General features: G+C 64.8%; 54 protein-coding genes and 2 tRNA genes (2 of these 56 running past the window's edge). 31 read left to right on the top strand and 25 right to left on the bottom strand.

All coding sequences use genetic code 11. The features are described from left to right. Positions 1 to 567 carry the 3' portion of a S49 family peptidase gene (locus B2J89_RS03095; protein ID WP_169167763.1) on the top strand. The gene continues 462 nt to the left of window position 1, outside the view, so the window shows 567 of its 1,029 coding nt (coding positions 463–1,029); the start codon falls outside the window, past its left edge; its stop codon occupies positions 565 to 567. A gap of 95 nt (positions 568 to 662) precedes the next feature. Here B2J89_RS03095 and B2J89_RS03090 read toward each other — a convergent pair whose 3' ends face one another. The 5 genes from B2J89_RS03090 to B2J89_RS03070 form a co-directional block, all read right to left on the bottom strand. Then, positions 663 to 2,438 carry a peptidase M14 gene (locus tag B2J89_RS03090; RefSeq protein WP_169167762.1) on the bottom strand — a complete coding sequence of 592 codons (1,776 nt, stop codon included), beginning with the start codon at positions 2,436 to 2,438 and terminating at the stop codon, positions 663 to 665. A gap of 1 nt (position 2,439) precedes the next feature. Then, on the bottom strand, positions 2,440 to 3,303 hold the full coding sequence (locus B2J89_RS03085; protein WP_169167761.1) for an ABC transporter permease: 864 nt from the start codon (positions 3,301 to 3,303) through the stop codon (positions 2,440 to 2,442). After that, a complete protein-coding gene (locus B2J89_RS03080; RefSeq protein WP_169167760.1) occupies positions 3,300 to 4,223 on the bottom strand; it encodes an ABC transporter permease in 924 nt (307 codons plus the stop codon). The genes B2J89_RS03085 and B2J89_RS03080 overlap by 4 nt, the downstream gene beginning before the upstream one ends. Before the next feature lie 35 nt (positions 4,224 to 4,258). Then, positions 4,259 to 5,773: an ABC transporter substrate-binding protein gene (locus tag B2J89_RS03075; protein ID WP_169167759.1), complete on the bottom strand. Its 1,515-nt coding sequence runs from the start codon at positions 5,771 to 5,773 to the stop codon at positions 4,259 to 4,261. A gap of 69 nt (positions 5,774 to 5,842) precedes the next feature. Beyond that, a complete protein-coding gene (locus B2J89_RS03070; protein ID WP_169167758.1) occupies positions 5,843 to 7,705 on the bottom strand; it encodes an ABC transporter ATP-binding protein in 1,863 nt (620 codons plus the stop codon). A gap of 277 nt (positions 7,706 to 7,982) precedes the next feature. On the opposite strand from B2J89_RS03070, the gene hisI reads away from it, so the two are divergent. The 8 genes from hisI (at position 7,983) to tatC (ending at position 12,250) form a co-directional block, all read left to right on the top strand. Continuing rightward, entirely contained in the window at positions 7,983 to 8,372 is a 390-nt protein-coding gene (gene hisI, locus B2J89_RS03065; protein ID WP_169167757.1) for a phosphoribosyl-AMP cyclohydrolase, read from the top strand. A 5-nt stretch (positions 8,373 to 8,377) separates the two neighbouring features. Next, entirely contained in the window at positions 8,378 to 8,779 is a 402-nt protein-coding gene (locus B2J89_RS03060) for a phosphoribosyl-ATP diphosphatase (RefSeq protein ID WP_169167756.1), read from the top strand. Further along, the gene (locus B2J89_RS03055; protein ID WP_169167755.1) at positions 8,776 to 9,162 is read left to right on the top strand and encodes a hypothetical protein; all 387 of its coding nucleotides are present in this window, start codon (positions 8,776 to 8,778) and stop codon (positions 9,160 to 9,162) included. Before B2J89_RS03060 ends, B2J89_RS03055 begins: the two co-directional genes overlap by 4 nt. Continuing rightward, a complete protein-coding gene (locus tag B2J89_RS03050) occupies positions 9,155 to 10,186 on the top strand; it encodes a patatin-like phospholipase family protein (RefSeq protein ID WP_169167754.1) in 1,032 nt (343 codons plus the stop codon). The genes B2J89_RS03055 and B2J89_RS03050 overlap by 8 nt, the downstream gene beginning before the upstream one ends. A 42-nt stretch (positions 10,187 to 10,228) precedes the next feature. Beyond that, positions 10,229 to 10,585 (top strand): histidine triad nucleotide-binding protein, encoded by a 357-nt coding sequence (locus B2J89_RS03045; RefSeq protein ID WP_169167753.1) that lies wholly within the window; start codon positions 10,229 to 10,231, stop codon positions 10,583 to 10,585. Positions 10,586 to 10,671: 86 nt separating this feature from the next. Continuing rightward, positions 10,672 to 10,911, top strand: coding sequence for a Sec-independent protein translocase subunit TatA (tatA, locus tag B2J89_RS03040; protein WP_169167752.1), 240 nt, complete (start codon positions 10,672 to 10,674; stop codon positions 10,909 to 10,911). A gap of 20 nt (positions 10,912 to 10,931) precedes the next feature. Then, positions 10,932 to 11,405: a Sec-independent protein translocase protein TatB gene (tatB, locus tag B2J89_RS03035; protein ID WP_169167751.1), complete on the top strand. Its 474-nt coding sequence runs from the start codon at positions 10,932 to 10,934 to the stop codon at positions 11,403 to 11,405. Between the two features lie 53 nt (positions 11,406 to 11,458). Beyond that, the gene (gene tatC, locus B2J89_RS03030; RefSeq protein ID WP_169167750.1) at positions 11,459 to 12,250 is read left to right on the top strand and encodes a twin-arginine translocase subunit TatC; all 792 of its coding nucleotides are present in this window, start codon (positions 11,459 to 11,461) and stop codon (positions 12,248 to 12,250) included. Positions 12,251 to 12,345: 95 nt separating this feature from the next. Here tatC and B2J89_RS03025 read toward each other — a convergent pair whose 3' ends face one another. Beyond that, positions 12,346 to 13,497 carry a trypsin-like peptidase domain-containing protein gene (locus tag B2J89_RS03025; protein WP_169167749.1) on the bottom strand — a complete coding sequence of 384 codons (1,152 nt, stop codon included), beginning with the start codon at positions 13,495 to 13,497 and terminating at the stop codon, positions 12,346 to 12,348. Between the two features lie 238 nt (positions 13,498 to 13,735). Here B2J89_RS03025 and B2J89_RS03020 point away from each other — a divergent pair, with 238 nt between their 5' ends. From B2J89_RS03020 to pdxA, 5 genes are all read left to right on the top strand, one after another. After that, positions 13,736 to 14,857 carry a TRAP transporter substrate-binding protein gene (locus tag B2J89_RS03020; RefSeq protein WP_169167748.1) on the top strand — a complete coding sequence of 374 codons (1,122 nt, stop codon included), beginning with the start codon at positions 13,736 to 13,738 and terminating at the stop codon, positions 14,855 to 14,857. Positions 14,858 to 14,923: 66 nt separating this feature from the next. Then, positions 14,924 to 15,550 (top strand): TRAP transporter small permease subunit, encoded by a 627-nt coding sequence (locus tag B2J89_RS03015; protein ID WP_169167747.1) that lies wholly within the window; start codon positions 14,924 to 14,926, stop codon positions 15,548 to 15,550. Then, a complete protein-coding gene (locus tag B2J89_RS03010; RefSeq protein WP_169167746.1) occupies positions 15,550 to 17,562 on the top strand; it encodes a TRAP transporter large permease subunit in 2,013 nt (670 codons plus the stop codon). The genes B2J89_RS03015 and B2J89_RS03010 overlap by 1 nt, the downstream gene beginning before the upstream one ends. A 53-nt stretch (positions 17,563 to 17,615) precedes the next feature. Next, on the top strand, positions 17,616 to 18,365 hold the full coding sequence (locus B2J89_RS03005; RefSeq protein WP_169167745.1) for a Nif3-like dinuclear metal center hexameric protein: 750 nt from the start codon (positions 17,616 to 17,618) through the stop codon (positions 18,363 to 18,365). A 127-nt stretch (positions 18,366 to 18,492) separates the two neighbouring features. Beyond that, positions 18,493 to 19,518: a 4-hydroxythreonine-4-phosphate dehydrogenase PdxA gene (gene pdxA, locus B2J89_RS03000; protein WP_169167744.1), complete on the top strand. Its 1,026-nt coding sequence runs from the start codon at positions 18,493 to 18,495 to the stop codon at positions 19,516 to 19,518. 73 nt (positions 19,519 to 19,591) lie between these two features. On the opposite strand, the gene mscL is transcribed toward pdxA, so the two are convergent. Continuing rightward, positions 19,592 to 20,020 carry a large conductance mechanosensitive channel protein MscL gene (mscL, locus tag B2J89_RS02995; RefSeq protein ID WP_169167743.1) on the bottom strand — a complete coding sequence of 143 codons (429 nt, stop codon included), beginning with the start codon at positions 20,018 to 20,020 and terminating at the stop codon, positions 19,592 to 19,594. Between the two features lie 145 nt (positions 20,021 to 20,165). Here mscL and petA point away from each other — a divergent pair, with 145 nt between their 5' ends. The 6 genes from petA (at position 20,166) to B2J89_RS02965 (ending at position 24,357) form a co-directional block, all read left to right on the top strand. Further along, positions 20,166 to 20,765 carry a ubiquinol-cytochrome c reductase iron-sulfur subunit gene (gene petA / locus B2J89_RS02990; RefSeq protein WP_169167742.1) on the top strand — a complete coding sequence of 200 codons (600 nt, stop codon included), beginning with the start codon at positions 20,166 to 20,168 and terminating at the stop codon, positions 20,763 to 20,765. An 11-nt stretch (positions 20,766 to 20,776) separates the two neighbouring features. Then, on the top strand, positions 20,777 to 22,189 hold the full coding sequence (locus tag B2J89_RS02985) for a cytochrome bc complex cytochrome b subunit (protein ID WP_169167741.1): 1,413 nt from the start codon (positions 20,777 to 20,779) through the stop codon (positions 22,187 to 22,189). A 16-nt stretch (positions 22,190 to 22,205) separates the two neighbouring features. Then, on the top strand, positions 22,206 to 22,967 hold the full coding sequence (locus B2J89_RS02980) for a cytochrome c1 (RefSeq protein WP_169167740.1): 762 nt from the start codon (positions 22,206 to 22,208) through the stop codon (positions 22,965 to 22,967). Positions 22,968 to 23,063: 96 nt separating this feature from the next. Continuing rightward, the gene (locus tag B2J89_RS02975) at positions 23,064 to 23,675 is read left to right on the top strand and encodes a glutathione S-transferase N-terminal domain-containing protein (protein WP_056668591.1); all 612 of its coding nucleotides are present in this window, start codon (positions 23,064 to 23,066) and stop codon (positions 23,673 to 23,675) included. 37 nt (positions 23,676 to 23,712) lie between these two features. Next, a complete protein-coding gene (locus B2J89_RS02970) occupies positions 23,713 to 24,228 on the top strand; it encodes a ClpXP protease specificity-enhancing factor (RefSeq protein ID WP_169167739.1) in 516 nt (171 codons plus the stop codon). 53 nt (positions 24,229 to 24,281) lie between these two features. Then, positions 24,282 to 24,357 (top strand) — tRNA-Thr (locus tag B2J89_RS02965). 45 nt (positions 24,358 to 24,402) lie between these two features. Here the strand turns inward: B2J89_RS02965 and B2J89_RS02960 are convergent. Continuing rightward, entirely contained in the window at positions 24,403 to 24,702 is a 300-nt protein-coding gene (locus B2J89_RS02960) for a DciA family protein (RefSeq protein WP_169167738.1), read from the bottom strand. Between the two features lie 275 nt (positions 24,703 to 24,977). On the opposite strand from B2J89_RS02960, the gene secA reads away from it, so the two are divergent. From secA to B2J89_RS02940, 4 genes are all read left to right on the top strand, one after another. Continuing rightward, positions 24,978 to 27,737 carry a preprotein translocase subunit SecA gene (gene secA, locus B2J89_RS02955; RefSeq protein ID WP_169167737.1) on the top strand — a complete coding sequence of 920 codons (2,760 nt, stop codon included), beginning with the start codon at positions 24,978 to 24,980 and terminating at the stop codon, positions 27,735 to 27,737. Positions 27,738 to 27,911: 174 nt separating this feature from the next. After that, a complete protein-coding gene (argJ, locus tag B2J89_RS02950) occupies positions 27,912 to 29,141 on the top strand; it encodes a bifunctional glutamate N-acetyltransferase/amino-acid acetyltransferase ArgJ (RefSeq protein ID WP_169167736.1) in 1,230 nt (409 codons plus the stop codon). A 44-nt stretch (positions 29,142 to 29,185) separates the two neighbouring features. Further along, entirely contained in the window at positions 29,186 to 30,058 is an 873-nt protein-coding gene (locus B2J89_RS02945; protein ID WP_169167735.1) for an ATP-binding protein, read from the top strand. Then, positions 30,051 to 30,500, top strand: a complete 450-nt coding sequence (locus tag B2J89_RS02940; RefSeq protein ID WP_169167734.1) for an NUDIX domain-containing protein — start codon at positions 30,051 to 30,053, stop codon at positions 30,498 to 30,500. The genes B2J89_RS02945 and B2J89_RS02940 overlap by 8 nt, the downstream gene beginning before the upstream one ends. A gap of 46 nt (positions 30,501 to 30,546) precedes the next feature. On the opposite strand, the gene B2J89_RS02935 is transcribed toward B2J89_RS02940, so the two are convergent. The 7 genes from B2J89_RS02935 to B2J89_RS02905 form a co-directional block, all read right to left on the bottom strand. Continuing rightward, a complete protein-coding gene (locus tag B2J89_RS02935) occupies positions 30,547 to 30,774 on the bottom strand; it encodes a DNA gyrase inhibitor YacG (RefSeq protein WP_169167733.1) in 228 nt (75 codons plus the stop codon). 13 nt (positions 30,775 to 30,787) lie between these two features. Next, positions 30,788 to 31,543, bottom strand: coding sequence for a cell division protein ZapD (gene zapD, locus B2J89_RS02930; protein ID WP_169167732.1), 756 nt, complete (start codon positions 31,541 to 31,543; stop codon positions 30,788 to 30,790). Between the two features lie 81 nt (positions 31,544 to 31,624). Continuing rightward, positions 31,625 to 32,245 carry a dephospho-CoA kinase gene (coaE, locus tag B2J89_RS02925; RefSeq protein ID WP_371809024.1) on the bottom strand — a complete coding sequence of 207 codons (621 nt, stop codon included), beginning with the start codon at positions 32,243 to 32,245 and terminating at the stop codon, positions 31,625 to 31,627. Beyond that, complete coding sequence (locus B2J89_RS02920; protein WP_169167731.1) at positions 32,242 to 33,114, bottom strand: A24 family peptidase; 873 nt, start codon at positions 33,112 to 33,114, stop codon at positions 32,242 to 32,244. The genes coaE and B2J89_RS02920 overlap by 4 nt, the downstream gene beginning before the upstream one ends. Beyond that, on the bottom strand, positions 33,114 to 34,331 hold the full coding sequence (locus B2J89_RS02915; protein ID WP_169167730.1) for a type II secretion system F family protein: 1,218 nt from the start codon (positions 34,329 to 34,331) through the stop codon (positions 33,114 to 33,116). The genes B2J89_RS02920 and B2J89_RS02915 overlap by 1 nt, the downstream gene beginning before the upstream one ends. 23 nt (positions 34,332 to 34,354) lie before the next feature. Then, positions 34,355 to 36,091, bottom strand: coding sequence for a type IV-A pilus assembly ATPase PilB (pilB, locus tag B2J89_RS02910; RefSeq protein WP_169167729.1), 1,737 nt, complete (start codon positions 36,089 to 36,091; stop codon positions 34,355 to 34,357). A gap of 487 nt (positions 36,092 to 36,578) precedes the next feature. Continuing rightward, positions 36,579 to 37,700 (bottom strand): hypothetical protein, encoded by a 1,122-nt coding sequence (locus B2J89_RS02905; RefSeq protein WP_169167728.1) that lies wholly within the window; start codon positions 37,698 to 37,700, stop codon positions 36,579 to 36,581. A gap of 320 nt (positions 37,701 to 38,020) precedes the next feature. Here B2J89_RS02905 and B2J89_RS02900 point away from each other — a divergent pair, with 320 nt between their 5' ends. Continuing rightward, positions 38,021 to 38,602, top strand: coding sequence for a recombinase family protein (locus B2J89_RS02900; RefSeq protein WP_169167727.1), 582 nt, complete (start codon positions 38,021 to 38,023; stop codon positions 38,600 to 38,602). Between the two features lie 542 nt (positions 38,603 to 39,144). Here B2J89_RS02900 and B2J89_RS02895 read toward each other — a convergent pair. From B2J89_RS02895 to B2J89_RS02875, 5 genes are all read right to left on the bottom strand, one after another. Further along, positions 39,145 to 40,536: a DUF4041 domain-containing protein gene (locus B2J89_RS02895; protein ID WP_169167726.1), complete on the bottom strand. Its 1,392-nt coding sequence runs from the start codon at positions 40,534 to 40,536 to the stop codon at positions 39,145 to 39,147. Positions 40,537 to 40,950: 414 nt separating this feature from the next. Next, on the bottom strand, positions 40,951 to 41,406 hold the full coding sequence (locus B2J89_RS02890; protein WP_169167725.1) for a hypothetical protein: 456 nt from the start codon (positions 41,404 to 41,406) through the stop codon (positions 40,951 to 40,953). 598 nt (positions 41,407 to 42,004) lie between these two features. Further along, entirely contained in the window at positions 42,005 to 43,642 is a 1,638-nt protein-coding gene (locus B2J89_RS02885) for a tyrosine-type recombinase/integrase (RefSeq protein ID WP_169167724.1), read from the bottom strand. 122 nt (positions 43,643 to 43,764) lie between these two features. Beyond that, positions 43,765 to 43,841 (bottom strand) — tRNA-Pro (locus B2J89_RS02880). 25 nt (positions 43,842 to 43,866) lie between these two features. After that, positions 43,867 to 44,796: a polyprenyl synthetase family protein gene (locus tag B2J89_RS02875; RefSeq protein WP_169167773.1), complete on the bottom strand. Its 930-nt coding sequence runs from the start codon at positions 44,794 to 44,796 to the stop codon at positions 43,867 to 43,869. Positions 44,797 to 45,045: 249 nt separating this feature from the next. On the opposite strand from B2J89_RS02875, the gene rplU reads away from it, so the two are divergent. The 4 genes from rplU (at position 45,046) to proB (ending at position 48,105) form a co-directional block, all read left to right on the top strand. Beyond that, on the top strand, positions 45,046 to 45,357 hold the full coding sequence (gene rplU, locus B2J89_RS02870; RefSeq protein WP_119014632.1) for a 50S ribosomal protein L21: 312 nt from the start codon (positions 45,046 to 45,048) through the stop codon (positions 45,355 to 45,357). Positions 45,358 to 45,372: 15 nt separating this feature from the next. Further along, positions 45,373 to 45,630, top strand: a complete 258-nt coding sequence (gene rpmA, locus B2J89_RS02865; protein WP_169167723.1) for a 50S ribosomal protein L27 — start codon at positions 45,373 to 45,375, stop codon at positions 45,628 to 45,630. 169 nt (positions 45,631 to 45,799) lie between these two features. Continuing rightward, positions 45,800 to 46,873 carry an Obg family GTPase CgtA gene (gene cgtA / locus B2J89_RS02860; RefSeq protein ID WP_169167722.1) on the top strand — a complete coding sequence of 358 codons (1,074 nt, stop codon included), beginning with the start codon at positions 45,800 to 45,802 and terminating at the stop codon, positions 46,871 to 46,873. Positions 46,874 to 46,962: 89 nt separating this feature from the next. Continuing rightward, positions 46,963 to 48,105, top strand: coding sequence for a glutamate 5-kinase (proB, locus tag B2J89_RS02855; RefSeq protein WP_169167772.1), 1,143 nt, complete (start codon positions 46,963 to 46,965; stop codon positions 48,103 to 48,105). 87 nt (positions 48,106 to 48,192) lie between these two features. Here proB and B2J89_RS02850 read toward each other — a convergent pair whose 3' ends face one another. Next, a complete protein-coding gene (locus B2J89_RS02850) occupies positions 48,193 to 48,888 on the bottom strand; it encodes an RNA pyrophosphohydrolase (protein ID WP_169167771.1) in 696 nt (231 codons plus the stop codon). A 92-nt stretch (positions 48,889 to 48,980) separates the two neighbouring features. On the opposite strand from B2J89_RS02850, the gene B2J89_RS02845 reads away from it, so the two are divergent. After that, positions 48,981 to 50,726, top strand: coding sequence for a proline--tRNA ligase (locus B2J89_RS02845; protein WP_169167721.1), 1,746 nt, complete (start codon positions 48,981 to 48,983; stop codon positions 50,724 to 50,726). Further along, complete coding sequence (locus tag B2J89_RS02840; protein WP_169167720.1) at positions 50,723 to 51,367, top strand: lytic transglycosylase domain-containing protein; 645 nt, start codon at positions 50,723 to 50,725, stop codon at positions 51,365 to 51,367. Before B2J89_RS02845 ends, B2J89_RS02840 begins: the two co-directional genes overlap by 4 nt. Positions 51,368 to 51,376: 9 nt before the next feature. Here the strand turns inward: B2J89_RS02840 and B2J89_RS02835 are convergent, their stop codons facing one another. From B2J89_RS02835 to prfA, 4 genes are all read right to left on the bottom strand, one after another. Beyond that, positions 51,377 to 52,693: a hemolysin family protein gene (locus tag B2J89_RS02835; protein WP_169167719.1), complete on the bottom strand. Its 1,317-nt coding sequence runs from the start codon at positions 52,691 to 52,693 to the stop codon at positions 51,377 to 51,379. A 131-nt stretch (positions 52,694 to 52,824) separates the two neighbouring features. Next, positions 52,825 to 53,145, bottom strand: a complete 321-nt coding sequence (gene grxD / locus B2J89_RS02830) for a Grx4 family monothiol glutaredoxin (protein ID WP_169167718.1) — start codon at positions 53,143 to 53,145, stop codon at positions 52,825 to 52,827. A gap of 48 nt (positions 53,146 to 53,193) precedes the next feature. After that, entirely contained in the window at positions 53,194 to 54,042 is an 849-nt protein-coding gene (gene prmC, locus B2J89_RS02825; protein ID WP_206041640.1) for a peptide chain release factor N(5)-glutamine methyltransferase, read from the bottom strand. Positions 54,043 to 54,123: 81 nt separating this feature from the next. After that, a protein-coding gene (gene prfA, locus B2J89_RS02820; RefSeq protein WP_169167717.1) for a peptide chain release factor 1 crosses the window boundary here: on the bottom strand, positions 54,124 to 54,998 show its 3' portion. The gene runs 235 nt beyond the window's last position; only the last 875 of its 1,110 coding nucleotides appear in the window; its start codon lies off the right edge, out of view; it ends in the stop codon at positions 54,124 to 54,126.

Here is a 54,998-nt window from a genome sequence, read left to right as displayed (position 1 = left end):
AAGGCCAAGCACAAGAAGCCGCTGTATGCCGTGGTGGAAGAAACCTGTGCCTCGGCTGCCTACTACATCGCAGCGGCGGCCGACGACATCTTTGTCGACAAGGCCAGCATTGTCGGCAGCATCGGCGTGCTCATGGACGGCTTCGGTTTCACCGGCACCATGGAAAAGCTGGGCGTGGAGCGGCGCCTGTTGACCGCGGGCGAGAACAAGGGCTTCCTCGACCCGTTCAGCCCGCAGACCGAAAGGCAGCGCGAGTACGCGCAGGCCATGCTCGACCAGATCCACGCGCAGTTCATTGCCGCCGTCAAGGCCGGCCGCGGCGAGCGGCTCAAGCCCACGCCCGAGACCTTCAGCGGCCTGTTCTGGACCGGCCAGCAGGCGGTCGACATGGGGCTGGCGGACCGGCTGGGCAGCCTCGACTATGTGGCCCGCGAGGTCGTGAAGGCCGAAGACGTCATCGACTACACGCGCCGCGACAACGTCGCCGAGCGCCTGGCCAAGCGCTTTGGCGCCGCCGTCGGTGCCGGTGCGCTGCAAACGCTGCAGCGCGCGCCCGCGCTGCGCTGAACGCAGCTGCACGCAGGAATTTTAGTGAAATAGGGCTCTGGCGCTTGTGCAGCAAGCGCCAGCAGCTATGTTTTTGATAGTTTTGCGCCGGCCTGTCAGCCCGCCGCAGGCCGCGCCAGGCCCTGCCAGGCCTGCACGGCGGCCAGCACGGCCGCGCACTGCACGGTGTGCGCAAAACGGAAATCGCCGTCCGCCACGGTCTCGTCGGGAAACTCGGTGATCAGCGTGACCGGCGGCCCGGGCAGCGGGTTTTCGCTCTGCGTGCAGGCAAATCCCTGGATCTGCTCGAACGGCAGCTCGCCCGCATGCTGCGCGTACAGCGCCATCTGCCGCGCGTTGTAGGCGGACAGGCCCGGCACCCGGGCCAAGGCGGCGCAGACCTGTTCGAGCAGGGCGCGCCCCTCGGCCTGCCAGCCCGGCCGGTGGCGCAGGATCAGAAAGAAACCCTTGGGAATCGTCCACAGGCCAAAGCCGCGCGGCACATAGCCGGTGAGCGGCCGCGTCCATTCATGGGCCGGGTAGCCATGCAGGTTGACATGGAGCTGCGCGCCCGACAGCGCCAGTGCCTGCTCGCGCGCAGCGCGCTCGTACAGCGGCGCCTGCTCGCGGTATTCGATGTCGTCGCCCAGCGCGCTGTAGCGCGCCGCATGCTGCATGTGCCGCGGGTGCTGCACGCACAGCTCGCGGTGCAGCGCGTAGCCGTCGGGGTTCTCGAGCGCGATCAGGGCGAAGTGCGCGCTGCCTGCGGCCTGCAGCTGCTGCGCCGCGCGCAGCGCGCCCACCACGCCCGAGGTTTCGTTGGCGTGCTGGCCGCCGCTGATGAACACGGCAGCGCCCGGGCCGCGGTGGTACAGGCCGAGCACCGCGCGGCCCTGGCGCGAGGTGGCAGCAAAGCGCTGGCCCGGCAGCCGCGCCATCTCGGCGGCGATGCGCTGCGGGTGCGCCGGGTGCGCCAGCCGCTCCAGCGGCGTGCCCGGCAGTGGCTCGGGGGGCGGGCCCAGCCGGTCCTGCGCCTGCGCCGCGAACGGCTGCAGCGCGATGCGCACGGCGGGCGCGCCGTGGCGCACGTCGGGCACGATCTGGCCGGGCTGCAGGCGGCGGTCGCTGGCGGCCCGGCCCGAGTGGCGCTGGAACACTTCGAGCAGCGAGAAATACAGGTCTTCGTGCAGCGCCTCGGCCAGGCTGATGCATTCATGGCCCACGGCCAGCGGCAGCTCGATGCCCGGCAGGTCCACGCGCAGGTCCAGCCGCTCGAAATAGGGCTCCTGCACCGGCCATGGGTGCTGCTGCACGGTGCGCACGGCATGGTCGAAGAGCTGCTCGCAATCGGTGGCCTGGGGGCCGTCGAGGGCCGCGCCACCACCCTGGGGTGCGCCGGTGCGCAGCCAGCCGGTGGGCGAGAGCTGCGTGCTGCCCAGGTGGTCGGTGTGCACGCGGTTGGGGGCGAACACGCGCGCCTCCACGCGCTCGCCGCTGCCGTACGTAAGGTCCAGCTGGTAATGCAGGTCTTCGCCGCCGGGCGTGCACTGCAGCGTGCAGCCGGCCGGCAGCAGGCCGGCGAGCGGGTAGGCCTCGAGCAGAAAGCGGCGCGGGGCGGCGTGCGCGGGCGCGGGGTAGGTCAGGTGCACGGCGACCAGGCGGGCACAGTCTACGTCTTCGAGGAAGCTGTGGACCAGCGGCTTGTAGGCGCTGCGCAGGCGCGCCCGCACGCCGGCTGCCCGCAGGCGCTGCTCGGCCGCGCGGCGCGCGTCCGGGCCCTCGAACAGCCAACCTTCGACGTTGGCGCCGCGCCACGGCGGCGCCTCGAACTGGCGCACCCAGGCGTCGAGCGTGCGCGGCACCTGCAGGTCGAGCAGCACGGGGGTGTCCATGTCAGAGCTTTCCGGTGGGGTCGATGCGGTCGCGCAGCCAGTCGCCGAGCAGGTTCAGGCCCAGCACCGTGAGCATGATCGCCACGCCGGGGAAGACGCTGACCCACCACGCGGTCTGCATATAGGTGCGGCCGTCGGCCAGCATGCCGCCCCAGCTGGGGATCAGAGGGTCCACACCCAGGCCGAGGAAGGTCAGGCTGCTCTCGAGCAGGATGTTGTTGGCCACGTTGAGCATGACCAGGATGATGACCGGCCCGATCACGTTGGGCAGGATGTGGTGGCGCACCATGGCCAGGTCGCGCACACCGAACGAGCGCGCCGCCTGCACATATTCGCGCTCGCGCACCGACAGCACCATGCCGCGCACCAGGCGCGCGTACTGCACCCATTGCGAAATGATCATGAACAGGATGATGTTGCCCAGGCCGCCGCCGAGGATGGAGATGAAGGTCAGCGCCACCAGGATGAAGGGCAGGGCCAGCTGCACGTCCACGCAGCGCATCAGGAACATGTCCCAGAAGCCCCGGTAGTAGCCCGCCACCAGGCCGATCGCGATGCCGATGAGCGAAGCCCCCGCCACGGAGGCAAAGCCCACCCACAACGAGATGCGTCCGCCCACCAGCACGCGCGCCAGCACGTCGCGGCCCAGCGGGTCGGTGCCCAGCGGGTGCGCCCAGGTGGTGAACGGGGCCGTGAGGCGCGCGGCCAGGTCCATGGCCGAGCCACGGTCGGGGAAGATCCAGACCGAGGTCAGCACCAGCGCCAGCATGGCGCCCGTGAGCACCGCGCCGAGGATGAATTCGAGCGAACGCCACTGGAAGGTGCGCGCTTGCGGGGTCGAAGGGACGGAGGCGGATGCGTTCATTTGCTGCGGATGCGGGGGTCGACCAGGCCATAGGCGATGTCGACCAGCAGGTTGGCCGACACGATCATGACCGACAGGAGCGTCACGGTGCCTTGCAGCACGGGGTAGTCGCGGCTGGCAATGGCGTCGAAGGCCAGCGTGCCCAGCCCGGGCCAGTTGAAGACTTTCTCGACCACCACGATGCCGCCGATCAGGTTGCCGAACTGCAGGCCGATGTAGGTGATGAGCGGAATGGCGCAGTTGCGCAGCGCGTGCTTGTAGAGCACCACGCGGTCCTTGAGGCCTTTGCTGCGCGCCACCATGATGTACTGCGCCGACAGCGTCTCGAGCATGGAGGTGCGCACCAGGCGCACGTTGGTCGCCGACAGGATGATGGCCATGGTCAGCGCCGGCATGATGAGGCTCGCCGGCCCGTCCCAGCCCGAGGGCGGCAGCAGCGGGAACGTGATGGACAGCAGCAGCACCAGCATGATGGCCAGCCAGAAGTTCGGAAACGACAGGCCGACCAGCGAGACGATGCGGATGAACTGGTCCACCCCCTTGCCCTGGTGCACCGCGGCCTGGATGCCCAGCGGCACCGACACCGCCACCGACACCAGCAGCGACACCAGCGCCAGCGCCAGCGTGGCGGGCAGCGCGTCGCCGATCAGGCGGCTCACGGGCGTACCGCCCAGGAAGCTGCGGCCGAAGTCGCCGGTGACGGCGCCGCGCACGAACTCCGCGTACTGCACCAGGAAGGGCCGGTCCAGCCCCAGGCCCTGGCGGATATTCTGCAGGTCTTCCTCGGTCACGCTGCCCGCGCCCTGGCTCAGCATGACGGCCGGATCGCCCGACAGGCGCACGGCATATGAGACGAACAGCGACACCACCAGCACTACGAAGATCGCCTGCAGCAGCCGCTTGAAGAGGAATCCGCTCATGGTATCGGTCGTTTCAAGGCAGAGGGCTCAAGCGTTCATTCGACGGTGGCGTCGACGAAGCGGAAGCGCCCGTCGCCCGGCAAGCCGAGGTTCTTGGCGCGCTTGTTCACGCCGTAGACGGTGTTGAGGCTGTAGAGCGGCATCTCCAGCGCCTGGCTGGCGACATAGCGGGCGATCTCCTGCAGCGTGGCCTTGCGCGCGTCCTGGTCCCAGGTGTTGCGCTGGGTGTGCAGCAGGGCGTTGAGCTTGGGATCGTCGTCAAACGGGTTCCAGCGCTGCTTGGTGTAGTACATGGCGTAGGCCGTGTTGTCGTAGTCGAAGGTCCAGCCGCCCCACTGGTTCTGCCACATCTCGCCGGTCTTGCCGCTCGGGATGATGTCGTTGATCAGCACGTTGGTCTCGTAGGGCTTGAGCGACACCGTGATGCCCACGGCACCGAGGTAGCCGGCAACGGCCTGCGCCACTTCGCGGAAGTTGCTGTCGGGGCCGCGGAAGTCGAGCTGAATCTGCGTGCCGGGCTTGACGCCGGCCTTCTGCAGCATGGCCTTGGCCTGCGCGGGGTTGAACGGCAGGGGTTTGAGGTTCGGGTCGTTGCCAAACGACAGCGCGCCCTGGAAGCTGGCGATCGGCTTGGCCTGGCCCAGCAGAATGGTCTTGATGATGGCGTCGCGGTCCACGGCCATGGTCAGTGCCTTGCGCACCTCGGGGTTCTTCATGATGCCGCGCTGGGTGTTGTAGCGCAACGCGAGGGCCACGGGCCCGTCCATGCTGACCACGGACAGCTTGCTGTCCTTGTTGATCGTGCCGATCAGCGCCAGCGGGATCTGGTTGGCCACGTCCACGCGGCCGGCCTGCAACTCGGCCGCCTGCGTGGCGGGCTCGCTGATGAAGCGGTACACGAGTTGGTCCAGCTTGGGCGCGCCGCCCCAATAGGCGTCGTTGCGCTCGAACGAGAGGCTCACCTTGGGCTTGTAGTCCGTGAATTTGAACGGACCGGTGCCCACGGGGTTCATGCCGAAGTACTGGCTGCCCTTTTCCTTGATGTACTTGGGCGGAACGATCATGGCGCCGTAGCCGGCCAGTTTGGTCAGCAACACAGGATCGGGGTTTTTCAGGATGAAATCGACCGTGTTCGCGTTGACCACCACCACCTTGTCGATGGCGTTGTAGTTGGACTGCTGCGGGCCTTTCTTGCCTTCATCGCCCAGCAGGCGGTCGAAGGTGAACTTGACGGCCTCGGCGTCGAAAGGCTCGCCGTTGTGGAATTTCACGTTCTGGCGCAGCGTGAAGCGCAGCTTGGTGTTCTTGTCCAGGAATTCCCACTTGGTGGCCAGGCCGGGCACCAGCTTCATGTCGGGCGTGCGCATGATCAGGCCGTCAAACACCTGGCTGCCCACCGCGCCCCACGCCACCAGGAAAGTGGCGATCGGGTCCCAATTGCCGGGGTCCTGGTGCAGCGCGACGGTGAGCGTTCCGGCCGCATGCGTGGAAGGCGCCGCCAGCGTGGCAAGCACCAGGCTGGTGGTGGCGAAGAAGTTTTTCAGCTTCATGGAGGTCTCCTGGTTGCAAGGACTGGCTCTCGGGGTGCAGAGCCACAAAAAGGGGAATGGGCAGGGTGTCTAGGAAAGCAGGGCCGGCTGCGCGACCCGGTGGCCCGGCGTGGTTTCGACCAGTGTCAGGATCTGCGGCTCCTGGCCCACGCGGCGCACGGGGCTCGGGATCTCGCCCTCGATCAGCCGTGCGTCGATGCTGCGGCCCGGCTCCGCCACGGGCACGGCCGCCAGCAGCCGGCGCGTGTAGGGGTGCTGGGGGTTCTCGAAGATGTCCTGGCGCCGGCCCATCTCGACGATCTGTCCCAGGTACATCACCGCGACGCGGTGGCTGATCTTCTCGACCACCGCCATGTCGTGCGTGATGAACAGGTAGGACAGGCCGCGCTGTGCCTGCAATTCCATCAGCAGGTCGATGATCTGCGCCTGGATGGACACGTCGAGCGCCGACACCGACTCGTCGGCAATCACCAGCTTGGGGTTGCAGGCCAGCGCGCGGGCAATGCAGACACGCTGGCGCTGGCCGCCCGAAAACTCGTGCGGATAGCGGTGCGCATGCGCGGGTTGGAGGCCCACGCACTCGAGCAGCTCGGCAACGCGCCGCTCCAGGTCCTGGGCCCGCGCCAGCAGCCGGTGCGTGACGATGGGCTCGGCAATGCTGAAGCCCACGGTCTTGCGCGGGTCCAGCGAGGCAAACGGGTCCTGGAAGATGTACTGGATGTCCTGGCGCAGCCGCATGCGGCCCGCGGCATCGAGTTGCGCAATGTCCTGCCCGGCAAAGCGGATGGTGCCGCTGGAGGCCGCGACGAGCTGTTGCAGCGTCTTGCCGATGGTGGTCTTGCCGCTGCCCGACTCGCCCACCAGCGCCAGGGTTTCGCCCGGGTAGATCTCGAAGCTGACCTCCTCCACCGCGTGCACGCGGTGGGTAACGCGGCCGAACAGGTTGTGCGCGATGTCGAAGCGGGTGGTGAGCTTGTCGACGGTGAGCAGCGGCGCGCTGGCGTCGGCGGTGTCCTGCACCTGCTCGGTGCCCACTTCGCACAAGGTGTCGCCGTCCAGCACCGTGAGCGGCATGCGCTTCGGAAACGGCTGGCCGCGCAGCGCACCGAGCCGCGGCACGGCTGAGAGCAGTGCGCGGGTGTAGGGGTGCTGGGGCGCGTTGAAGATCTGCGCCACCGGCCCGTGTTCGACCTGGCGGCCGCGCCACATCACCACCACGTCGTCGGCCATTTGTGCGACCACGCCCATGTCGTGGGTGATGAAGACCACGGCCGTGTGCAGGTCGCGCTGCAGCTCGCGGATGATGTTGAGGATCTGCGCCTGGATGGTTACATCCAGGGCCGTCGTGGGCTCGTCGGCAATCAGCAGCGCCGGCTGGCAGGCCAGCGCCATGGCAATCATGGCGCGCTGGCGCATGCCGCCCGAGAGGGCATGCGGATAGGTGTCGAGCAAGCGCTCGGCATCGGGCAGGCGCACCTTCTGCAGCAGGGCGTGGGCGTGTCGGCGCGCCTCCGCCGCGCTCAGGCCCTGGTGCAGGATCAGCGACTCGGCGATCTGGTTGCCAATCGTGAACACCGGGTTCAGCGATGTCATGGGCTCCTGGAAGATCATCGCAATCTCGTTGCCGCGGATCGCGCGCAGGGCGTCGTCGCTGGCCGTGCGCAGGTTTTGGACGCCGCTGCGCGGCGAGTGGAACAGGATCTCGCCTTCCACGATCTCTCCGCCCGAATAGTCGGTCAGGCGCATGATTGCCTGCGAGGTGACCGACTTGCCCGATCCCGACTCGCCCACGATGGCGACCGTGCGGCCTGCATGCACGTCAAAGCTCAGCCCGTCCACAGCGCGAAAGCGCCCGCCAGGCACTTTGAACTCCACCGCCAGCGAGCGCACGGAAAGCAGCGGCGCGCCGCCTGGGGACGCAGGTGTGCTCATGGCATGCACAGCCGTGCAGCCGAGCGGGTGTGCTCACGCAGTTCGCGCAGGCGAGAGGAGGTCTTCCAGGGGGCAGGGCGGTTCATTGAGGTGCGGATGAGGCAATGGCGTTGACGCAGTCTGACTGTACTTCCGAAGGGGTTGAACGAACGTAGTGTTTTCCCCAAACGTCAACAAATTGTCGGTAAATTGCCATCTAATTGGCTGCAATAGGAGCAGAAGTGGCAGGGTTCATGCACGCCGGTGCCGGCGACGCAAATCACCGACAATCCTCTGCATGAACTGGCTCAATGAAGTGAAGTGGGACGCGCAGGGGCTGGTGCCCGTGATCGCTCAGGAAAAAGGCACGAAAGACGTGCTGATGTTCGCCTGGATGGACCGCGAGGCGCTGCAAAAGACGGCCGAGCTGGGGCGCGCCGTGTATTTCAGCCGCTCGCGCCAGCGCTTGTGGTTCAAGGGCGAGGAGTCGGGCCACGTGCAGACCGTGCACGAGATCCGCATCGACTGCGACAACGACGTGGTCTTGCTCCTGGTCACGCAGCAAGGCCACACGCCGGGCATCGCGTGCCATACGGGGCGCCACAGCTGCTTCTTCAGCGTTCTGCGCGACGGCGCTTGGCAGGCCAGCGAACCGGTCTTGAAAGACCCGCAATCCATCTACAAGTGATGCCCATGAGCACTTCTCCACTTTCTGCGACGCACTCGCACGACGCGCTGGCGCGCCTGGCGGCCATCATTGAGAGCCGCAAGGCCGCCAATGGCGGCGACCCCGACAAGAGCTATGTGGCCCGCCTGCTGCACAAGGGGCCCGACGCCTTTTTGAAGAAAATTGGCGAAGAGGCCACCGAAGTGGTCATGGCCGCCAAGGATGTGGACCATGGGGCCGATCCGGGGAAGCTGCTCTACGAAGTTGCCGACCTGTGGTTTCACTCGATGATCGCGCTGGCGCACTATGGCCTGGCCCCCGCCGACGTGATTGCCGAGCTGGAGCGCCGCGAAGGCACCAGCGGCATCGAGGAAAAAGCCTTGCGCAAGGCGGTTGCGCGCGCAGTGCAGGAAGGGGCCAAGCCATGAACGACATCATTGATGTGCAAACGGACGCCCAGAGGGCCGAGGGACTCAAGGCCTGGGGCTGGGTGAGCTACGTGCTGCATCTGGTGGTGGCCGTGGGCGCGGTGCTCCCTTCGGCGCAGCCGAGCGTGGCGCTGCTGCTGATTGCGCTGGTGATCGATCTCGTCAAGCGCGGCGATGCCCAAAGCACCTGGCAGGCCAGCCATTTCTCGTGGCGCATCCGCAGCGTGCTGTGGGCCGGCGTGCTCTACGTCGTCACTGCGCCGTTGTGGCTGCTGTTCTTCCTGCCGGGGTGGATCGCCTGGGGCCTGATCTCGGTCTGGTTCCTCTACCGCATCGTGCGCGGTATGGTGGCCATGAACAAGAACCAGGCGGTCGATGCCTGAGCCCCGCGCCACCCAGCGCCTCAACCTGGCCCTGCAAGGCGGCGGCTCGCATGGCGCGCTGACCTGGGGCGTGCTGGACGCGCTGCTCGAAGACGGTCAGCTGGATTTTGACGGCATCAGCGGCACCAGTGCCGGCGCCATGAACGCGGTGGCCCTGGCCCACGGTTTTGCGCAGGCGGCGCAGCAGCACAAGGACCCCGCAGAAGCGCGCGCGGCCGGCGCGGCGCTGGCGCGCGCCACGCTCACGCGGCTGTGGGAGGGCGTGGGCACCATGGGCAGCCTGATGTGGGGCGCGCCGCTGGCGCAGGTTTTTCCTTCGCTGGCGAACCTGACGCCCTGGCTGGCACCGGCGCAGAGCAACCCGATGAACATCAATCCGCTGCGCAAGCTGCTGGAGCAGGAGGTGGACTTCGATCTGCTGGCGTCCGCCAAGGCTGGGCCCAAGCTGTTTGTCTGCGCGACCAATGTGCGCACCGGGCGCGGCGAGATTTTCTCGGGTGCACACCTGAGCGTCGATGTGGTGATGGCCTCGGCCTGCCTGCCGCTGGTGTTCAAGGCGGTCGAAATCGGGGGCGAACCCTATTGGGACGGAGGCTATTCCGGCAACCCGGCGCTCTACCCCTTGATCTACCAGACCGACTGCAGCGACATCTTGCTGGTGCAGATCAATCCGATCGAGCACTTGAGCGTGCCCAATACCGTGCCCGAAATCATGGAGCGCTTGAACGAAGTCACCTTCAATGCCAGCCTGCTGGCAGAGTTGCGGGCCATCGAATTCGTGCGCCGCCTGCTCGCTGAAGGCAAGCTGGACCCCGGCCGCTACAAGGACGTGCGCATGCACCGCATCGACGGGGGCACGGAGTTGGCGGGTTTTGGTGCGACCAGCAAATCGCGCGCCGACCTGGCCTTTGTGCGCCAGCTGTTCGAACTCGGTCGTGCGGCGGGCCAGAAGTGGCTGCACGCCCACCGCAAAGACCTGGGCGTGCGTGCGACCCTGGATCTCGCCCACCACCATCCCTTCTGATCCTGTAACGGCGGTGTTGCACTGCCGCTTTTTTGTTTGACCATGCACGACCCTGACTGCCTCTTCTGCAAAATCATTGCAGGCCAGATTCCCTCCCGAAAAGTCTATGAAGACGGGGAGATCTTCGCGTTCCATGACATCCATCCGTGGGCGCCGGTGCATTTCCTGATGGTGCCCAAGCTCCACCTGCCGTCCATGGCACAGACCGAGCCCGCACATGCGGGGCTGCTGGGGCGCATGATGGCCCTGGCGCCGCGCCTGGCGCTGGAGCAGGGGTGCAGGCCCTATCCCGAGGGGGGGTTCCGCATCGTGGTAAATACCGGCCTTGAAGGGGGCCAGGAAGTGCACCACCTGCACCTGCACGTCATGGGCGGGCCGCGCCCCTGGTTGCGCGGCTGACGGGCCGCGCCATGGATGTGGCAGGGTGAATACCCTTTGGTCATATCCGCCGTCTAAAATGAACCGCATTCCTTAGGAGATATTTCATGGGCTCGTTTTCCATCTGGCACTGGCTGATCGTGCTGCTGATCGTCGTTATGGTGTTTGGCACCAAGAAGCTCAAGAACATGGGTTCTGATCTGGGCGGCGCCGTCAAAGGTTTCAAGGACGGCATGAAGGACGGCTCGGCCGACGCCACCGCTGCCACGCCCCCCGCGGGCCAGGTCGCCAACCAGGCCGCGACCGACAAGACCACCATCGATGTCGAAGCCAAGCAAAAGAGCTGAGTCGTTGAGCGCGTGCACGCATGATTGATATCGGCCTGTCCAAAATGGCGCTGATCGGCGCGGTGGCACTCATCGTCATCGGGCCCGAGAAGCTGCCGCGCGTGGCGCGCACCGTGGGCACCTTGCTCGGCAAGGCGCAGCGCTATGTGTCCGACGTCAAGGCCGAGGTCAATCGTTCCATGGAGCTCGACGAGCTCAAGAAGATGAAGGACACGGTGGAGGGTGCGGCGCGAGACGTCGAACAGTCCATCCACACCAGCGCCAAAGAATTCGAAAAGGACTGGGCCGAGACCACGCACACGGCCGACGCGTCGGCGTCCGGGTTGGACGATCTGGGCCGTGCGCTGGTGCCGGCCTACCGCCACCCCGGCAAGAACTGGCGCCTCAAGCGCGGCGCGATGCCGCAGTGGTACAAGTCGCGCAACGGTGTTCGCACCAAGGCCCTGTCGGGCGCGGCGCGCGTGGCGCGCTACCGGCCGCAGAAATTCCATTGATGCTGCGGCGCATTGCGCAGCCTGTGCGGGCCTAGGGCCCGCAGCACCTCAACATGTCCGATATTCCATCCCAAGACGACGAGCTGGCCGGCACCGAGCAGCCGTTTGTGCAGCACCTCATGGAGTTGCGCGACCGCCTGGTCAAGGCCTCCATTGCCGTGGGCATTGCCGCCGCGCTGCTGTTCTTCTACCCCGGCCCCGGCGCGCTCTACGACCTGCTGGCGGCGCCGCTGGTGGCGCACCTGCCCAAGGGGGCCACGCTGATCGCCACCTCGGTGATTTCGCCTTTCATGGTGCCCCTCAAGATCCTGCTGATGGCGGCCTTCCTGCTGGCGCTGCCGTTTGTGCTGTGGCAGGTCTGGGCGTTTGTGGCGCCGGGCCTGTATTCGCACGAAAAAAAGCTGGTGATGCCGCTGGTGGTGTCCAGCACCGTGCTGTTCTTCATCGGCGTGTGCTTTTGCTACTTTTTCGTGTTCGGCCAGGTGTTTAGTTTCATCCAGAGCTTTGCGCCCAAGAGCATCACGGCAGCACCTGACATCGAGGCCTACCTCAGCTTTGTGCTGACCATGTTCCTGGCGTTCGGACTGGCGTTCGAGGTGCCCATTGTGGTGGTCGTGCTGGCGCGCATGGGGCTGGTCAGTGTCGAGAAGCTCAAGCACTTTCGCGGCTACTTCATCGTGCTGGCGTTCATCATCGCAGCCATCGTGACGCCGCCCGATGTGGTGTCGCAGCTGGCGCTGGCCATACCCATGTGCCTGTTGTACGAGCTGGGCATCTGGGCGGCACAGATTTTCATCAAGCACACCAAGGCGCCCGAAGACGCGGACCAGCCGGCGTCGTCCTGACGGGTTTTGCATAAAAATGGCTTCCAGCGCCCTATGGGTAAGCGCTGGAAGCTATGTTTTTTATAGCGTCTGGGGCTGCGCTGCCGCAGCCTTGGTCAGCGCTGCAGGAGGGCGCGCGGCGGCTTGGGCCGCAGGCCGGGCGTGACGCCCAGGTTGAGCGTGCGCTCGCCGCGCAGCACCTGGAAGTTGGCTGGCGCGCCCGGTTTGAGCGCAGCCACGGTGCTGAGCAGCGCGGGCACGCTGGTGATGGCTTTGTCGCCGACGCGCAAGATCACGTCGCCAGGGCGCATGCCGGCCTGTGCGCCCGGGCCGCCCTGCAGCACGCCGGTGACGATCACGCCCTCGGTGGCCTTGACGCCAAAGGTTTCGGCCAGTTCGGGCGAGAGTTCGCTGGGCTCCACGCCGATCCAGCCGCGCGTGACCTGACCGTCTTTGACAATGCCGTCGAGCACCATCTTGGCCGTGGACACGGGAATGGCAAAGCCGATGCCCATGCTGCCGCCCGAGCGCGAGTAGATGGCGGTGTTGATGCCCTGCAGGTTGCCGTACACATCGACCAGCGCGCCGCCCGAGTTGCCGGGGTTGATGGCCGCGTCGGTCTGGATGAAATTCTCGAACGTGTTGATGCCCAGCTGGCTGCGGCCCAGGGCGCTGACGATGCCGCTGGTCACCGTCTGGCCCACGCCAAACGGGTTGCCGATGGCCAGCACATGGTCGCCCACGGCCAGCTCGTCCGAGTTGCCCAGCGCGATCACCGGCAGCTTGTCGAGCTCGACCTTCAGGATGGCCAGGTCGGTCTCGGGGTCGGTGCCGATCACGCGGGCGCGGGCGTGACGGCTGTCGGTGAGCGTGACCGCGATCTCGTCGGCACCCTCGACGACGTGGTTGTTGGTCAGGATGTAGCCGTCGGGGCTGATGATCACGCCGCTGCCCAGCCCTGCCTGCGGCTGGTTGTCTTGGTCGCCAAAGAAGAACTGGAACCAAGGGTCGTTGCTGCGCGGGTTGCGCACCGCCGCCTTGCTGGTGTTGATGCTGACCACTGCCGGCGCCGCCTTGCGCGCGGCCACGCTGAAGCTGCCCGGCGCGGGCGGCGCGGCGTTGGACGGCGGTGCCTCAATCAGCGCAATGCCCGCGCCCGACAGCGTAGCGCCGCGCTGCAGCCAGCTGGGCTGGAGCGTGGCGACGACGAAATAGGCGGCAACCAGTACGGTCACGGCCTGTGAAAAGAGGAGCCAAGTGCGCTTCATGATGGTGTTTGGGTCGGAAACAAAGGGCTTCGGGCTGCGCATGCGCATGGCACGCAAGGGCATCGTGGATTGTCGCTGAACGCCCGCATTCCTTGCAAAACCGTGTCTTCTCAGCCTGTTCCTGCGCCCTCAACGGAGTCCCCGGAACGTGCATGGTGTAAACCCTGTGGTGTTGCCGGGACCGTTGCCGACAATGAAATTGCAACGTTAGATTGCATTCAACATTACGGAGACACCAATGACACACAGCAACACACCGCGCCGCCGCAGCCTGCTCAAGGGTGCCGCCGTGGCAGCAGGCGCCATGTCGGCACCCATGGTCGCTACCGCCCAGACCACCACGCTGCGCTTCCAAAGTACCTGGCCGTCCAAGGACATCTTCCACGAATACGCGCAGGATTTCGGCAAGAAGATCAACGACATGGCCGGCGGGCGCCTGAAGATCGAGGTGCTTCCTGCCGGCGCCGTGGTTCCGGCGTTCCAGTTGCTTGAAGCGGTCAACAAGGGCACGCTCGACGGCGGTCACGGTGTGGTGGCCTACCACTACGGGAAAAACGCCGCCCTGGCGCTGTGGGGGTCCGGCCCCGCCTACGGCATGGACCCGAACATGGTGCTCGCCTGGCACAACTACGGCGGCGGCAAGGCGCTGCTTGATGAAATCTACAAGAGCCTGAACATGGACGTCGTGTCCTACCTCTACGGCCCCATGCCCACCCAGCCGCTGGGCTGGTTCAAGAAGCCGGTCGCCAAGTCTTCCGACATGAAGGGCCTGAAGTTCCGCACCGTGGGTCTCGCCGTCGATGTGTTCACCGACATGGGGGTGGCGGTGAATCCACTGCCCGGCGGCGAGATTGTCCCGGCGCTGGACCGTGGCCTGATTGACGCTGCCGAGTTCAACAACGCCTCCAGCGACCGCGTGCTCGGCTTTCCGGACGTGGCCAAGAACTGCATGCTGCAAAGCTTTCACCAGAGCGGCGAGCAGTTCGAAATCCTGTTCAACGGCGCCAAGTACAAGGCGTTGCCGGCGGAACTCAAAGCCATCATCGACTATGGCGTGCAAGCGGCCAGCGCCGACATGAGCTGGAAGGCCATCGAGCGCAACTCGCTGGACTACATCGAGCTGAAAAAGGCCGGTGTGAAGTTCTACAAGACGCCCGATTCGATCCTGCGCGACCAGCTCGCCGCCTGGGACAGGACCATTGAAAAGAAGGCCAAGGAGAACCCGCTGTTCCAGAAAGTGCTCGATTCGCAGAAGGCCTTTGCACAGCGCGCCGGCCAGTGGCAGAACGACTACTCGGTCGACTTCAAGATGGCCTACAACCACTACTTCGGCCGCAACGCACCGGCCAAGAAGAGCTGAGCCGCATTAGGAGGGAAAGGCGCCGGATGTTCGGCGCCTTTTTTTATGTTCGACCAAGGATTTTTGATGCAACGATTTCTTTTGGCTGTGGACAGCTTTTCCACCTGGTTCGGCAAGGCCACGGCCTGGACCGTGGTCGGGCTCACCTTTCTTATCACGGCGGAAGTGTTCTCGCGCTATGTTCTGAACCAACCCCATGCGTGGGTGCTGGATGCACAGATCATGCTGTACGGAACCCTGTTCATGTGTGCAGGCGCGTACACGCTGGCCAAGGGCGGCCATGTGCGCGGCGACGTGCTGTACGGCTTCTTCCGGCCGCGCACGCAGGCCACCCTGGATCTGGCGCTCTATATCGTGTTCTTCCTGCCCGGCATCGTGGCGCTCACCTGGGCTGGATGGACCTACGCCCACGAGTCGCTGGCCATGCGTGAGCAGACCTTCAATGCCGACCCGATCCCGGTCTACCCGTTCAAGTTCGTGATTCCCGTGGCCGGCGCTGTGCTGCTGCTGCAGGGTCTGGTCGAGATCGTGCGTTGCGTCCTGTGCCTGCGCGATGGCGTCTGGCCCGCCCGCGAGGAAGACGTCGAAGAAGTGGACGTCGACAAGCTCAAGGAAATGGTGCACGCCAAAGACGCCAACGTGAACGACGTCGCTAAATACGTACCGCTCGCACAACGCCAGGAGGGTGCGTAATGATGATCCGCAAGGAACTGTGGTTCGGCTTCGGGCTGATGGCAATCATCATCGCCGGGGCCCTGTACATGCTGATCAGCGCCCCGGTGCTCACCAACGGCCACATCGGCCTGCTGATGCTCTCGCTGGTGGTGGTGGCCATCATGCTGGGTTTCCCCACCGCATTCACGCTGATGGGGATGGGGATACTGTTCGCGTTTTTTGCATACCATTCAGGCGGCCAGACGATTGAGGGCGCGATGCACCAGACGCTCGACCTGATGGTGCAGCGCGCTTTCTCGGTGATGGCCAGCGACGTGCTGATCGCCATCCCGTTGTTCGTCTTCATGGGCTATCTGGTCGAGCGCGCCAACCTGATCGAAAAGCTGTTCACCAGCTTGCACCTCATGCTCGCACGCGTCCCCGGCTCGCTCGCCGTCGCGACCCTGGTGACCTGCGCCCTGTTCGCGACCGCCACAGGCATCGTTGGTGCGGTCGTCACGCTGATGGGACTGCTGGCCTTGCCGCCGATGCTGCGCGCCGGCTATGACGTGCGGGTGTCGGCGGGCGTCATCACGGCCGGTGGTTGCCTGGGCATTCTGATCCCGCCTTCGGTGCTGTTGATCGTCTACGGCGCAACGGCGGGCGTCTCGGTGGTCCAGCTGTACGCCGGTGCGTTTTTCCCCGGATTGATGCTGGCCGGCTTGTACATCCTGTATGTCATCCTGGTCGCGAAAATCAAGCCCCGCCTGGCGCCTCCGCTCAGCGCCGAGCAGCGCAAGGTGCCGTTGCCGGCGCAACTGATCGCCGTCGGCGCCACAGGTGCACGCCATGCCGTGCCTGCACTGATCGGCGCGCTGAAGGGCCGGCGCAACACAGAAGTTCCCGCAGCCTACCTGCTTCGCCAGCTGTCCCTCGCGCTGCTGCCCTTGCTGCTTTTCATCGTCATCGCCGCACTCAGCTATCGCACCGCTACCAGCATCGAGCCGCTGCCAGCGAGTTCCGGACTGCAGCAGATCGGCAGCGAGGCGCCGTCCAATGCCGACTATGGCGGCGTACAGGAGCCGCCGGGTGAAAGCGGTGGGCTGGCGGAGCCACCGTCCGAGGGCGGGCTGACTGAGCCACCTTCGGAGGGCGGACTGGCTGAGCCGCCGGCGGAGGGCGGTCAGGCGCAGCCCGGCGATGGCGCTCTGGCGGCAGCCACAGGTGTAGAGCCTGCGGCAACGGCCGCAGCCGCAGCGCCGGCGACCCCCGTCAGCCCGCCTGTGGCAACGACCCAACCGGCATCGGCCAGCTTCTGGATCGGCCTGGCGATGGGTGCCGTCGTGCTGGCCGTCTACTACGCACTGCTCAGTTTCGCGCGGCTCGAAATCTTCAAGATGCTGCTGGCCTCGTTCTTCCCGCTCCTCGCCATGATCTTGACCGTGCTGGGCTCGATCGTCTTTGGCCTGGCGACGCCGACGGAGGCCGCTGCGGTGGGTGCCTTCGGAGGCTTCATCCTTGCGGCGGCCTACCGTCAGCTCAACCTGAGCATGGTGAAAGAGTCGGTCTTTCTCACCGCCAAGACCTCGGCCATGGTGTGCTGGCTCTTTGTCGGTTCTGCCATCTTCTCGGCGGCCTTTGCGCTGCTGGGCGGACAGGCGCTGGTCGAGCAATGGGTGCTTGGGATGAACCTGACCAAGGTCGAGTTTCTGGTGCTGACCCAGGTGATCATCTTCGTGCTGGGCTGGCCACTCGAGTGGACAGAAATCATCGTCATTTTCATGCCGATCTTCATTCCGTTGCTGGACAACTTTGGGGTGGACCCGCTGTTCTTCGGCCTGTTGGTGGCGCTGAACCTGCAGACCGCGTTCCTGAGTCCGCCTGTGGCGATGTCGGCCTTCTACCTCAAAGGCGTGGCGCCCAAGCATGTGACGCTCAACCAGATCTTTGCGGGCATGATGCCGTTCATGGGCATCCAGATCATCGCCATCGTCCTGCTGTACATGTTCCCAGCCATCGGGCTTTGGCTGCCGGAGTTGCTCTACAAGTAATCCGCAGCGGGGGGCGGTGGGAAAGGCGCCATACGACATAGCACAATAGCCACATGCCCATCTCCCGCCCCGAACTTCTGCAGGCGTTCGACAGCCTGCTGCAACCCGAACGCTTCAAGGACTACGGCCCCAACGGCCTGCAGGTCGAAGGCAAGAAGGAGATCGCGCGCATCGCCAGCGGTGTCACCGCCAGCCGCGCGCTGATCGATGCCGCCATCGGCGCGCGCGCCGATGCCCTGTTTGTGCACCACGGCCTGTTCTGGCGCGGTCAGGACGGGCGTGTGACGGGCTGGATGAAGCAGCGCCTGCAGCGGCTGCTGGCGCACGACATCAACCTGTTTGCCTACCACCTGCCGCTCGATGCCCACCCCGAGCTGGGCAACAACGCGCAGCTCGGCAAGCGGCTGGACTGGGTGGCCGATGCGCGCTTTGGCGAACAGGACCTGGGCTGTGTCGCCCGTGCGCGCTACAGCGACGCACAGGCCCTGGCGCAGCATGTGGAGCAGGTGCTGGGGCGGCGTGCCACGCTGGTGTCGCCGGGCGACCAGGCCATCACCCGCGTGGCCTGGTGCACGGGCGGCGCGCAGGGCTATTTCGAGGCGGCCATCGTCGCGGGCGCCGACGCCTTCGTCACCGGCGAAATCTCCGAGCCCCAGGCGCACCTGGCGCGTGAAATGGGCGTGGCCTTCATCGCCGCCGGGCACCATGCAACCGAGCGCTATGGCGCACCGGCCGTCGCCGCGCAGGTGGCGGCGCAGTTCGGGCTCGACCATGTCTTCATTGACATCGACAACCCCGCCTGAAAGCGGCACCGCACCCGCGCCGCGTGCGTTCGGCGCGCAAAGGGATGCTAAGTTTTGTATAGCTACCAGCGCTTGATTGACGGGCGTTTGATGCCGATTTCATCCAAATTTCTCCGCACCCTCCAGCATGACCCCTTTTGCCATCACCCAGGGCGATCCGGCCGGCATCGGCCCCGAGACCATTGCCAAAGCCTTTCGCGACGCGCCCAGCGAGCTGCGTGGTTTTTTTGCCGTCGGCGACCTCGCCACATTGCGCCGCGCTGCGCACTGCATTGCCCGCCCCGGCGCGCCCGAGCTGCCCGTGGCGCTGATCACCGATCCGGCCGAGGCCTGGGCCGTGCCGCCGCGCTGCCTGCCCGTGCTGCAACTGCCCGGGCTGCCGGGGCCGCAACCGTTCGGACAGGTCCGTGCCGAGGCCGGGCGCGCCGCGGCCGACTGCGTGGTCTGGGCGGCGCGCGCGGCACTGCGCGGCGAGATCGCCGGCCTGGTCACGGCGCCACTGCACAAGGAGGCGCTGCACCTGGCGGGCGTGCACTACCCGGGCCACACCGAGCTGCTGCAGGCCGAGGCGGCGGCGCACCGCGGTGTGGCGCTGGCCGACATGCCGGTGCGCATGATGCTGGCCAGCGACGAGCTGCGCACGGTGCTGGTCAGCATCCATGTGTCGCTGCGCGCAGCGCTCGAGGCCGTGACGTGCGAGAACGTGCTGCAGACGCTGCAGATCACGCATGCGGCGCTGCAACGCAGCCTGGGCCGCGCGCCGCGCATCGCCGTGGCGGGGCTGAACCCGCATGCCGGCGAGGGCGGGCTGTTCGGCCGCGAGGAGATCGAGCACATCGCGCCGGCCGTGGCGGCCGCCCGCGCGCAAGGGCTCCATGTCACCGGCCCGCTGGCGCCCGACACGGTGTTCATGCGCGCGCGCCACACCAGCGCCCGGCCGGGCGAATTCGACGTGGTCCTGGCCATGTACCACGACCAGGGCCTGATCCCCGTGAAGTACCTGGGCGTGGACAAGGGCGTGAACGTCACGCTCGGGCTGCCGCTGGTGCGCACCAGCCCCGACCACGGCACGGCGTTCGACATCGCGGGCCAGGGCGTGGCCGATGCGTCCAGCCTGATCGAAGCCGTGCGCATGGCGCGCGAGCTGGCTTGAGCAAGAAAAACGCCCGAAACGCTTGCGCGCCGGGCGTTTCCAGCTACTGAAACAGTAGCCGCATGGGGCTGTTTCAGCGCCGCAGGCTGTCGCGGATTTCGCGCAGCAGCACGATGTCTTCGGACGGCGGCAGGACCACCACCGGCACGGGCGGCGCCTGGCGCTTGAGGCGGTTGACCTGCTTGATCATGAGGAAAATGATGAACGCCAGGATGAGGAAGTTCACCGCCACGGTGATGAAGTTGCCGTAGGCAAAGACCGGAACGCCGGCCTTCCTGAGCGCATCCAGGGTCATGGCCGTGCCCGCTGGCACAGAGCCGAGCACCACGAACAGGTTGGAGAAGTCGAGTTTGCCGAACACCAGGCCCACGACCGGCATGATGAGGTCTGCGACGACCGAGTCCACGATCTTGCCGAAAGCGCCGCCGATGATGACGCCCACCGCCAGGTCGATGACGTTGCCCTTGACCGCGAACTCCCTGAATTCTTGTGCCATTCCCATGGTGTGCCCTTTCGGATGTTGAGGCGTGCAGTATTGCGCAGCCTGTGGGGCTGTCAACGCTGCGCTGTTGCGGCGGCGCCAGTTTTCACTCCGCTACAATTTGAGGTTGATCTCTCCAATATAGCGATGTTCATCGAGGATTCCCATGAGTGAAACTCCAATCGACTCCAGCAAACGGACGTGGCTGATCGCATCCGGCTGTGCGGGTGCGGTGGGCGGCGTGGCAACCGCCGTTCCTTTCGTGAGTACTTTTCAGCCCTCCGAGAAGGCCAAGGCCGCTGGTGCTGCCGTCGAAGTGGACATTTCCGCGCTCAAGCCCGGTGAAAAAGTCACCGTCGAGTGGCGTGGCAAACCGGTATGGATTGTCAAGCGCACGCCCGAGCAGCTGGCCGAGCTGCCCAAGCTTGATGGCCAGTTGGCCGATCCGCAGTCCAAGCGCAACCCGGCTGAATTCACACCCGAGTACGCGCGCAACGAGCACCGCTCGATCAAACCCGAGATCCTGGTGGCCGTGGGCATTTGCCCGCACCTGGGCTGCTCGCCGTCCGATCGGTTTGCGCCTGGCGCGCAGACCTCCCTGCCCGACGACTGGAAGGGCGGCTTCCTGTGCCCCTGCCACGGCTCGACCTTTGACATGGCCGGACGCGTTTTCAAGAACAAACCTTCGCCCGACAACCTCGAAGTGCCGCCGCACATGTACCTGACGGACACGCGTTTGCTCATCGGCGCCGACAAGAAAGCCTGAGGAAATGCACCATGGCTGAATTCAAGGAAATTTCCCCCAACGCCTCGTCCGGCGCCAAGCTGACGAACTGGTTTGAAAACCGCTTCCCGACTGCGTTCGACGCCTACCGCGTCCACATGTCGGAGTACTACGCCCCGAAGAACTTCAACTTCTGGTACATCTTCGGTTCGCTCGCCCTGCTGGTGCTGGTGATCCAGATCGTCACCGGCATCTTCCTGGTGATGCACTACAAGCCCGACGCCGCCAAGGCCTTCGAGTCGGTCGAGTACATCATGCGCGACGTGCCCTGGGGCTGGCTGATCCGCTACATGCACTCCACCGGTGCCTCGGCGTTCTTCATCGTCGTCTACCTGCACATGTTCCGTGGCCTGATCTACGGCAGCTACCGCAAGCCGCGCGAGCTGGTCTGGATCTTCGGTTGCGCCATTTTCCTGGCGCTCATGGCCGAAGCCTTCATGGGTTACCTGCTGCCCTGGGGCCAGATGTCGTACTGGGGCGCCCAGGTGATCGTGAACCTGTTCTCGGCCATTCCTTTCGTCGGCCCCGACCTGGCCCTGCTGATCCGCGGTGACTATGTGGTCGGCGACGCCACGCTCAACCGCTTTTTCAGCTTCCACGTCATCGCCGTGCCGCTGGTGCTGCTGGGCCTGGTGGTGGCGCACTTGCTGGCACTGCACGACGTGGGTTCCAACAACCCCGACGGCATTGAAATCAAGGGCCCCAACGCGCCCAAGGACGCCAAAGGCCATCCGCTCGACGGCATCCCGTTCCACCCCTATTACACGGTGCACGACATCCTGGGTGTGTGCCTGTTCCTGATGGCCTTCACGGCGGTGATCTTCTTCGCTCCCGAGGCTGGCGGCTACTTCCTGGAATACAACAACTTCATCCCGGCCGATCCGCTCAAGACCCCTGCGCACATTGCACCGGTCTGGTATTTCACGCCGTACTACTCGATGCTGCGTGCCATCACGAGCGAAATGATGTACGCGCTGATCGCCTGCGTGCTGCTGGGTGCTGTGCTGGGTGTGGTCAAGGGCAAGTTGCCCGGCTTCCTCAAGGGAGCCATCGTGGCCGCCGCCGTGGTGGTTGTGGCGCTGATGCTGTCGATCGACGCCAAATTCTGGGGCGTGGTGGTCATGGGAGGCGCCGTCGTCATCCTGTTCTTCCTGCCCTGGCTCGACGCCAGCCCGGTCAAGTCGATTCGCTACCGTCCAAGCTGGCACAAGTACCTGTATGGCGTGTTTGTCGTCAATTTCGTCGTGCTGGCCTACCTGGGCGTGCAGCCACCGTCGCCGATTGGCGAGCGCGTCTCGCAGGTCGGAACGCTGTTTTACTTTGGCTTCTTCCTGCTGATGCCGTGGTGGAGCCGCCTGGGCGAGCCCAAGGCAGTGCCTGACCGCGTGACCTTCGCTGCGCATTGAGCTGGAGACGACCAATATGAAAAAACTCATTCTCACGATGATCGCGGCCCTGGGGCTGGCCGCCGGTGCGGTGCATGCAGCCGGTGGTGACACCGTTGCCTGGGACAAGGCGCCCAACAAGACCAACGATCTGGGGGCGCTGCAAAATGGCGCTAAGCTGTTCGTCAACTACTGCGTGGGCTGCCACTCGGCGGCGTTCATGCGCTACAACCGGCTCACCGACATTGGCCTGAATGAGCAGCAGATCAAGGACAACCTGCTGTTCACCACCGAAAAAATCGGTGACACCATGGTGGCGACCATCGACCCCAAGCAGGCCAAGCAGTGGTTCGGCGCGAATCCACCCGACCTCACCGTGATCGCGCGCTCGCGCGCTGGCCACGGCGGCACGGGAGCGGATTACCTCTACACCTTCCTGCGCAGTTTCTACCGCGACGACACCAAGGCGACCGGCTGGAACAATCTGGTGTTCCCCAGCGTGGGCATGCCCCATGCCTTGTGGCAGCTGCAAGGCGAACGCCAGCCGATCTTTGAAGCGCACGACAGCCATGGCCAAACGAGCCAGGTGTTCAAGGGCTGGCAGCAAACCGGCCCCGGCGCGATGACGCCGCTGCAGTACGAGCAGGCCGTCGGTGACCTGGTGGGCTACCTGCAATGGATGGGCGAGCCTGCCCAGAACACCCGTGTGCGCATCGGTGTGTGGGTCTTGATTTTCCTGGGCTTTGCCACCGTGATCGCCTGGAAGCTCAATGCCGCGTACTGGAAAGACGTGAAGTAATTGGGTCCGCTACGCTGCGCCTTCGGGCGCCGCCGGATCTTTTCTAGAGTGGGCGCATTTGCGTTCCACTCTTTTGATTTTTAGGAGTCCCCCGCCATGATGGTGCTTTACTCGGGTACAACCTGCCCCTTTTCCCACCGCTGCCGCTTCGTGCTATTTGAAAAAGGCATGGACTTTGAAATCCGCGATGTCGACTTGTACAACAAGCCCGAAGACATCAATGTGATGAACCCGTACGGCCAGGTGCCCATCCTGGTCGAGCGCGACCTGATCCTGTACGAGTCGAACATCATCAACGAGTACATCGACGAACGCTTTCCGCACCCGCAGCTCATGCCCGGCGATCCGGTGGACCGTGCGCGCGTGCGCCTGTTTCTGCTGAACTTCGAGAAAGAGCTGTTCGTGCACGTGAACATCCTGGAGTCGCGCGCCACCAAGGGCAACGAGAAAGCCCTGGAGAAGGCGCGTGCACACATCCGCGACCGCCTCACGCAGCTGGCCCCGGTGTTTCTCAAGAACAAGTACATGCTGGGCGAGAACTTCTCCATGCTGGACGTCGCGATTGCGCCGCTGCTGTGGCGCCTCGACTACTACGGCATCGACCTCAGCAAGAACGCCGCGCCCCTGCTGAAGTATGCAGAGCGCATCTTCTCGCGTCCGGCCTACATCGAAGCACTGACGCCGTCCGAAAAGGTCATGCGCAAGTAAGCGCCGCTGCCGCCTGCCGCCCACACCCACCACTACCATGAACGCACAGGAATCGACCAGCACACGTCCCTACCTCATCCGGGCTCTGCACGAATGGTGCTCGGACAATGGCTTCACGCCGTACCTGGCCGTGCGCGTGGACGATTCGGTGCAGGTGCCACGGGAGTATGTGAAGGATGGAGAGATCGTTCTCAACGTCGGCATGGACGCCACCAGCGGGCTGCAGCTTGGCAACGATTTCATCGAATTCAAGGCGCGCTTTGGCGGCAAGCCGCGCGACATCATGGTCCCGGTGGGCCGGGTGATCGCCATTTACGCGCGGGAAAATGGCCAGGGCATGGCGTTTCCTCCACCGGTAGACATGCTCTCGGGTGTGGGTGCGGCGCTTGCGCCCGTGCCGAGGGGGCCCGGAGATGCGGCGGCGCCGCAGGAGGAGTCTGTGGTGCAGTTGGTGCCCGCCGAGCCGCCTGCCGACGATGGCAATGAGCCCCCTCCGCGTCCCACCTCGCCCGCGTCTGGGGCCGCACGCCCGGCGCTCAAGCGCGTCAAATAGCATCCCGGAATGGCCTCTGGAGGGGCCTTTTTCGATACTAGAATACAGCTTTCGCCGATTTAGCTCAGTTGGTAGAGCAACCGCCTTGTAAGCGGTAGGTCGTCAGTTCGATCCCGACAATCGGCACCATCTCTTTGCGGTGCATCCACCGTTCATGCCCTGGCGCACGCGCTCTCAGGCTTGGACCTTCAGGCGGATCGCCGTCACATCCCATCCTCGGCTGCGCAAGTGCGCCTGCAGTGCAGGCGACAGTTGGCGCAGCTTGGCGGCTGCGGCATTGCCTTTCACCAACAGGCACCAGGTGCTTCCCTCGATCGGCCCGGCCTGCACGGCATGGCGCAGTGCGGCGGGAATCAGGGCCTCGATGGCGCGCAGCCGGTTGCTGGAGTCGCGTGTCAGGGCCGCGAGCCTGGCCAGCACGGGCGCTTCTTCCGAGGCCTGCTGCAGCGAGACGGCATAGTGGCGGCGGTTCATGGCACGGCGGTGCGCGAGAAGGTAAGCATGGCGCTGATTATCGGTGACGCGCCGCATGCACGGCGGCCGCCTCGGTGCGGGCGGGCCACGTTCCGGGGCCCGCGCCACGGGGTCCGGTAACAGGGCGCATCGGCCGGGTAAAATCTCCAGTCCGGACCCCGCGCTCCCGGCATTGGCAAACTTGCAATACCGGGTGACGGCCCCAACTGAACTCACTTCTTCTTAGGGATTCTGGCCGCTTGGCATGCCTTGGCATGGTGGGCGGACCTGCTCGCATGGCCACCAACTTTCTCACCAAAATTTTCGGCAGCCGCAACGACCGGCTCCTCAAGCAATTCCGCAAGACGGTGGCACGCATCAACGCGATGGAGCCCGAGCTCGAGGGTCTGAGCGATGAGGCCTTGCGTGCGAAGACGCAGGAGTTCAAGGACCGTGTGGCCGGCGGCGAGGCGCTCGACGACTTGCTGCCCGAGGCGTTCGCCGTGGTGCGTGAAGGCTCCAAGCGGATCATGAAGATGCGCCATTTCGATGTGCAGCTGCTGGGGGGCATGGCCCTGCACTACGGCAAGATCGCTGAAATGCGCACCGGCGAGGGCAAGACGCTCACCGCCACGCTGCCGGTGTACCTCAACGCCCTGTCGGGCGAGGGCGTGCATGTGGTGACGGTGAACGACTACCTCGCAGGGCGCGATGCGCAATGGATGGGGCGGCTGTACAACTTCCTCGGCCTTTCGGTGGGCATCAACCTGCCCAACATGCCGCGCGAGGAAAAGCAGGCCGCCTATGGCTCGGACATCACCTACGGCACCAACAACGAGTACGGCTTCGACTACCTGCGCGACAACATGGTGTACGAGTCGCGCGACCGGGTGCAGCGCAAGCTCAACTACGCCATCGTCGACGAGGTGGACTCCATCCTGATCGACGAGGCCCGCACGCCGCTCATCATCAGCGGCCAGGCCGAAGACCACACCGCGATGTACATCGCGATGAACAAGGTGGTTCCGCTGCTGGCGCGCCAGGAGGGCGAAGCCGACCCGCGCACCGGAGAGGGCGTCACCAAACCCGGCGACTTCACGCTGGACGAAAAGACGCACCAGGTGTTCCTGACCGAGCAAGGGCACGAGACCGCCGAGCGCGTGCTCGCCGCACAGGGCCTGATTGCCGAGGGCGCCTCGCTCTACGACCCGGCCAACATCACCTTGATGCACCACTTGTACGCGGCGCTGCGGGCCAACCACCTGTACCACCGCGACCAGCACTACGTCGTGCAGGGCGGAGAGATCGTCATCGTCGACGAATTCACGGGCCGCCTGATGTCGGGCCGGCGCTGGAGCGAAGGCCTGCACCAGGCCGTCGAGGCCAAGGAAGGGGTCGAAATCCAGGCCGAGAACCAGACGCTGGCGTCGATCACGTTCCAGAACTACTTCCGCCTCTACAACAAGCTCGCCGGCATGACCGGAACGGCCGACACCGAGGCCTACGAGTTCCAGGAAATCTATGGTCTGGAGACCATGGTGATCCCGCCCAACCGCCCGAGCCGGCGCGACGACCAGCTCGACCGCGTCTACAAGACCACGCGCGAGAAGTACGAGGCAGCGATCAAGGACATCCGCGAATGCCACGAACGCGGCCAGCCCGTGCTGGTGGGCACGACCTCGATCGAGAACTCCGAAATCATCGACCAGCTGCTCAACACCGAAGGCCTGCCGCACCAGGTGCTCAACGCCAAGCAGCACGCCCGCGAAGCCGACATCGTGGCCCAGGCCGGCCGCGCCGGCATGATCACGATCGCCACCAACATGGCGGGGCGCGGCACCGACATCGTGCTCGGCGGCAACATTGAAAAGGACGTGGCGGCCATCGAAGCCGACGAGGCACTCGACGCGGCGGCCCAACAGGCGCGCATCGCCGAACTGCGCGCCACCTGGACCGTGGACCACGAGAAGATCAAGGCGCTGGGCGGCCTGCGCATCATCGCCACCGAGCGCCACGAGTCGCGCCGCATCGACAACCAGCTGCGCGGCCGTTCGGGCCGCCAGGGCGACCCGGGCTCCTCGCGCTTTTACCTGAGCCTCGACGACTCGCTGATGCGCATCTTCGCGGGCGACCGCGTCAAGGCCATCATGGACCGCCTGAAGATGCCCGATGGCGAAGCCATCGAGGCCGGCATCGTCACGCGCAGCATCGAGTCGGCGCAGCGCAAGGTCGAGGCGCGCAACTTCGACGTGCGCAAGCAGTTGCTCGAATACGACGACGTGGCCAACGACCAGCGCAAGGTCATCTACCAGCAGCGCAACGACATCCTGGACGCGGCCGAGCTGTCCGACGTCATCACCGCCATGCGCGAGGACTGCTTCAACGACCTGGTGCGCCAGCACGTGCCTGCCGAGTCGGTGGAGGAACAGTGGAACCTGCCGGCCCTCGAAAAGGCCCTGGCCGACGAGTGGCAGCTGTCCCTGTCGCTGCAAAGCGAAGTCGAAGGCGCGCAGTCCATCACCGACGACGACATCCTCGAGAAGGTGCTGAAGGCGGCGCACGATGCCTTCGAGGCCAAGGTGCAGCTGGTGGGCCAGGAAAACTTCCTGCAGTTCGAGCGCGTCGTGCTGCTGCAGAGCTTCGACTCCAACTGGCGCGACCACCTGAGCGCGCTCGACTACCTGCGCCAGGGCATCCACCTGCGCGGCTATGCGCAAAAGCAGCCTAAGCAGGAATACAAGCGCGAAGCCTTCGAGCTGTTCCGCCAGCTGATCGACATGGTCAAGAACGAGGTGACCAAGGTCTTGATGACGGTGCAGATCCAGTCGCCCACACAGCTCGACCAGGCGGCCGAGGACATGGGCCAGCGCGCCGAGAACATCGCCAACGTGACCTACAGTGCGCCCACCGAAACCGGCGAGGTCGAGACCACCGTGGACGAGCGCACGCTGCGCGCGCCGCAAGCCGCCATGCCCGGCGTGCGCGTGGGCCGCAACGACCCCTGCCCGTGCGGCAGCGGCAAAAAATACAAGCAGTGCCACGGCAAGCTGGCCTGAAAGCATTCGGAACAACCCCTGACCGGCTGCGCCACTTCCCCCTTCTCTCGGCTTCGCCGGGAAGGGGGGCGACACCAGCGCGGCGGGGTGGCCCCTTGCGGTGTCTGCTGGCACAGGCCGCGCCACTTTCATGGGCTTCTGCCCGTGTGTTGCATTTTTCAAGGACGACGACCCATGCCCGTGAATCTCTCCGCTCCCATCGCATCCGATCTGCACCCCATCGCCGGTGTGCGCATCGGCGTGGCCGAAGCCGGCATCCGCAAGGCGCAGCGCAAAGACCTCACCGTGTTCCTGCTCGACGAAGGCGCTACGGTGGCGGCGGTGTTCACGCAAAACCGCTTTTGTGCCGCGCCGGTGCAGGTGTGCCGTGAGCACCTGGCCGGGGGCGCTGCGGTGCGCGCCATGGTGGTCAACACCGGCAATGCCAACGCCGGCACCGGCGCCGACGGCCTGCAGCGCGCGCGCGCCACCTGCGAGCTGCTGGCCGCGCAGCTGGGCGTGGACGCCGCGCAGGTGCTGCCGTTTTCCACCGGTGTGATCATGGAGCCGCTGCCCGTCGAGCGCATCGCGGCCGGCCTGCCCGCCGCCCTTGCCGACGCGCAGCCTGCGCACTGGGCGCGGGCGGCCGAGGGCATCATGACCACCGACACGCTGCCCAAGGCCTTCAGCGCGCAGATGCAGATCGGCGGCGCGACGGTGTCGGTGACCGGCATCAGCAAGGGCGCCGGCATGATCCGCCCCAACATGGCGACCATGCTCGGCTTCCTGGCCACCGACGCCTGCATCGACCCGGCGCTGATCCAGCCGCTGGCGCGCGAGCTCGCCGACGAGTCGTTCAACCGCATCACCATCGACGGCGACACCTCGACCAACGACTCGTTCGTCGTCGTCGCGACGCAGCGCGCGGCCCATGCCCCCATCACCTCGTGGGACAGCGCCGAAGGCCAGGCCCTGAAGGCCGCGCTGCGCGGCGTGGCGCAGAAGCTCGCGCAGGCCATCGTGCGCGACGGCGAGGGCGCGACCAAGTTCATCACGGTGCGCGTCGAAGGCGGCAAGACGGGCGAGGAGTGCCGCAAGGTGGCCTATGCGATTGCGCACTCGCCGCTGGTCAAGACCGCCTTTTTTGCCAGCGACCCGAACCTGGGCCGCATCCTGGCGGCCGTCGGCTACGCCGGCATCGACGACCTGGAGCAGACCGGCATCGATCTGTACCTCGACGACGTGCATGTCGCCGTGCAGGGCGGACGCAACCCGGCCTACCGCGAGGAAGACGGCCAGCGCGTGATGCAGCAAAGCGAGATCACGGTGCGCGTGGTGCTCGGCCGGGGCAGCGCGTCGGACACCGTCTGGACCTGCGACCTGAGCCACGACTACGTCACCATCAACGCCGACTACCGCTCTTGATTCAATAGCTGTCAGCGCTTATGGGATAAGCGCTTGAGTCCAAAATGACCGATAAATTTGACCATTTGATCGAGCGCGCAGAGCAGCTCATCGCGCGCATCGAGTCGGTGCTGCCGCAGCCCTTGTCGGCGCCCGACTGGACGGCCGCCGTCGCCTGGCGCTACCGCAAGCGCAGCAGCGGCCATGGCACGCTCGAGCCCGTGCGCCACGTCGCGCTCATGCGCCTGCAGGACCTCCAGGAAATCGACGGCCAGAAGGAGAAGATCGAGCGCAACACCCGGCAGTTCGTCGACGGCCGCACGGCCAACAACGTGCTGCTGACCGGGGCGCGCGGCACCGGCAAGTCCTCTCTCATCAAGGCCTGCCTGCATGCCTTCGCGCTCCAGGGCCTGCGCCTGATCGAGGTCGACAAGGCCGACCTGACCGACCTGCCCGACATCGTCGAGGTGGTCTCCGGCCGGCCCGAGAAGTTCATCGTGTTCTGCGACGACCTGAGCTTCGAGGACGGCGAGCCGGGCTACAAGGCGCTCAAGTCCATCCTCGACGGCTCGATCGCCGCCGCTACGCCGAACGTGCTGATCTACGCCACCAGCAACCGGCGCCACCTGCTGCCCGAGTACATGCGCGAGAACCTCAGCTACACGCACACCGACGACGGCGAGGTGCACCCGGGCGAGGGCGTCGAAGAGAAGATTTCGCTCTCGGAGCGCTTTGGCCTGTGGGTGAGCTTCTACCCGTTCAGCCAGGACGAGTACCTCACCATCGTGGCGCAGTGGCTCGCCGCGCTCGGCGTGGACGCCGCTGCCATCGAAGCGGCGCGCCCGCAGGCGCTGGTCTGGGCGCTCGAGCGCGGATCGCGCAGCGGCCGCGTGGCCTACCAGTTCGCGCGCGACTTTGCCGGGCGCCACGGTGGCTGAGCCGGTGGCGGCGCTGCGGCAACACACCGAGGTCGCGGTCGGCATCCTGCTGCGGCCCGACGGCGCGCTGCTGCTCTGCACGCGCCCGCCCGGCAAGGTGTACGCGGGCTACTGGGAGTTTCCGGGCGGCAAGATCGAGGCCGGCGAAAGCGTGGAGCAGGCGCTGCGCCGCGAGCTGATCGAGGAGCTGGGCGTCACCATCGGCCCGGCCGAGGTCTGGAAGGCCACCGAGCACGACTACCCGCATGCGCTGGTGCGCCTGCACTGGTGCAAGGTGTGGCAGTGGACGGGCGCGTTCGAGATGCGCGAGGGCCAGTCCATGGCCTGGCAGCACTGGCCGCTCGAAGTGCGCCCGATCTTGCCCGGGGCTCTGCCGGTGCTGCAGTGGCTGGCGCAGGAGCGGGGCCAGGATTTTGATCCCGCAATGCTATCGATTGAATAGCTGCTAGCGCTTTTTGGCTCAGCGCTAGAGCCCGATTTCACTGAAATCAGTGCTGCTGGCGCGGGTCGCCGTGCGGGGCGTCGTCGGGCGGCGCTTCGGTGGGCATGCGAAAGCTCTCCGAAGCCCAGGCACCCAGGTCGATCTGCTTGCAGCGCTCGCTGCAGAACGGCCGCCAGGGGTTCTGCGGGCCGTACAGGCTGGGCCCGCCGCAGCTGGGGCAGACGACCGTCTTGGGCGCGGCCGGTGGCGCAGGAGGGGTGTGATCGTGGCTCATGGTGCGAAGAGGGTCAGGCGCACAGGGTCAACTCGAACGTCGCGTCGTCGGTGCACGGCAGCAGGTGGCCGTCGTCCTGGGCGCGCATCAGGCGCACCGAGACGATGAGGCGGTTGCCGCTGATCTCGGGGACCAGGCCCAGCGCTGGGTCAATGCGTAGGCGCAACAACTGGAAGGTGCGGCCCGCAGGCAGGTTCTGCTGGAACTGGCCGCGCTCGGCCGCCACTTTCTGCGGAACGCCGGAGTCGCGCAGCAGCTTGAGCAGCACATAGATGGATTCGGCCAGCGGCGCCAGCGTCGACGCCCAGCCTTCGAGCGCCTGCTGGCGCGTGGCGGCTTCGCCGTGCTGCCATGAGTAGTAGCCCGGCAGGTCGAAGCCGCAGGTGCCGCCTGGAATGCCCATGCGGCTGCGGATGCTCATCAGCCAGTCGTTTTCCGTCAGCGCCTGGCCGGCCTTGCCGGCCTGCGCGTTGAGGCCCTGGAAGCAGCGGTCGAGCTGGGTGAAGATGGCCTCGAGTGCCGCCTCGGAGATCGAGGGGTTGCCACGGTAGGCTTCGAGCGCATGCTTCTGTCTCTCGATGTCCTTGAGCACATCGGTCTTGAGGTCTGCGCGCGCCGCCACGTCCATGATCTCGAAGATCGTGTTCAAGGCAAAGTGGTGGTCGAGCGCATGGCTGCGCCCGATGAGTTCACCGAGACGGCGGAACAGCTGTTCCAGCCGCAGGTAGGTTCGGATGCGTTCGTTGAAAGGGTATTCGTACAGAATCACGCTGCCGGGTTCCTGGTGGGGGAGCGGTGGACAAGGGACCGACCCCGAGGGTCTGCAATGGGTGTCAGAAACGTATTTCCATCATAGCCCGAACCGCAGGGCCAGCGCGTGCACCTGGCTGCGCAGTGCGTCGAGGGTCAGGCCGTCGTTGTAGATCACGGCGTCGGCCACGGCGCGGCGCGCGCTGCGGCTGGCCTGGGCGGCAATGATCGCCTCGACCGCGCCCGGTGCGAGCGCGCTGCGGGCCACGACGCGATCGATCTGCGTCTGCACCCGGCAGTCCACCACCGCCACCGCGTCCAGCTGGCGGCGCCAGCGCCCCGACTCCACGAGCAGCGGGATGTCGAACACCAGCAGGCGCTGGCCGGCCGCGGCGGCGGCGCTGGCGTGCTCTTCGGTCAGCCGCGCCACCCAGGGGTGGACGATGGCTTCGAGCCGCAGGCGCGCGGTGGGCTCGGAAAACGCCAGGGCCCGCATGCGCATCCGGTCCAGCGCACCCGTGGCGTCCACATAGGCCGGACCGAAAGCCGCAGCGATGGCTTCCATGGCAGCCCCGCCCGGGCCGGTGACGCTGCGTGCCATGGCGTCCGCGTCCAGCAGGGTGGCACCGCGCTCGGCCAGCATGTTCCCTACGGTGCTCTTGCCGCTGCCGATGCCGCCGGTCAGGCCCAGGCGGATCGGCGTGCCTGCGCCCGTTGTCACAGGCCCAGAGCCCCCAGAAGCGCAGACAGCACCCGCTGCGGGCCCCACACCATGGCGATCAGCCCCGCACCCACCAGGAAGGGGCCGAAAGGCACATAGCCGCCTTCACGCAGGCCGCTGGCCATTTTCATGGCGATGCCCACCAGCGCGCCGACCACGGACGCCATCAGGATCAGCGGCACCAGGGCCTGCCACCCGAACCAGGCACCGAGTGCGGCAAACAGCTTGAAGTCCCCATAGCCCATGCCTTCTTTGCCCGTTGCCAGCTTGAAGGCCCAGTACACCAGCCACAGCGAAAGGTAGCCAGCGGCTGCACCCCACACCGCATCCACCAGCGGCACCATGCCCCAGCCCAGCGCAGAGGCCAGCAGGCCCGCCCACAGCAAGGGCAGGGTGAGGTTGTCGGGCAGCAAGGTGGTGTCCCAGTCGATGAAGGCCAGCGCCACCAGTGCAGCCGAGAACCCGCACCAGGCCAGCCCCGCAGGCGTTGCGCCCCAGTGCTGCACACAAAAGAAGAACAGCGCCGCTGTGGCCAGCTCGACAAGGGGATATCGGGCACTGATGCGCGTTGCGCAGGCCGAGCAGCGCCCGCGCAAGGCCAGGTAGCTGACGACCGGAATGTTTTCATACCAGCGCAACTGGTGGCCGCAGGCCTGGCAGCGCGAGCGCGGCTGGCTGAGGTTGAAGACCGGCGCCGCTGGCTGTACGGTCTGCACCGCGGTGGCCGAGGCCGCGTACTCGGCGCAGTCGGCCGCCCATTGCTGCTCCAGCATCTTGGGCAGGCGGTAAATCACAACGTTCAGAAAACTGCCGACAAGCAGCCCCACCACGCCGGCCAGTGCGGCGTCCCACCACGGATCCAGAACCATCAGACGACCTGCCCCAGCTTGAAGATCGGCAGGTACATCGACACCACGATGCCACCGATCAAGGAGCCTAGGAAGACGATGATGATGGGCTCCATCAGGCTCGAGAGACCGGCCACCATCTCATCGACCTCGGCTTCGTAAAAATCGGCGGCCTTGCCCAGCATGTGGTCGATGGAGCCTGATTCTTCGCCAATGGCGCACATCTGTAGCACCATTGAAGGGAAGACATTGGCGTTGCCCATGGCGGCCGTCAGGCTGGTGCCGGTGGAGACTTCCTGCTGGATCTTCTCCGTCGCCAAGGCATAAACCGAGTTGCCTGCGGCGCCGCCGACGGAATCCAGCGCTTCGACCAACGGCACGCCTGCGGCGAACATGGTCGAGAGGGTGCGCGTCCACCGTGCCACGGCCGATTTTTCGATCAACACCCCAAAGACCGGAATGCGCAGCATCAGCCGGTCCATGAACATCTGCACTTTTTCGCTGCGGCGCCAGGCCTGCATGAAGAAGTAGAAGCTTCCGCCGAGCACGCCGAAAATCAGCCACCACCACTGCACGAACACTTCGCTGATGGCCATCACGAACAGCGTCGGGGCGGGCAGGTCGGCGCCGAAGGAGGTGAAAACCTCTTTGAAGGCCGGAATCACGAAAATCATGATCACCGTGACCACCACAAAGGCCACGATCACCACCGAAATGGGGTACATCAAGGCCGATTTGATCTTGGACTTGATCGCCTCGGTCTTCTCCATGTAGAGCGCCAGGCGGTCCAGCAGCGCCTCGAGAATGCCGGCGGCCTCACCCGCTTCGACCAAGTTGCAATACAGGCTGTCGAAATACATCGGGTACTTGCGAAAAGCGCTATTGAGCGAGGTGCCGGTTTCCACATCCGCCCGCACCTCGTTGAGCAGCTTGCCGACGCTGGGGTTGGTGTTGCCTCGCCCGACGATGTCGAAAGCCTGCAGCAGCGGAACGCCGGCCTTCATCATGGTGGCCATCTGGCGCGTGAACAGTGCGATGTCTTTGGGCTTGATCTTTTTGCCCGCGCGCATGCGGCGCTTCTTGATCTTGGTGGGGAAGACGCCCTGTCGGCGCAGCGTGGCCTGCACCTGGTTTTCCCCAGACGCGCGCACCTCGCCGCGCACGATCTTGCCGTGGCGGTCTTTCCCCTCCCATTCGAAGACAAAGTCCTTGATGCCCTGTGCTGCTGCCGTTGCCATCGCGTCCCCTCAATGCCGGTGTTTTATTCGTTGGTCACGGCCAGCACTTCCTCGAGGGAAGTGAGGCCGAGCTTGGCCTTGTGCAAACCTGCCGCACGCAAAGAGCGCACGCCTTCCCTTTTTGCCTGCTCGGCAATTTCCAGCGCGCTGCCATCGCGCAAGATGATGCGCTGGAGCTCTTCGGTGATGGGCATGACCTGGTAAATACCGAGCCGCCCCTTGTAGCCGTTGTTGCAGGCAGAGCAGCCCACGGGCTTGTAAGGCACCCAGGAGCCGTCGATTTCGTCGTCCGCATACCCCGCATCGAGCAGGGCTTGGTGGGGAATGTCGGCCGGCGCCTTGCACTGCGGGCACAACCGCCGTGCAAGGCGCTGGGCGGTGATCAGGATCACGCTGGAGGCGATGTTGAACGGGGCGATGCCCATGTTGCGCATGCGCGTGAGCGTGGTGGGCGCATCGTTGGTATGCAAGGTCGACAGCACCAGGTGCCCGGTCTGTGCGGCCTTGATCGAGATGTCGGCGGTTTCCAGGTCGCGGATTTCGCCCACCATGATGATGTCCGGGTCCTGGCGCAGAAAGGACTTGAGCGCGGCGGCAAAGGTCAAGCCCGCTTTTTCGTTGACATTGACCTGGTTCACGCCGGGCAGGTTGATTTCCGAAGGGTCTTCCGCCGTGGCGATGTTCACACCGGGCTTGTTCAGCAGGTTCAGGCAGGTGTAGAGCGACACCGTCTTGCCCGAGCCCGTGGGTCCGGTGACCAGGATCATTCCATAGGGCCGCGCAATGGCCTTGAGCAGGCGCTCTTTTTCTTCGGGCTCGTAGCCCAGCGCATCAATGCCCATCTTGGCGCTGCTCGGGTCCAGGATACGGATCACGATTTTTTCACCAAAAAGGGTGGGCAGAGTGCTGACGCGAAAGTCGATGACCCGGTTCGGACCGACTTTGAGCTTCATGCGCCCATCCTGCGGGACGCGTTTCTCGGAAATGTCCAGGCGCGAGATCACCTTGATGCGCGATGCGAGCTTGTCCTTGATGGCCACGGGGGGAGAAGCGATCTCCCGCAGTTCGCCGTCGATGCGAAAGCGAACCCGATAGTGGTGCTCATAAGGCTCGAAGTGCAGGTCGGACGCGCGCATGTTGAAAGCGTCGAGCAGCATCTTGTGCAGAAACTTGACGATCGGAGCATCTTCGACCTCGCTGGCGCCGGTGTCCGCAGTGTCCGCGGCATCTTCTACGGGCACGTCATCGAACTCGAAATCGCCGCTGCTGGTGAACGTGTCCAGCGACTCGCCGACTGTCTTGGACGAGGCTTCCACGAGCTTCGTCAGCTTGTCGTACTCGGCGATCACCCAGTCCACGCCCATCTGCGTGGTGAACTTGATTTTTTCTGCCGCCTCGTGGTCCGTTGGGTCTGCCGTGGCGACGGTGAGGCGGCTGTTGCGCTTGCTGAGCACCACCACCCGGTAGGCTAAGCAGATCTTGCTGTCGAGCAGATCGTGCGGCAGGCGTACAGGGTCAATGGCATCGAGGTCCAGCAGCGGTGCGCCGAACACAGAGGACACCGTGTGGGCCAGGTCTGCCGACGAAATCGCCCCGGAGCCGGTGAGCTCGGCAATGAAACTGGTGCGGCTGGTCTGCGATTTGCGGACAAGCTCTTCGGCCGACTTCTGCGTGAGCTTGGCCACCGAAATGAGCGCGCGGGCCAAACCGGGGAGCGCAACCGTTGCAGAGTCTTTTTGGGTGGTATCGACGGCGGCCATTGAACCGAGAATGTAGAGGACGGTAAATGAGCCATCCTATCATTGCCATCTGGTTTCAAGCTGTAACCCGCAACACGCGCCACAGTGTGGTCAATGGGGTAACAGCAGGAATCTGGTCGGGGTGAGAGGATTCGAAAAGCCCAACATCCTCTTGTTTCCCAAGGGGAAATGCACTGCGTCAGAAGCGCCGAGAACTCCGGGTTGACACAAAGAGAGCAGTTTAACGCAGCCTTCGTGAGGGACGCACGTCTAGTCGCCGACGGCCGCGGGGCAACTCGTGGGCTTAGAAGCCCTAGTCCACGAGCCTTTCGGCTTGCCGATGTGCCCCATAGGAAAAAACGTATTTGTGAACCTATCAGCAGAGCACGTGAAGTTCACGCGCTGGGCTGGGAAGGGCCTGAAGGCCGGGGCTATCCCAAGGTCAAGAAGTGTGCGAGTCCGGAGGGCATGCGCCTGCGCCAACGGAGGGCATCGCGTCCGCAATGCCTTACGCGGTCGCAGGCTCTGCACTATCCGCTTTCTTCGCCTTTCCCTTGTCAGCTTCTGCGAGGCTCAGAATCGGATCACCTTCGAGTTTCAAGAACTGCATTCCGGTGGCGGCGCCCTGAATGCGTTCATGCATTTGTTGGGCCTTCTCATCGACGGCGACCTCTTCGTCAGGGGCCTCCGGCTCTTCCATACGGACTTCTATGTTGAATCCACGATCAATGCGATTCGCTATCTTTTTAAGCGAGTACTTGATCTCAACAGCCAGTTCATTCGTTCTGTGTCCGTCCCCCTTCTTTTCAAATTCGGTCAGAAGGTCCTTAACTAGTACGTCGATACCCTTGTCCATGATCTTGTTTGCATGGTCTTCAACGCCCTTCACGTCCTTTTTGTCGAGCCCCTGCTTAAAGAGCTCACCCTGCAGCTTGCGAATCTCCAATAGTTGCCTATACAGAGCCACAATTCTCTCCACAGCGACGGCCACGGCGGCTCCGACAGCAGGCACCGACTCAAGGAAGATCGACAAGTCGCTCGATGAGATTGTGCGAATCGCGAAACTCGGCCGTTCACCCGTGGCAAGCTCAGAAAAAGTCCCGAAGATGCGGTTGAGTTCTTCAAGTTCATCCGCGAACTTGTCCAAGCGATTGCTCACGAAGTTGCGCGGAACCAATACGCCAATCTCGCATTCCCCTGGCTCTAGGTCTTCTTGACCCACCTGGAGATGGCGCAAGGCAGCGAGCAATTGGTCAACGTGCGTGGACAGAGCCTGAAGCTCAGCAAACAACTGTTGAACTGCTGATGAGGCAACCGTTGGTGTAAGTTGATTTTCGGCAATCGCTGCTTGGACGCGAGCCAACAGACTTACACCTAGCAGTTCGCTCATAGCTGTCTCGTCAAGAACCTGACGCCACGTCGGACTAAAAGTATTCACCTGAGCGTTCGTGAGGGCGCTTTCTAATGCATGTAGCGACGTGCTCACTTGCCTCTGGTACTCAGCTTGTCCTGGCTGGCTGGAGAGGTTGCTTAAGGCGGTGGAGAGTTGCTGTAGGTGGCTCAGTGCAGAAGACTCTGCAAGGTCTACTTTCACGGCTGCGGCAATGGCATGTAAGCGCTCTGCGTTCAAGTGGTTCTCCTTATTGTTTCGATCCCTCCATCCGCGATCTCCTCCGTCACGCGTGGCGGGGTGATGGTAACAAGTCGTTCGCACAAAAAAACAGCTGCCTGAAAGTGCGCACTCCTTTCGACATTGCGATGGGCTTTCGCTCGCACTTCAGGCTGCCTAAAGCCTCCTCCTCTTCCGTGCCATAGGTCTAGAGAGGGGTCTGGGGCTGTTCAAAATCGAGCGATTAAGGACAGGTCTGGTAGGCATGTTCAAAAAATAGCTTGATGGTATTTGGGACAGGCTCCACAATTCGTACATCGTTTACGTACAGGAAGCCATCCATGTCTCGTGTCTTCGCCTATTGCCGCGTCTCCACTGCTGACCAGACCCCCGATAACCAAGCCCGGGAGATCGCTGCAGCAGGTTTCAGCGTCCAGGCGTCCCGGCTGGTCTCAGAGACCATCAGCGGCTCTGTGATGGCATCGGAGCGGCCGGCCTTCGCCAAGCTGCTGGACAAGCTGGAGTCCGGGGACGTCCTGGTCGTCACCAAGCTGGACCGCCTGGGTCGCAACGCCATGGATGTCCGGTCGACCGTGGAGGCCCTCGATGGCCTGGGTGTGCGGGTGCACTGCCTTGCCCTCGGCGGTGTGGACCTCACCAGTGCCGCAGGGAAGATGACGATGGGGGTGATCGCGGCAGTCGCTGAATTCGAGCGGGACTTGCTGGTCGAGCGTACCCAGTCCGGCCTTGCCAGGGCGAAAGCAGAGGGCAAGGTGCTGGGGCGCCCCTCGGCTCTCTCGCAGGTCCAGGTGCAGGAGGTGGGACAGCGGCTTGCGGCAGGCGAGGCCATCGCGGCCATTGCCCGGGCGATGGGAACCAGCCGTCAGACCATCATGCGAGCGCGGGACACCTTGGGCGGCTGAAGCGTGCAAGGATCTCCAGGGCCAACGAGCGCTGGCCTTTCGACGGTCGCTCGCCCAAACAGGCCCCCCGTGGACCCCACCCCTACGGGGGAAAGCTACAGTGCGGGCGGGGCACAGCAGGGGTTACGGATTTCCCGGAGATTTTCAAGGCGGCCCAGGCCCCAAGACGGCGCAAAGGGGCTCGGAAGGCCCGCAAAGCCAGGCAATAGTGGGGCTCCTCGGGGCCTCTCTGCGCCTCCTAAGGCGTTTGCGCGACTCTGTGAGTCAGAGTGAGACCCAGCCGGGACGCGTGCAGGTAGATGCATCAAATATTGGAGGCAGCTTCGCCCAGTTCACTCAGCATTTATTGCAACGTCATTCGTAACGTGGTGCTGACCGACCCAAACCGGCCAGGAGCTAACGTCCGGGCCACGCCATCGAGCGGCTAAAAGACTGATCTGAGTCATTCATGCCAAGCAGTGCAGGCTACCGCTGCAATTGTCGCCCGACTCGCGGTGGGCTGAGTTTCAGCACCGTGCACTCGAGACCATGCGTTTTGCGATTTAGCTCAACGCAATCCGCTCGGAGGTCTGTATGGACACCACCGGCATGGCCAACCGAAGACTCTCGCGATACTGCTCCGCTGGGGCAGCATGGACCACTTCCACTACGGCGTCGTAGTTCGCCCGAATCAAGGCCTCGATCTCCTTGAGGTCGGCACGGAAGAATTCCTTGCGCCCATTGACCTTGTTGAGCCTGCCGGCCGCGAAATGTGAATGCAGCTTGGCCTCCAGCGCGGGGGCGTTGTCAGAAAACACCAAGGCGTGCACATCGAACCGGAAGGGCACCGAGGCGTCCCCCAACTCATCCACTCGGTCCATCGGCTCAAGCCTTCGCGTCATGCCAAGCTTGTATATGCCCTCCCCAAACGCGCCGATGTTGGAAATCACGTAGACGTAGCCAGCCCGGGCGTTCTGCTCGCGGTAGTCGAGCAGCCTTTCCTCTTCATCGAGCTTGCAGTTCTGGCGGGAAAGCTCTTCGATTCGGGTCTGCAGGTCGTCACGCTCCTGCTGGTCATTTGCCGCACCGAGCCGCAATTGCAGTTTCTGGATGGCGCTCGCGAAGTGCCGGCGCTCTTTCTCAATCTTGGCGCGAGCCTCCCGGATTTCCTTTTCAAGTTTTTCTTGCTCGCGTTGGTCTTCCCTTGCCTGCCGGGCGGCCTCTTTTTCCTCCTGTCGCTTCATCTGGTATTCGTGTGCCAAATACAGTTCCTGCAGCTTGCGCTCCAAGACCACGTCTTTCCACACAGCATCAGTGGCATTCAACAGCTTGTTGCAGGTCTCGAACGAACGTCGAATGCGCTCTTCCATTTTCTCCATATTGCTGAACTTGACGTTATCAATGCAATACTCGCTCTCGCTGTTGAATGACCTCAGCGCCAGTTTCAAAGCATCCTTGCGCAATTTCTTCCACTGCGCCTTGGTGAGTTCGACTGCATAGTTGTCCCATGCATCCACCTCCGCACTCAACCCTCTGGCCGTTCGCTTCTGGTCTTCTCGAATCTCATCAAGTCGATTTTTGTAGTCAATGCTGTTCGTGAATTGATACTTGGGCACATACAGCGCAAACGACTCCAACTCAACGGTGTCCTCTGCACCCAGAATCTGCTGCTGGAGCGCCTGCAGCTGGTGACGTGCTGCTTCCAGATCACTCTGTGTCGTAGCGACCTGGGCCTGAACACTGGTCAACTGGGATTGTTGGGCGCGAATCTGTTCTTGAACCGCGAGAAGATCCAACAACCCGAGCTCCCTGGCCTTGGCTTCCAGATCGTCGTATTTGTCCTGCAGAGCCCGCATGTCGGCTTGAGATTGCTGCCGGTGAGCCTGCAATTCGGCTTCCAGCCGAGCCGCATTCGCCTTGTACTCAGGACCCTTCAAATAGTCGCCTAAAGACATTACTCACACCCTCCCCATAATCGTTTGTAATTTTTCCAGTCCATCCAATGTTATCGAGAGTGATGGACTGCTCACACAGCCAGGCTTCGCGCTTGGGGAAGCGGTAGCAGGGATCGACCATCTCCGAACGGAGAACCATGGGAGATTAAATAAAGGCTTTCTCAGGACAGGCCAAGAGGTATGGCAACGACCAAGATCACGGCAGCCAGAGAGGCGCCATATCCTGAGTCGCCCTGGTTCTTATTCTTGAGGTACTCCTCACTAGGTCGACGCTGCCAATGCTCCAGGCCGCTGAAGGTCTTCAGGTCGCCGCAGCGGTGTCCTGAGGACACGACAGAGCCACCAGCGCTCTCCACCCCTTTATATTGTTAAGTTAATTGCTAAGTCATTGTCACGATTGAGCTTTGTGCTTTTTCACACCCCATCGCTGATGTTGTCAGGAACCGCGAAGTCCTCCCAGTCTTCGGCCTCTACCGGCGCAGTGCCTGGGGGGCTATTGACGGCCAGGGGCTCTAGGACGCCACTGGCAACCCGGGCCGCTCGCGTGTAGGCCTCGGCAGTGGACTTCGCACAGGACAGCACTGCAGCGACCCCAGCGGTCGTGATGGTGTCCAGGGAGCGCAGGACATGGAACAGGCGATTGATGCTCAGGCCTCGCCCGGTGTCGCCCTGGGTACGCAGATTCACCGCGCCCGCCAGCGCGTCCTCTGCCCTCGGGTTGGTGGCGCTGAAGTCCCAGCGGTCCCAGTAGCTGCGCAGCCATGCGCGAACGGCGCGGTTGTCGTGTGTCTTGGCGGGGCGGCCTCTGCGGCTGGGGTGCCCAGGCTGGGTCAGGTGCGCAGGGCTGGTCTGTTTGGCGGTAGTGGTCATGATGGGCAGGCGAAAAGAAACCCGCCGAGCTTTCGCAGGGCGGGTCGGGGAGCGCCACAAAGGCGCAGAGAATCAGAGAGCGGGGGCGGGGTAGGCGCGAGCGAAATATCAGGTCGTACAGACGCGACCCGTTCACGAACACCCGAGGCTTGCTCCGCAAACCTACGTTGAACGTACGGTAGCTTCGACGCTTTCGGACACTGCGCAGGCAGCGTTCTGGAATTCAAGGACCGTTGAGGCGTCCTTAGCTATAAACCCGCGCCCGCCGTGATCTCGATGGTGGGGAGGTGAAGGGCAGGCAAAAGAACCCCGCCGAGCTTTCGCAGGGCGGGTCAGTGGCGCCACAACGGCGCAGCGAATCATGGGGCCCGGATGCGGTCGTCACTTTGTGGCGGTTTATTCGTATGAGAGCATCCGGCGGTAATCCCAGGCGCCTGTAGGCATGCCGGCCTCTATAGCCTGCTCCAGGGCGCACCCCTCGAATACCGGGGACCTATCAGCTGCGAGGACCGTAAGCCCTTTGGGGACTCCGGGGCCTGCCAGGATCGAATTTCGGCACACTTGTCGTAGCGCAAGTTGCCTGCTTGAGGGGCTTTCATCAGGCCCGTGGAGAACGAGGCCACGCCCAGCCCAGCCTCTCGACCACTTCAGAGAGAACGCGCACACCGACCGTCCCCGTGTACACCCGGCGTCCGGTGCTTCCTGTGGCGGCGTGCCCGGTCAACTGGTCCCCCAGGTCTGGACTCACCCCGAGCTCTGCCAGCCGAGTACGGACGGAGTGCCTGAAGCGATGGGAGCCATTGAGAGCGCCAGAGGGCAGCCCAACACCTGCTCGGAACTTGAGGAACCACTTGGTGGCGAGGTCGGCCGGGGAGGTCTTTGGACGCCTGTGGAAGCTCGCTAGCAGCACAGCCTCGCCTTGCTCCTTGCGGGCCGCGACATGGGCGAGTAGCAGGGGACATAGGGTCCGGGCCACCGGGAGCCATCTGGTGCTCTCGCTCGTTTTGACGGTGCCGGCCTCGGCGGTGACATGCAGGCACAGAACGCCATCGCGGCTTTGCACGTCCTCGACCCGTAGCTGTGCAATCTCGCCGGCTCTAGCGCCACTCCACAGCAGTAGCGAAAGCCATAGGCGGGCGTCCGCCGGATCAACCTCATATGGCTGGGGGCCTGGGTTGTCGCTGAATAGCGGGGCCAAGAAGATAGTCGAAAGCTCCTCTGTCGTCCAAGGGTGACGGCGTTCGGCATCCTCGACCTTAAAGCTCAGGTCCAGTGGATTGCGGTCGATCTTGCCGACCTTGGCCGCTATGTTCATCAGTGCATTGATGGCCGCTGCATGGTTGGCAGCTGTGCTGCTACCAAAGGGCCGGGCAGGGTCCAGTAGGAAGGCCACAAAGGCCGCTCCAGTGGCCCGGGAGACCTTCGCTAAGGGCATCCTACCTACAGACTCCTCCCAGAGGTCCAGGGCCTTGCTGGTGCGTTGCTGGGCATTCTGCTTGGCCTTGGTCCGAACGATCCAATCCGGCATGACATCGCGCAGGGTGTCGCTGGGGGGCTCTGCAGAAGTTGGGACCTTGGCGACCACTGGGGCGACAGGTAGCGCCGGAGTGTCATGGGGCTCGCCCTGGCCTCGCTCTAGGGCTTGGAGGTGCGCACGTACCTCGGCACGTCCAATCCGCACTAACGCCATTCGGGCCATGCTGTCTGTCCAGTCGATGCGGACTCCCAACGGCTTCAAGGCGGTCTCAGCGGCTTGCTGGACGCGCTCAAGGCGCCCTGCTGCGAGGTCTGCTCTGGCTTCGCTCAGGGCGTGCTGCTGCAATCGGTCCCACTTCGCAGGGTTGTTCCCAGTCAATAAAGGTTCGGGGTTGCCGGCTGTGAGGAAGCGCTTACCCGGTGTCAATGCCTCGATGGCTCCGGGGGTGAACCGCACATAGTCATCGAACACCAGAGGGAGCCACCGGGCCTGTGCCACTAGGTAGGCCTCAATCTCTGATGTAAGAGGAACGACCGGGGGCGCTCGTCGCACAGCCTCTGCAGCCCTTTGCTGGTCGAAAGTCTCCCGGTACTTCGCCAGGAGGGCATAGGTCTTTGTGACGGCCTCGGAACGGTCACGGGTCCGCAAGCTGGCGCGGTACGCGTCGATGCTGGGGTAGAGATGGAGAAGGTCGGCAGGAACGCCAATGCGAAGCTGCCAGACGCCATCACGTTGGCGTAATCCAGGGGGGAGGGACAAATCAAACTCCGACGGTGCGGAGTTTCGATGCATTGACACAGTACGTTGACCCATGGCTCAACTGTAAGTCATTGCCGCGCCTTGTATTTGGCGGTTTCCCTCTGGGGGATATGGCAAAAACTTGGTCGGGGTGAGAGGATTCGAACCTCCGGCCTCTACGTCCCGAACGTAGCGCTCTACCAGGCTAAGCTACACCCCGATGGCTTTTTGCGCAGCGCGCTGCGTCAGGTGCGCCGTGCAAGAAGCTCAGCCGCCAATTGTAGCAAGTTTGAGGTGTATTCATTGGCGGGAAGCTGGTCCAGCGCGTCCATGGCGCGGCGTGCTTCTGCGGCTGCGGCATCGCGCGCCACACCGAGAGCGCCGGTCTCGCGCACGATGGCAACCACGCGTTCGAGCTGTTCTGTGCTGCCGTTTTCGATGGCATGGCGCACCGTGGCCGAGTCTTGCGCCGAGGCGCGCTGCATGGCGGCAATGAGCGGCAGTGTGGCTTTGCCTTCGCGCAGGTCGTCGCCCAGATTTTTGCCCATCTCGATGGCATCGCCGTCGTAATCCAGCACGTCGTCAATGATCTGGAAGGCAGTGCCGAGCGCCTGGCCGTAAGTGGCACACGCTTCTTCAACGGCCGGGGCGCTGCCGGCAAGCACGGCGGCGAGCCGGGCACTGGCTTCGAACAGCTTGGCTGTTTTGGAGCGGATCACACGCAAATAGCCGGCTTCGTCGAGCGAGGCGTCGTGCATGTTCATGAGCTGCAGCACTTCGCCTTCTGCGATCACGTTGGTCGCGTCGGCCAGGATCTGCATGATGCGCATGTTGTCCACGTCCACCATCATCTGGAATGCACGCGAGTGAAGAAAGTCACCCACCAGCACGCTGGCGGGGTTGCCAAAGGTTTCATTGGCCGTGGCGCGGCCGCGGCGCAGCGTGGAGGCATCGACTACGTCGTCGTGCAGCAGCGTCGCGGTGTGGATGAACTCCACTACCGCGGCCAGGGTGAAGCGCTGGCTGCCCCGGTACTCCAGTGCGCCGCACAACATCAGCAACAGGGAGGGCCTCAGCCGTTTGCCCCCTGCGGCAATGATGTATTGCGAAATCTGCCCGACCAGCGGCACGCCCGATGCCAGGCGCTGGGAGATGACACGGTCCACTTCGAACATGTCGCCTGCAATGAGGCCAAGAAGTGAATGGGCGAGTGGGGAGGGGGGGGTGGTGGCAATCAAGGTGGTGGTCACAAGCGTTGCCACGAATTATAGGAAGCTGTGTTGCGGATGTTTGCCGCGGTGGCAATGGCAAACAGCCGGCGTGGCGCAAAAAGGCATTGATGGTAGAATCTCGGGCTTCGCAGAAATTCGTCTGTGAAAACTCACAAAAAGTACCCTGGGGTACACAGAGTCAAAGAGGTCAACATGTACGCGGTCATAAAAACCGGCGGCAAGCAGTATCGCGTTGCTTCCGGCGAAAAAATTAAAGTAGAACAGATTGCTGCGGACGTAGGCCAGGAAATCGTCATCGACCAGGTTCTGGCCGTCGGAAACGGCGCCGAACTGAAGGTCGGTACGCCCCTGGTGTCCGGCGCAACCGTGAAAGCCACCGTTGTGGCGCACGGCAAGCACGACAAGGTGCACATTTTCAAGATGCGCCGTCGCAAGCACTATCAAAAACGCCAAGGTCACCGCCAGCAGTTCACCGAACTGCAAATCGGCGACATTGCTGCTTAAAGAAGGAGCTGAGTCATGGCACAGAAAAAAGGCGGCGGCTCTACGCGAAACGGGCGCGATTCCAAGCCCAAAATGCTCGGTGTGAAGGCTTTCGGTGGTGAACTGATCAGCGCCGGATCCATCATCGTGCGCCAGCGCGGCACTCAGTTCCACCCCGGCACCAATGTCGGCGTGGGCAAAGACCACACGCTGTTCGCCCTGGTAGACGGTCACGTGTCGTTTTCCCACAAGGGCGCGTTGTCCAAGCACATGGTCAACGTGACTGCAGCCTGAGGCTTCACCGCTTCTTGGCACCCTAAGCCCCGCTTGGTCGGGGCTTTGTTTTTTCGGGCGCGCAGCGCCGGTAGCGTCGCTGCATGCCGTTGCCCCGCACTGTCGGGGCTTTGTGCTTTTGGGGTGCTGCAGCGCCCGACTGGCTGCTGTTTTGTAAACTGGATACCTTATGAAGTTCGTCGACGAAGCCTACATAGACATTGCTGCCGGGGATGGCGGCAATGGTTGCGTGTCGTTCCGGCACGAAAAATACAAGGAATTCGGTGGCCCGAACGGCGGCGACGGCGGGCGCGGCGGACATGTGTTCGCGGTTGCCGACCCGAACCTGAATACGCTGGTGGATTTCCGCTATGCGCGCCGCCATGAAGCCAAGCGGGGTGAGCATGGCATGGGTTCGGACATGTTCGGCGCGGCGGGCAGCGACATCGCGCTCAAGATGCCCGTGGGCACCATCATCAGCGATGCCGAAACCGGCGAGGTGCTGTACGAATTGCTGGAGCCCGGCGAAGTCATCACCATCGCCAAAGGCGGCGACGGGGGCTTTGGTAACATGCGCTTCAAGAGCGCCATCAACCGTGCGCCGCGCCAGAAGACGCCGGGCTGGCCCGGCGACAAGAAGAGCCTCAAGCTCGAACTCAAGGTGCTGGCCGACGTGGGCTTGCTGGGCATGCCCAATGCGGGCAAGTCGACCTTCATTGCGGCGGTATCGAACGCCCGCCCCAAGATCGCCGATTACCCTTTCACCACGCTGCACCCCAACCTGGGTGTGGTGCGTGTGGCGCCCGAGCAGAGCTTTGTCGTGGCCGACATTCCGGGCCTGATCGAAGGGGCGTCTGAAGGCGCCGGCCTGGGCCACCAATTCCTGCGGCACCTGCAGCGCACGCGCTTGCTGCTGCACGTCGTGGACATGGCGCCGTTTGACGACAGCGTGGACCCGGTGGCGCAAGCCAAGGCGATCGTGGGCGAACTGAAGAAGTACGACAAAGCGCTCTACGAGAAGCCGCGCTGGCTGGTGCTCAACAAGCTCGACATGGTGGCCGCCGATGAGCGCGCCGCGCGCGTGGCCGACTTCGTCAAGCGCTTCAAGTGGAAGGGTCCGGTGTTCGAGATCTCGGCCCTGACGCGCGAAGGCTGCGAGGCACTGATCCACGCCATCTACCGCCACGTCAAAGCGCAGCAGGTCGCGGAGCAGGCGCCTGTGGCCGAGCTGGATCCGCGTTTTTCAGGCGACGCACCCGTTTGATAGGCTGCGGTGGACGGTTCAGTGAGCTATTGTTTTTATAGCATCTAGCGCTTTCTGCATAAGCGCTACAAGCCAAAATGACCGAAAAAATGATCTCTGGTGTGCTGCGCGATGCCCGCCGCATTGTCGTGAAGGTGGGCTCCAGCCTCGTGACGAACGAGGGACGGGGCCTCGACGAGGCCGCGATTGGCGAATGGAGCCGCCAACTGGCCGCGCTGGTGCGCGGCGACGATGGCGCGGGGCGACGCGAGGTCATCATGGTTTCGAGCGGTGCGGTGGCCGAAGGCATGAAGCGCCTGGGCTGGACTGTGCGCCCGCGGGAAATCCATGAGCTGCAGGCGGCGGCCGCCGTGGGGCAGATGGGCCTGGCCCAGATGTACGAGACCAAGCTGCGCGAGCAAGGCATGGGCAGCGCGCAGGTGCTGCTCACGCACGCCGATCTGGCCGACCGCGAGCGCTACCTGAACGCGCGCTCGACGCTGCTCACGCTGCTGGAGCTGGGCGTGGTGCCCGTCATCAACGAGAACGACACCGTCGTCAACGACGAAATCAAGTTTGGCGACAACGATACGCTGGGCGCGCTGGTGGCGAATTTGGTCGAGGCCGACGCGCTGGTCATCCTGACCGACCAGAAGGGCTTGTTCACGGCCGATCCGCGCCGCGATCCGGCGGCGCAGTTTGTGCACGAGGCGCGTGCGGGCGACCTGGCGCTGGAGGCCATGGCCGGCGGGGCTGGCTCCAGCATTGGCCGTGGCGGCATGCTCACCAAGATCCTGGCGGCTAAGCGCGCCGCCGGCTCGGGCGCCTCCACCGTGATCGCCTGGGGCCGTGAGCCCGATGTGCTGCTGCGCCTGGCGCGGGGCGAGGGCATCGGTACCTTGCTCGTTGCGCAAACGGCCAAGACCCAGGCACGCAAGCAATGGATGGCCGACCACCTGCAGCTGCGCGGCGCGGTGGCGGTGGATGCAGGGGCCGCGACCAAGCTGCGCGCCGAAGGCAAAAGCCTGCTGCCCATCGGCATGACCGCCGTGGAAGGGGACTTCTCGCGCGGCGACGTGATTGCTGTGCGCGATCCGGCTGGCGCAGAGATTGCCCGCGGTCTGGCGAACTACGCCAGTGCCGAGGCACGGCTGCTGTGCCGCAAGCCTTCATCCGAGTTTGAAAGGCTTCTGGGATACGCTGCGGAGCCCGAGATGGTGCACCGCGACAACCTGGTGTTGATGGGGGGATAGACGCCTGCGGGCCGCGCGCGCCTGCCACGGTGGGCCTGTGCGCTGCAGCTAGCGCCATGGCATGGCCAGGCAATCCTCTGTTGTCTCTCAAGAGCGCGCGTCGGGGAAGCGGTTCTGCCGGTCCTGCGGCAGTTCCAGGGATTCGCTGGGCGCGGCCAAGCCGCTTTGCGGGTCGGGGTCGAAACTCGCGCCGGGCGGCAATTCCATGCCAGGCTGCAGCAGCAGCGAACTGCTGCGGTGCATGGCGAGGCCGGCAATGTCGTGCTCGCGTGTGCGCATGCCGCTGCGCAGATAGCGGTTGCGCGGTTCATGGCGCGGCAGAAAACGCGCCAGCTCGGTCAACGCCATTTCATAGACGCCGCGCTTGAATTCCACCACCACGTCGAGCGGAACCCAATAATCGTTCCAGCGCCAGGCATCGAATTCAGGGTGGTTGGTGGCACGCAGATTCAAATCCCAGTCGTAACCCATCAGCTGCAGCAAATACCAAATTTGCTTCTGGCCCTTGTAGTGGCCGCGCGCATCGCGGCGGATGTACCGGTCTGGCACCTCGTAGCGCAACCAGTCCCGGGTGCGGGCAACCACGCGTACATGGTTTGGCTGCAGTCCCACCTCTTCGTGCAGTTCACGGAACATGGCCTGCTCGGGGGATTCGCCCCGGTCAATGCCACCCTGCGGAAACTGCCAGCTGTGGGTGCGTATGCGTTTGCCCCAGAACACCTGGTTTTTCTGGTTGAGCAGGATGATGCCGACGTTCGGCCGAAAGCCGTCCCGGTCAAGCATAATCGAACCCCAAAATCTATAGTTGTGTCCATTATGCACGGCCCCTCGGGCGCGGCAATGGGACCCATCTCCATTGGCCTGATATTGCACCGATGAAAGCTTCCCAGTTCTTTATTTCCACCCTCAAAGAAGCTCCGGCCGACGCCGAAGTGGTCAGCCACCAGCTCATGACACGGGCCGGTCTCATCAAAAAACTGGGTGCGGGCATTTACAACTACATGCCGATGGGTTTGCGGGTGGTGCGCAAGGTCGAAGCCATCGTGCGCGAGGAAATGAACCGCGCAGGTGCCGTCGAGCTGGCCATGCCGGTGGTGCAGCCCGCTGAACTGTGGCAGGAGACGGGCCGCTTCGAGAAAATGGGGCCTGAGCTGCTGCGCATCCACGACCGCCACGGGCGCGACTACGTGGTCCAGCCCACCAGCGAAGAAGTGGTGACCGACATCGCGCGCCAGGAACTGCGCAGCTACAAGCAGCTGCCCAAGAATTTCTACCAGATCCAGACCAAGTTCCGCGACGAGCGCCGGCCGCGATTTGGCCTGATGCGCGGGCGCGAATTCACCATGAAAGACGCCTACAGCTTCGACCGCGACCCGGCCGCGGCCAAGGCCAGCTACCAGGTCATGGCGCAGGCCTACCGCCGCATCTTCGACCGCTTTGGCCTGACCTACCGCGCCGTGGCCGCCGACAGCGGCGCCATTGGCGGCGATTTGAGCGAAGAATTCCAGGTGATCGCCGCCACGGGCGAGGACGCCATCGTCTACTGCCCGGGCAGCGACTACGCCGCCAACCTGGAAAAGGCCGAGGCGCTGGCGCCCGCTGGTCCGCGCGCTGCTCCCGCACAGGCCCTGGCCAAGACGCCGACCCCCGGCAAGAGCACCTGCGCCGACGTGGCCGACCTGCTGGGCGTGCCGCTGCAAACCACGGTGAAATCGCTGGTGCTCGCCACCGACGAAACCAATGACACCGGCGAAATCGTGAAAAGCCAGGTCTGGCTGCTGCTGCTGCGCGGCGACCACGACATGAACGAGATCAAGGTCGGCAAGGTGCCGGGCCTGGGCGGCGGTTCGCGCTTTGCCACCCAGGGCGAGATCGAGGAGCACTTTGGCTGCAAGCCCGGTTATCTGGGCCCGATGGGCCTGAAGAAGCCGGTCCACATCGTGGTGGACCGCGAAGTGGCGCTGATGGCCGACTGGATCTGCGGCGCCAACGAAGCCGATTTCCACATGACCGGCGTGAACTGGGGCCGCGACCTGCCCGAGCCCCACCTGGTGGCCGACATCCGCAACGTGGTGGCCGGCGACGCCTCGCCCGACGGCAAGGGCGTGCTGGCCATCGAGCGCGGCATTGAGGTCGGCCATGTGTTCTACCTCGGCACCAAATACAGCCAAGCCATGAACGCCAGCTTCCTCGGCGAAGACGGCAAGCCGGCCTTCTTTGAAATGGGGTGCTACGGCATCGGGATCACGCGCCTGCCGGCCGCCGCCATCGAGCAAAACCACGACGAGCGCGGCATCATCTGGCCCGACGCGATTGCGCCGTTCACCGTCGTGCTGTGCCCGATCACGCCGGACCGCTTCCCCGACGTCAAGGCCGCGGCCGACCGGCTCTACGCCGACCTGCTGGCCGCGGGCGTGGACGTGATCCTCGACGACCGCGGCGAGCGGCCCGGCGCCATGTTCGCCGACTGGGAGCTGATCGGCGTGCCGCACCGCGTGACCATTGGCGACCGTGGCCTCAAGGAAGGCCAGGTCGAATACCAGCACCGCCGCGACAGCGCAGCCACCAAGGTCGCCACCGCCGACATCCTGGCCCATCTCCAGGGCCGGCTGGCCGCATGAGCCTGGGGGGGCTTTCGCGGCGCGCCTGCCTGGCACCGCTGGCCCTGGGGCCCGCGGCTTGGCTGGGCCTGCCCGCGCAGGCCCATGCGGGCAGCCAGCTCGAAGAGCCCTTGATGGACTCGGTGCGCACCGCGCTGAGTTCCGCCATCGCCAACCAGGCACCGCCCGAGCCCGAATTCGCGAGCACCGAGGCGCGCCTGCTGTACCTGCGCTGGCTGGCCACCATGAGCGATCGGCTGCGCCGGCGCAAGCCCGAATGGGAGGTGCGCCGCGATTTCCTGCAGACCGTGTGGTACGAAAGCCGGCGCGCCGGGCTCGACGTGTCGCTGGTGCTCGGCCTGATCCAGGTCGAGAGCGCGTTCCGCAAGTTCGCCGTCTCGAGCGTCGGGGCGCGCGGCTACATGCAGGTCATGCCGTTCTGGACCCGCGTCATCGGCGACGGCGACCCGGGCAAGCTGTTCCACATGCAGACCAACCTGCGCTTTGGCTGCGTGATCCTGCGCCATTATCTGGACCGCGAGCGCGGGGATCTGTTCATGACGCTGGGCCGCTACAACGGCAGCCGAGGCCGTGCCCCGTACCCAAATGCGGTGTTCACGGCGCAGCGCAGCTGGCTGTTCGACGGCCGCCTGGCGGGCTGACCGCCGGATTCAGGCCACCGGGGGCACGGCGCCGGTGCCCGCGCCCTCGGGCAGGCGCGACACCATCACCTGGTCGATGCGGTAGCGGTCCACGTCGAGCACTTCGAACTTGTAGCCGCCCCAGACCACGCTGTCGGTGCGCCGCGGCACGCGGCGCAGCATCACCATCAAGAAGCCCGCCAGCGTCTCGTACTCCGCCTCGTGCGGCAGCGCATCGAGCGCCAGGGCATGCAGCACGTCGCTGATCGGCGTCATGCCATCGATCAGCCAGGAATCCTCGTCGCGGCGCACGATCTGCTCCTCGTCGTCCGGTCCCACCAGGTCGCCCATCACAGTGCTCATCACATCGTTGAGCGTGACCACGCCGACCACGCGGCTGTACTCGTTGACGATGACGGCAAAGTCCTCGTGCACCTGGCGGAACTGCTCGAGCACTTCGGACAGCGTCAGCCGGTCGGGCACGATCAGCACCTTGCGCACCAGGCTGTCGTCCTGCAGCGAAATCGGCTGGTTGTTCAGGATGCGCTGGAACAGGTCCTTGGCGTCCACGTAGCCGACCACATGGTCGATGTCGCCCTCGCACACGGGGTAGGTCGAAAAGGGCTCGGCCGCGATGCGCACGCGGATCATGTCGTCCGGATCGTCGCGCAGGAAGAACGCGATGCGCTCGCGCTGCGACATGGCGCTGCCCACCATGCGGGTGTCGAGCTCGAAGACGTTGGTGATCACCTGCTGCTCGCGCTCGGGCAGCACGCCCGCGCGCGCACCGGCCTCCATCATGGCCAGCACATCGTCGGAGGTGACGCGGTCGTCGCGCCGCGTCGGCAGGCCCAGCAGGTGGAACAGGGCGTCGGCCGTGCGGCTGTACAGCCACACCAGCGGCTGCAGCGCCGTGATGCACCAGCCCATCGGCGTGGCCACGCGCAGCGCCAGGCGCTCGGGATCGGTCATGGCCAGGCGCTTGGGGAACAGGTCGGCAAACAGGATGAACAGCGAGGTGATGACGAAGAAAGAGGCCACGAAGCCGGCCGTTTGCGCCTGTTCTGCCGACATCCACAGGCCGAACAGCGCCGCAAAGTGCGGGCTCAGCGCGCTCTCGCCGATGATGCCGCCGAGGATGGCCACGGCGTTCAGCCCCACCTGCACCACGGTGAAGTAGTCGCCCGGCTGCTCCTGCACGCGCAGCACGCGGTCGGCGCGCGCATCGCCCTCGTCGGCCAGCTGGCGCAGGCGCAGCCGGCGCGAGGCGGCCAGGGAAATCTCGGCAATCGAGAAGAAGGCGCTGGCGGCAATCAGGGCGACGATGGTGAAGGTGTTTTCTAGCATGGTCCGGGGGAGCGTGGCGCACCGGCCGCCCCTCGCGGCCCTGTGCCGCCGCCAGTGTAGCGGCCCCTTCACCGCCGGGCGGGCACAAAAAAGCCGCCCGGCGGGCGGCTTCGTGCGCAGCAGCGGGCCGCTCAGGCGGCGCCGAGCGCCTGCTTGAGTTCGCCCGACTCGTACATCTCCATCATGATGTCCGAGCCGCCGATGAATTCGCCCTTGACGTAGAGCTGCGGAATCGTCGGCCAGTGGCTGTATTCCTTGATGCCCTGGCGGATTTCGTCGTCTTCGAGCACGTTCACGGTGGTGATGGCCTTGGGGTCGACGCCGCAGGCCTTGAGGATCTGGATGGCGCGGCCGGAAAAGCCGCACATCGGAAAGCTCGCCGTGCCTTTCATGAACAGCAGCACGTCGCTGGATTTGACGAGGTCGTCGATGCGTTTCTGGGTATCGCTCATGGGGGCTCCGTAAAAGAGGGGCCAGGGGCCCCGGTGGGTACAAAGGGATTATTTCACTGTCGGCCACTGGCCGCCCGAGCAACGCTCTATGCCGGCGAGGTCTTTGCGGCTTTGCACCTGGGCGAAGCCGGCGGCCTGCAGCAGCGCGCGCACGGCGCCCGCCTGGTCCCAGCCGTGTTCGAGCAGCAGCCAGCCGCCCGGTTCCAGGTGCGCCGGCGCCTGCGCGACGATGGCGCGGAGGTCGTCGAGCCCGTCGGCGCCGCTGGCCAGCGCCTGCCGCGGCTCGTGCACCAGGGCGGCCAGGTGCGGGTCGGCTGCGGCGATGTAGGGCGGGTTGGAGACGATGGCGTCGAAGCGCCCGCCCACGCCCTGCAGCCAGTGGCCCCGGTGGAACTGCACCGGCAGCTGCAGCCGCGCGGCGTTGGCCTGCGCGACGGCCAGGGCATCGGGGCTGGCATCGACCGCGCTGACCTGTGCCTGCGGCCGCTGGTGCTGCACGGCCAGCGCGATGGCGCCGCTGCCCGTGCCCAGGTCGAGCACGCGCGGCACCGGCAGCGGCGCGATGGCTGCGAGCGCCCAGTCGACGAGCGTTTCGGTGTCGGGACGCGGGTCGAGCACGCGCGCGTCGATCTGTAGCGCCAGGCCGTAGAACTCCTTGACGCCCGTCAGGTAGGCCACGGGCTCGCCCGCGGCACGGCGCTGGCACAGCGCGGCAAAGCGGGCCTGCGCCTCGGCGCCGAGTGCATCGTTGTCATGCGCCAGCAGCCAGGCGCGCCCCGCGCCTGCGTGCCCGAGCGCGTGAAGCAGCAGCAGCTGGGCGTCGATGCGCGCCAGCCCCTGGGCTTGGGCGGCGGCCAGGGCCTGGGCCAGCGTGGTCGGGGGGAGGTCGGTTGTCACTATGGTTTTAATAGCTTCCGGCGCTTGCAGGGTAAGCGCTGGAAGGTGTTTTGATCGAATTTCTAACGGCGACAGCCGGCCTCAGGCCGTCTGCGCTTCGAGTTCGGCCAGCTGCTCGGCCTCGCGCGCGTGCGCCAGTGCCTGCAGCACCTCGTCCAGGTCGCCTTCCATCACGTACAGGAGCTTGTAGAGCGTGAGGTTGATGCGGTGGTCGGTCAGGCGCCCCTGCGGGAAGTTGTAGGTGCGGATGCGGTCGCTGCGGTCGCCGCTGCCGATCAGGCCCTTGCGCTCGGCCGCTTCCTTCGAGGCGCGCTCGCTGCGCTCCTTCTCCTGGATGCGCGCCTGCAGCACCTGCAGCGCCTTGGCCTTGTTGGCGTGCTGGCTGCGGCCGTCCTGGCACTCGGCGACGATGCCGGTGGGCAGGTGCACCACGCGCACGGCCGAGTCGGTCTTGTTGATGTGCTGGCCGCCGGCGCCGCTGGCACGAAACGTGTCGATGCGCAGGTCGGCCGGGTTGAGCTTGATGGCTTCATGCTCGTCGGGCTCGGGCATCACCGCCACGGTGCAGGCGCTGGTGTGGATGCGTCCCTGCGTTTCGGTCGCGGGCACACGCTGCACGCGGTGGCCGCCCGACTCGAAGCGCAGCGCGCCATAGACGCCGCTACCGGAGGGGCCGCTGTCGGCCGGGCCCGCGATGCGCAGCACGATTTCCTTGTAGCCGCCGAGCTCGGCGGCGCTTTCGCTCACCACTTCGACCTTCCAGCCCACGCGGTCGGCATAGCGCATGTACATGCGCGCCAGGTCGCCGGCAAACAGTGCCGACTCGTCGCCGCCAGTGCCGGCGCGGATTTCGAGGAAGGCGTTGCGCGCATCGTCGGGGTCCTTGGGCAGCAGCAGGCGCTGCAGCTCATCTTCGAGCTGCAGCAGCTCGGCTGCGGCACTGGCCATCTCCTCCT

The organism is Acidovorax sp. SRB_24 (assembly GCF_012931925.1).
The sequence above is the reverse complement of the archived record's forward strand: the minus strand, read 5'-3'. Positions and strand labels throughout refer to the sequence as shown.

What these genes read in the sequence shown, in the direction of transcription:
- B2J89_RS03090 (WP_169167762.1), bottom strand. Translation starts at nt 2,438, where the DNA reads ATGGACACCCCCGTGCTGCTCGACCTGCAGGTGCCGCGCACGCTCGAC.
- B2J89_RS03085 (WP_169167761.1), bottom strand. Translation starts at nt 3,303, where the DNA reads ATGAACGCATCCGCCTCCGTCCCTTCGACCCCGCAAGCGCGCACCTTC.
- B2J89_RS03080 (WP_169167760.1), bottom strand. Translation starts at nt 4,223, where the DNA reads ATGAGCGGATTCCTCTTCAAGCGGCTGCTGCAGGCGATCTTCGTAGTG.
- B2J89_RS03075 (WP_169167759.1), bottom strand. Translation starts at nt 5,773, where the DNA reads ATGAAGCTGAAAAACTTCTTCGCCACCACCAGCCTGGTGCTTGCCACG.
- B2J89_RS03070 (WP_169167758.1), bottom strand. Translation starts at nt 7,705, where the DNA reads ATGAGCACACCTGCGTCCCCAGGCGGCGCGCCGCTGCTTTCCGTGCGC.
- hisI (WP_169167757.1), top strand. Translation starts at nt 7,983, where the DNA reads ATGAACTGGCTCAATGAAGTGAAGTGGGACGCGCAGGGGCTGGTGCCC.
- B2J89_RS03060 (WP_169167756.1), top strand. Translation starts at nt 8,378, where the DNA reads ATGAGCACTTCTCCACTTTCTGCGACGCACTCGCACGACGCGCTGGCG.
- B2J89_RS03055 (WP_169167755.1), top strand. Translation starts at nt 8,776, where the DNA reads ATGAACGACATCATTGATGTGCAAACGGACGCCCAGAGGGCCGAGGGA.
- B2J89_RS03050 (WP_169167754.1), top strand. Translation starts at nt 9,155, where the DNA reads ATGCCTGAGCCCCGCGCCACCCAGCGCCTCAACCTGGCCCTGCAAGGC.
- B2J89_RS03045 (WP_169167753.1), top strand. Translation starts at nt 10,229, where the DNA reads ATGCACGACCCTGACTGCCTCTTCTGCAAAATCATTGCAGGCCAGATT.
- tatA (WP_169167752.1), top strand. Translation starts at nt 10,672, where the DNA reads ATGGGCTCGTTTTCCATCTGGCACTGGCTGATCGTGCTGCTGATCGTC.
- tatB (WP_169167751.1), top strand. Translation starts at nt 10,932, where the DNA reads ATGATTGATATCGGCCTGTCCAAAATGGCGCTGATCGGCGCGGTGGCA.
- tatC (WP_169167750.1), top strand. Translation starts at nt 11,459, where the DNA reads ATGTCCGATATTCCATCCCAAGACGACGAGCTGGCCGGCACCGAGCAG.
- B2J89_RS03025 (WP_169167749.1), bottom strand. Translation starts at nt 13,497, where the DNA reads ATGAAGCGCACTTGGCTCCTCTTTTCACAGGCCGTGACCGTACTGGTT.
- B2J89_RS03020 (WP_169167748.1), top strand. Translation starts at nt 13,736, where the DNA reads ATGACACACAGCAACACACCGCGCCGCCGCAGCCTGCTCAAGGGTGCC.
- B2J89_RS03015 (WP_169167747.1), top strand. Translation starts at nt 14,924, where the DNA reads ATGCAACGATTTCTTTTGGCTGTGGACAGCTTTTCCACCTGGTTCGGC.
- B2J89_RS03010 (WP_169167746.1), top strand. Translation starts at nt 15,550, where the DNA reads ATGATGATCCGCAAGGAACTGTGGTTCGGCTTCGGGCTGATGGCAATC.
- B2J89_RS03005 (WP_169167745.1), top strand. Translation starts at nt 17,616, where the DNA reads ATGCCCATCTCCCGCCCCGAACTTCTGCAGGCGTTCGACAGCCTGCTG.
- pdxA (WP_169167744.1), top strand. Translation starts at nt 18,493, where the DNA reads ATGACCCCTTTTGCCATCACCCAGGGCGATCCGGCCGGCATCGGCCCC.
- mscL (WP_169167743.1), bottom strand. Translation starts at nt 20,020, where the DNA reads ATGGGAATGGCACAAGAATTCAGGGAGTTCGCGGTCAAGGGCAACGTC.
- petA (WP_169167742.1), top strand. Translation starts at nt 20,166, where the DNA reads ATGAGTGAAACTCCAATCGACTCCAGCAAACGGACGTGGCTGATCGCA.
- B2J89_RS02985 (WP_169167741.1), top strand. Translation starts at nt 20,777, where the DNA reads ATGGCTGAATTCAAGGAAATTTCCCCCAACGCCTCGTCCGGCGCCAAG.
- B2J89_RS02980 (WP_169167740.1), top strand. Translation starts at nt 22,206, where the DNA reads ATGAAAAAACTCATTCTCACGATGATCGCGGCCCTGGGGCTGGCCGCC.
- B2J89_RS02975 (WP_056668591.1), top strand. Translation starts at nt 23,064, where the DNA reads ATGATGGTGCTTTACTCGGGTACAACCTGCCCCTTTTCCCACCGCTGC.
- B2J89_RS02970 (WP_169167739.1), top strand. Translation starts at nt 23,713, where the DNA reads ATGAACGCACAGGAATCGACCAGCACACGTCCCTACCTCATCCGGGCT.
- B2J89_RS02960 (WP_169167738.1), bottom strand. Translation starts at nt 24,702, where the DNA reads ATGAACCGCCGCCACTATGCCGTCTCGCTGCAGCAGGCCTCGGAAGAA.
- secA (WP_169167737.1), top strand. Translation starts at nt 24,978, where the DNA reads ATGGCCACCAACTTTCTCACCAAAATTTTCGGCAGCCGCAACGACCGG.
- argJ (WP_169167736.1), top strand. Translation starts at nt 27,912, where the DNA reads ATGCCCGTGAATCTCTCCGCTCCCATCGCATCCGATCTGCACCCCATC.
- B2J89_RS02945 (WP_169167735.1), top strand. Translation starts at nt 29,186, where the DNA reads ATGACCGATAAATTTGACCATTTGATCGAGCGCGCAGAGCAGCTCATC.
- B2J89_RS02935 (WP_169167733.1), bottom strand. Translation starts at nt 30,774, where the DNA reads ATGAGCCACGATCACACCCCTCCTGCGCCACCGGCCGCGCCCAAGACG.
- B2J89_RS02920 (WP_169167731.1), bottom strand. Translation starts at nt 33,114, where the DNA reads ATGGTTCTGGATCCGTGGTGGGACGCCGCACTGGCCGGCGTGGTGGGG.
- B2J89_RS02915 (WP_169167730.1), bottom strand. Translation starts at nt 34,331, where the DNA reads ATGGCAACGGCAGCAGCACAGGGCATCAAGGACTTTGTCTTCGAATGG.
- pilB (WP_169167729.1), bottom strand. Translation starts at nt 36,091, where the DNA reads ATGGCCGCCGTCGATACCACCCAAAAAGACTCTGCAACGGTTGCGCTC.
- B2J89_RS02900 (WP_169167727.1), top strand. Translation starts at nt 38,021, where the DNA reads ATGTCTCGTGTCTTCGCCTATTGCCGCGTCTCCACTGCTGACCAGACC.
- B2J89_RS02895 (WP_169167726.1), bottom strand. Translation starts at nt 40,536, where the DNA reads ATGTCTTTAGGCGACTATTTGAAGGGTCCTGAGTACAAGGCGAATGCG.
- B2J89_RS02890 (WP_169167725.1), bottom strand. Translation starts at nt 41,406, where the DNA reads ATGACCACTACCGCCAAACAGACCAGCCCTGCGCACCTGACCCAGCCT.
- B2J89_RS02875 (WP_169167773.1), bottom strand. Translation starts at nt 44,796, where the DNA reads ATGTTCGAAGTGGACCGTGTCATCTCCCAGCGCCTGGCATCGGGCGTG.
- rplU (WP_119014632.1), top strand. Translation starts at nt 45,046, where the DNA reads ATGTACGCGGTCATAAAAACCGGCGGCAAGCAGTATCGCGTTGCTTCC.
- rpmA (WP_169167723.1), top strand. Translation starts at nt 45,373, where the DNA reads ATGGCACAGAAAAAAGGCGGCGGCTCTACGCGAAACGGGCGCGATTCC.
- cgtA (WP_169167722.1), top strand. Translation starts at nt 45,800, where the DNA reads ATGAAGTTCGTCGACGAAGCCTACATAGACATTGCTGCCGGGGATGGC.
- proB (WP_169167772.1), top strand. Translation starts at nt 46,963, where the DNA reads ATGATCTCTGGTGTGCTGCGCGATGCCCGCCGCATTGTCGTGAAGGTG.
- B2J89_RS02850 (WP_169167771.1), bottom strand. Translation starts at nt 48,888, where the DNA reads ATGCTTGACCGGGACGGCTTTCGGCCGAACGTCGGCATCATCCTGCTC.
- B2J89_RS02845 (WP_169167721.1), top strand. Translation starts at nt 48,981, where the DNA reads ATGAAAGCTTCCCAGTTCTTTATTTCCACCCTCAAAGAAGCTCCGGCC.
- B2J89_RS02840 (WP_169167720.1), top strand. Translation starts at nt 50,723, where the DNA reads ATGAGCCTGGGGGGGCTTTCGCGGCGCGCCTGCCTGGCACCGCTGGCC.
- B2J89_RS02835 (WP_169167719.1), bottom strand. Translation starts at nt 52,693, where the DNA reads ATGCTAGAAAACACCTTCACCATCGTCGCCCTGATTGCCGCCAGCGCC.
- grxD (WP_169167718.1), bottom strand. Translation starts at nt 53,145, where the DNA reads ATGAGCGATACCCAGAAACGCATCGACGACCTCGTCAAATCCAGCGAC.